At 46.3% G+C, this 57,671-nt stretch carries 55 protein-coding genes and 3 tRNA genes (1 of these 58 running past the window's edge); 40 read left to right on the top strand and 18 right to left on the bottom strand.

Annotated elements, in window-relative coordinates:
- From amrS to L4D19_RS11125, 4 genes are all read left to right on the top strand, one after another.
- Positions 1 to 741, top strand: the 3' portion of a protein-coding gene (gene amrS, locus L4D19_RS11140) for an AmmeMemoRadiSam system radical SAM enzyme (protein ID WP_428452526.1). It extends 336 nt beyond the left edge of the window; only the last 741 of its 1,077 coding nucleotides appear in the window; its start codon lies off the left edge, out of view; it ends in the stop codon at positions 739 to 741.
- Positions 742 to 845: 104 nt separating this feature from the next.
- Positions 846 to 1,154, top strand: coding sequence for a glutaredoxin domain-containing protein (locus tag L4D19_RS11135; protein ID WP_428452525.1), 309 nt, complete (start codon positions 846 to 848; stop codon positions 1,152 to 1,154).
- An 84-nt stretch (positions 1,155 to 1,238) separates the two neighbouring features.
- Positions 1,239 to 1,679, top strand: coding sequence for an OsmC family protein (locus L4D19_RS11130; RefSeq protein ID WP_428452524.1), 441 nt, complete (start codon positions 1,239 to 1,241; stop codon positions 1,677 to 1,679).
- 149 nt (positions 1,680 to 1,828) lie between these two features.
- A complete protein-coding gene (locus L4D19_RS11125; protein WP_428452523.1) occupies positions 1,829 to 2,491 on the top strand; it encodes a TPR domain-containing protein in 663 nt (220 codons plus the stop codon).
- Between the two features lie 451 nt (positions 2,492 to 2,942).
- Here L4D19_RS11125 and nrfA read toward each other — a convergent pair whose 3' ends face one another.
- The gene (nrfA, locus tag L4D19_RS11120; protein ID WP_428452522.1) at positions 2,943 to 4,370 is read right to left on the bottom strand and encodes an ammonia-forming nitrite reductase cytochrome c552 subunit; all 1,428 of its coding nucleotides are present in this window, start codon (positions 4,368 to 4,370) and stop codon (positions 2,943 to 2,945) included.
- A 562-nt stretch (positions 4,371 to 4,932) separates the two neighbouring features.
- Between nrfA and nrfB the strand changes: the two genes are divergently transcribed.
- The 17 genes from nrfB (at position 4,933) to L4D19_RS11035 (ending at position 18,333) form a co-directional block, all read left to right on the top strand.
- A complete protein-coding gene (gene nrfB, locus L4D19_RS11115) occupies positions 4,933 to 5,535 on the top strand; it encodes a cytochrome c nitrite reductase pentaheme subunit (protein WP_075763302.1) in 603 nt (200 codons plus the stop codon).
- Between the two features lie 11 nt (positions 5,536 to 5,546).
- Complete coding sequence (gene nrfC / locus L4D19_RS11110; RefSeq protein WP_428452521.1) at positions 5,547 to 6,236, top strand: cytochrome c nitrite reductase Fe-S protein; 690 nt, start codon at positions 5,547 to 5,549, stop codon at positions 6,234 to 6,236.
- The gene (nrfD, locus tag L4D19_RS11105; protein ID WP_160650047.1) at positions 6,233 to 7,192 is read left to right on the top strand and encodes a cytochrome c nitrite reductase subunit NrfD; all 960 of its coding nucleotides are present in this window, start codon (positions 6,233 to 6,235) and stop codon (positions 7,190 to 7,192) included. Before nrfC ends, nrfD begins: the two co-directional genes overlap by 4 nt.
- A gap of 231 nt (positions 7,193 to 7,423) precedes the next feature.
- Complete coding sequence (locus L4D19_RS11100; RefSeq protein ID WP_428452520.1) at positions 7,424 to 9,403, top strand: heme lyase CcmF/NrfE family subunit; 1,980 nt, start codon at positions 7,424 to 7,426, stop codon at positions 9,401 to 9,403.
- Between the two features lie 10 nt (positions 9,404 to 9,413).
- Positions 9,414 to 9,953: a DsbE family thiol:disulfide interchange protein gene (locus tag L4D19_RS11095; RefSeq protein WP_428452519.1), complete on the top strand. Its 540-nt coding sequence runs from the start codon at positions 9,414 to 9,416 to the stop codon at positions 9,951 to 9,953.
- Entirely contained in the window at positions 9,946 to 10,413 is a 468-nt protein-coding gene (gene nrfF, locus L4D19_RS11090; RefSeq protein ID WP_428452518.1) for a heme lyase NrfEFG subunit NrfF, read from the top strand. Before L4D19_RS11095 ends, nrfF begins: the two co-directional genes overlap by 8 nt.
- Before the next feature lie 374 nt (positions 10,414 to 10,787).
- On the top strand, positions 10,788 to 12,464 hold the full coding sequence (locus L4D19_RS11085; protein ID WP_428452517.1) for a response regulator: 1,677 nt from the start codon (positions 10,788 to 10,790) through the stop codon (positions 12,462 to 12,464).
- A gap of 212 nt (positions 12,465 to 12,676) precedes the next feature.
- Positions 12,677 to 13,597, top strand: coding sequence for a sugar kinase (locus tag L4D19_RS11080; protein WP_428452516.1), 921 nt, complete (start codon positions 12,677 to 12,679; stop codon positions 13,595 to 13,597).
- Positions 13,598 to 13,616: 19 nt separating this feature from the next.
- The gene (locus L4D19_RS11075) at positions 13,617 to 14,249 is read left to right on the top strand and encodes a bifunctional 4-hydroxy-2-oxoglutarate aldolase/2-dehydro-3-deoxy-phosphogluconate aldolase (RefSeq protein ID WP_428452515.1); all 633 of its coding nucleotides are present in this window, start codon (positions 13,617 to 13,619) and stop codon (positions 14,247 to 14,249) included.
- A 390-nt stretch (positions 14,250 to 14,639) separates the two neighbouring features.
- Positions 14,640 to 14,713 (top strand) — tRNA-Cys (locus L4D19_RS11070).
- Positions 14,714 to 14,716: 3 nt separating this feature from the next.
- Positions 14,717 to 14,792 (top strand) — tRNA-Gly (locus tag L4D19_RS11065).
- A 95-nt stretch (positions 14,793 to 14,887) separates the two neighbouring features.
- Positions 14,888 to 14,974, top strand: a tRNA-Leu gene (locus L4D19_RS11060).
- 137 nt (positions 14,975 to 15,111) lie between these two features.
- Positions 15,112 to 15,852, top strand: a complete 741-nt coding sequence (locus L4D19_RS11055) for a 5-oxoprolinase subunit PxpA (RefSeq protein WP_428452514.1) — start codon at positions 15,112 to 15,114, stop codon at positions 15,850 to 15,852.
- On the top strand, positions 15,849 to 16,550 hold the full coding sequence (gene pxpB / locus L4D19_RS11050) for a 5-oxoprolinase subunit PxpB (protein WP_428452513.1): 702 nt from the start codon (positions 15,849 to 15,851) through the stop codon (positions 16,548 to 16,550). The genes L4D19_RS11055 and pxpB overlap by 4 nt, the downstream gene beginning before the upstream one ends.
- On the top strand, positions 16,532 to 17,467 hold the full coding sequence (locus L4D19_RS11045) for a 5-oxoprolinase subunit C family protein (protein ID WP_428452512.1): 936 nt from the start codon (positions 16,532 to 16,534) through the stop codon (positions 17,465 to 17,467). Before pxpB ends, L4D19_RS11045 begins: the two co-directional genes overlap by 19 nt.
- Before the next feature lie 19 nt (positions 17,468 to 17,486).
- Positions 17,487 to 18,062 (top strand): gamma-glutamylcyclotransferase family protein, encoded by a 576-nt coding sequence (locus L4D19_RS11040; protein ID WP_428452511.1) that lies wholly within the window; start codon positions 17,487 to 17,489, stop codon positions 18,060 to 18,062.
- A gap of 19 nt (positions 18,063 to 18,081) precedes the next feature.
- Positions 18,082 to 18,333: a hypothetical protein gene (locus tag L4D19_RS11035; RefSeq protein WP_428452649.1), complete on the top strand. Its 252-nt coding sequence runs from the start codon at positions 18,082 to 18,084 to the stop codon at positions 18,331 to 18,333.
- Here the strand turns inward: L4D19_RS11035 and L4D19_RS11030 are convergent, their stop codons facing one another.
- Both L4D19_RS11030 and L4D19_RS11025 read right to left on the bottom strand, forming a co-directional pair.
- Positions 18,334 to 19,110: a DUF3108 domain-containing protein gene (locus L4D19_RS11030; RefSeq protein WP_428452510.1), complete on the bottom strand. Its 777-nt coding sequence runs from the start codon at positions 19,108 to 19,110 to the stop codon at positions 18,334 to 18,336.
- A gap of 151 nt (positions 19,111 to 19,261) precedes the next feature.
- A complete protein-coding gene (locus L4D19_RS11025; RefSeq protein ID WP_428452509.1) occupies positions 19,262 to 20,809 on the bottom strand; it encodes a long-chain-fatty-acid--CoA ligase in 1,548 nt (515 codons plus the stop codon).
- 422 nt (positions 20,810 to 21,231) lie between these two features.
- On the opposite strand from L4D19_RS11025, the gene L4D19_RS11020 reads away from it, so the two are divergent.
- Both L4D19_RS11020 and L4D19_RS11015 read left to right on the top strand, forming a co-directional pair.
- Entirely contained in the window at positions 21,232 to 21,450 is a 219-nt protein-coding gene (locus L4D19_RS11020; protein ID WP_428452508.1) for a hypothetical protein, read from the top strand.
- A 166-nt stretch (positions 21,451 to 21,616) separates the two neighbouring features.
- The gene (locus L4D19_RS11015; protein WP_428452507.1) at positions 21,617 to 22,090 is read left to right on the top strand and encodes a DUF2947 domain-containing protein; all 474 of its coding nucleotides are present in this window, start codon (positions 21,617 to 21,619) and stop codon (positions 22,088 to 22,090) included.
- Positions 22,091 to 22,176: 86 nt separating this feature from the next.
- On the opposite strand, the gene L4D19_RS11010 is transcribed toward L4D19_RS11015, so the two are convergent.
- The 4 genes from L4D19_RS11010 to L4D19_RS10995 all read right to left on the bottom strand — a co-directional run bounded on the left by L4D19_RS11010 (position 22,177) and on the right by L4D19_RS10995 (position 27,538).
- Positions 22,177 to 24,180, bottom strand: coding sequence for a diguanylate cyclase domain-containing protein (locus tag L4D19_RS11010; RefSeq protein ID WP_428452506.1), 2,004 nt, complete (start codon positions 24,178 to 24,180; stop codon positions 22,177 to 22,179).
- Positions 24,173 to 24,799 (bottom strand): YfiR family protein, encoded by a 627-nt coding sequence (locus L4D19_RS11005; protein ID WP_428452505.1) that lies wholly within the window; start codon positions 24,797 to 24,799, stop codon positions 24,173 to 24,175. The genes L4D19_RS11010 and L4D19_RS11005 overlap by 8 nt, the downstream gene beginning before the upstream one ends.
- A gap of 55 nt (positions 24,800 to 24,854) precedes the next feature.
- Positions 24,855 to 25,694 carry a pirin family protein gene (locus L4D19_RS11000; RefSeq protein ID WP_428452504.1) on the bottom strand — a complete coding sequence of 280 codons (840 nt, stop codon included), beginning with the start codon at positions 25,692 to 25,694 and terminating at the stop codon, positions 24,855 to 24,857.
- A 227-nt stretch (positions 25,695 to 25,921) separates the two neighbouring features.
- A complete protein-coding gene (locus L4D19_RS10995; RefSeq protein WP_428452503.1) occupies positions 25,922 to 27,538 on the bottom strand; it encodes a VRR-NUC domain-containing protein in 1,617 nt (538 codons plus the stop codon).
- A gap of 218 nt (positions 27,539 to 27,756) precedes the next feature.
- On the opposite strand from L4D19_RS10995, the gene L4D19_RS10990 reads away from it, so the two are divergent.
- Together L4D19_RS10990 and ydiJ are read left to right on the top strand one after the other, a co-directional pair.
- Entirely contained in the window at positions 27,757 to 29,127 is a 1,371-nt protein-coding gene (locus tag L4D19_RS10990) for a bifunctional NUDIX hydrolase/phosphatase PAP2 family protein (RefSeq protein WP_428452502.1), read from the top strand.
- 144 nt (positions 29,128 to 29,271) lie between these two features.
- The gene (gene ydiJ, locus L4D19_RS10985) at positions 29,272 to 32,340 is read left to right on the top strand and encodes a D-2-hydroxyglutarate dehydrogenase YdiJ (protein ID WP_428452501.1); all 3,069 of its coding nucleotides are present in this window, start codon (positions 29,272 to 29,274) and stop codon (positions 32,338 to 32,340) included.
- A 98-nt stretch (positions 32,341 to 32,438) separates the two neighbouring features.
- On the opposite strand, the gene aqpZ is transcribed toward ydiJ, so the two are convergent.
- Together aqpZ and L4D19_RS10975 are read right to left on the bottom strand one after the other, a co-directional pair.
- On the bottom strand, positions 32,439 to 33,125 hold the full coding sequence (gene aqpZ, locus L4D19_RS10980) for an aquaporin Z (RefSeq protein WP_428452648.1): 687 nt from the start codon (positions 33,123 to 33,125) through the stop codon (positions 32,439 to 32,441).
- Positions 33,126 to 33,323: 198 nt separating this feature from the next.
- Positions 33,324 to 34,208, bottom strand: a complete 885-nt coding sequence (locus tag L4D19_RS10975; protein ID WP_428452500.1) for a LysR family transcriptional regulator — start codon at positions 34,206 to 34,208, stop codon at positions 33,324 to 33,326.
- Between the two features lie 173 nt (positions 34,209 to 34,381).
- Here L4D19_RS10975 and L4D19_RS10970 point away from each other — a divergent pair, with 173 nt between their 5' ends.
- Positions 34,382 to 35,077, top strand: a complete 696-nt coding sequence (locus L4D19_RS10970; protein ID WP_428452499.1) for a cation efflux transmembrane domain-containing protein — start codon at positions 34,382 to 34,384, stop codon at positions 35,075 to 35,077.
- 80 nt (positions 35,078 to 35,157) lie between these two features.
- Here L4D19_RS10970 and L4D19_RS10965 read toward each other — a convergent pair whose 3' ends face one another.
- The gene (locus L4D19_RS10965) at positions 35,158 to 35,640 is read right to left on the bottom strand and encodes a LabA-like NYN domain-containing protein (RefSeq protein ID WP_075763327.1); all 483 of its coding nucleotides are present in this window, start codon (positions 35,638 to 35,640) and stop codon (positions 35,158 to 35,160) included.
- Positions 35,641 to 35,800: 160 nt separating this feature from the next.
- Here L4D19_RS10965 and L4D19_RS10960 point away from each other — a divergent pair, with 160 nt between their 5' ends.
- The 4 genes from L4D19_RS10960 (at position 35,801) to L4D19_RS10945 (ending at position 39,457) form a co-directional block, all read left to right on the top strand.
- Complete coding sequence (locus L4D19_RS10960) at positions 35,801 to 36,574, top strand: YggN family protein (protein WP_428452498.1); 774 nt, start codon at positions 35,801 to 35,803, stop codon at positions 36,572 to 36,574.
- Between the two features lie 100 nt (positions 36,575 to 36,674).
- Positions 36,675 to 36,830 carry a hypothetical protein gene (locus L4D19_RS10955; RefSeq protein WP_428452497.1) on the top strand — a complete coding sequence of 52 codons (156 nt, stop codon included), beginning with the start codon at positions 36,675 to 36,677 and terminating at the stop codon, positions 36,828 to 36,830.
- A gap of 467 nt (positions 36,831 to 37,297) precedes the next feature.
- The gene (locus L4D19_RS10950; RefSeq protein ID WP_428452496.1) at positions 37,298 to 38,101 is read left to right on the top strand and encodes an SDR family NAD(P)-dependent oxidoreductase; all 804 of its coding nucleotides are present in this window, start codon (positions 37,298 to 37,300) and stop codon (positions 38,099 to 38,101) included.
- Between the two features lie 27 nt (positions 38,102 to 38,128).
- Entirely contained in the window at positions 38,129 to 39,457 is a 1,329-nt protein-coding gene (locus L4D19_RS10945) for an aminotransferase class I/II-fold pyridoxal phosphate-dependent enzyme (RefSeq protein ID WP_428452495.1), read from the top strand.
- Positions 39,458 to 39,660: 203 nt separating this feature from the next.
- On the opposite strand, the gene L4D19_RS10940 is transcribed toward L4D19_RS10945, so the two are convergent.
- Positions 39,661 to 42,024 (bottom strand): YgiQ family radical SAM protein, encoded by a 2,364-nt coding sequence (locus L4D19_RS10940; protein WP_428452494.1) that lies wholly within the window; start codon positions 42,022 to 42,024, stop codon positions 39,661 to 39,663.
- Positions 42,025 to 42,594: 570 nt separating this feature from the next.
- On the opposite strand from L4D19_RS10940, the gene L4D19_RS10935 reads away from it, so the two are divergent.
- The 5 genes from L4D19_RS10935 (at position 42,595) to L4D19_RS10915 (ending at position 45,127) form a co-directional block, all read left to right on the top strand.
- The gene (locus L4D19_RS10935; protein WP_428452647.1) at positions 42,595 to 42,885 is read left to right on the top strand and encodes a YciI family protein; all 291 of its coding nucleotides are present in this window, start codon (positions 42,595 to 42,597) and stop codon (positions 42,883 to 42,885) included.
- 132 nt (positions 42,886 to 43,017) lie between these two features.
- The gene (gene lspA / locus L4D19_RS10930) at positions 43,018 to 43,518 is read left to right on the top strand and encodes a signal peptidase II (protein ID WP_428452493.1); all 501 of its coding nucleotides are present in this window, start codon (positions 43,018 to 43,020) and stop codon (positions 43,516 to 43,518) included.
- A gap of 134 nt (positions 43,519 to 43,652) precedes the next feature.
- Positions 43,653 to 44,234 (top strand): alpha/beta fold hydrolase, encoded by a 582-nt coding sequence (locus tag L4D19_RS10925; RefSeq protein ID WP_428452492.1) that lies wholly within the window; start codon positions 43,653 to 43,655, stop codon positions 44,232 to 44,234.
- Between the two features lie 54 nt (positions 44,235 to 44,288).
- A complete protein-coding gene (locus tag L4D19_RS10920; protein ID WP_428452491.1) occupies positions 44,289 to 44,429 on the top strand; it encodes a hypothetical protein in 141 nt (46 codons plus the stop codon).
- A 230-nt stretch (positions 44,430 to 44,659) separates the two neighbouring features.
- Positions 44,660 to 45,127: an RDD family protein gene (locus L4D19_RS10915; RefSeq protein ID WP_428452646.1), complete on the top strand. Its 468-nt coding sequence runs from the start codon at positions 44,660 to 44,662 to the stop codon at positions 45,125 to 45,127.
- Positions 45,128 to 45,332: 205 nt separating this feature from the next.
- Here L4D19_RS10915 and L4D19_RS10910 read toward each other — a convergent pair whose 3' ends face one another.
- Positions 45,333 to 46,208, bottom strand: coding sequence for a LysR family transcriptional regulator (locus L4D19_RS10910; protein WP_428452490.1), 876 nt, complete (start codon positions 46,206 to 46,208; stop codon positions 45,333 to 45,335).
- Between the two features lie 172 nt (positions 46,209 to 46,380).
- On the opposite strand from L4D19_RS10910, the gene L4D19_RS10905 reads away from it, so the two are divergent.
- The 4 genes from L4D19_RS10905 (at position 46,381) to L4D19_RS10890 (ending at position 48,023) form a co-directional block, all read left to right on the top strand.
- Positions 46,381 to 47,004 carry a glutathione S-transferase family protein gene (locus L4D19_RS10905; RefSeq protein ID WP_428452489.1) on the top strand — a complete coding sequence of 208 codons (624 nt, stop codon included), beginning with the start codon at positions 46,381 to 46,383 and terminating at the stop codon, positions 47,002 to 47,004.
- A 10-nt stretch (positions 47,005 to 47,014) separates the two neighbouring features.
- Positions 47,015 to 47,383 (top strand): nuclear transport factor 2 family protein, encoded by a 369-nt coding sequence (locus L4D19_RS10900; protein WP_428452488.1) that lies wholly within the window; start codon positions 47,015 to 47,017, stop codon positions 47,381 to 47,383.
- A gap of 22 nt (positions 47,384 to 47,405) precedes the next feature.
- Positions 47,406 to 47,612 carry a tautomerase family protein gene (locus tag L4D19_RS10895; protein WP_428452487.1) on the top strand — a complete coding sequence of 69 codons (207 nt, stop codon included), beginning with the start codon at positions 47,406 to 47,408 and terminating at the stop codon, positions 47,610 to 47,612.
- 174 nt (positions 47,613 to 47,786) lie between these two features.
- Positions 47,787 to 48,023, top strand: coding sequence for a hypothetical protein (locus L4D19_RS10890; RefSeq protein WP_428452486.1), 237 nt, complete (start codon positions 47,787 to 47,789; stop codon positions 48,021 to 48,023).
- Between the two features lie 85 nt (positions 48,024 to 48,108).
- On the opposite strand, the gene L4D19_RS10885 is transcribed toward L4D19_RS10890, so the two are convergent.
- From L4D19_RS10885 to L4D19_RS10865, 5 genes are all read right to left on the bottom strand, one after another.
- Positions 48,109 to 48,537, bottom strand: coding sequence for a hypothetical protein (locus L4D19_RS10885; RefSeq protein ID WP_428452485.1), 429 nt, complete (start codon positions 48,535 to 48,537; stop codon positions 48,109 to 48,111).
- Positions 48,516 to 49,226: a winged helix-turn-helix domain-containing protein gene (locus tag L4D19_RS10880; RefSeq protein ID WP_428452484.1), complete on the bottom strand. Its 711-nt coding sequence runs from the start codon at positions 49,224 to 49,226 to the stop codon at positions 48,516 to 48,518. The genes L4D19_RS10885 and L4D19_RS10880 overlap by 22 nt, the downstream gene beginning before the upstream one ends.
- Before the next feature lie 147 nt (positions 49,227 to 49,373).
- On the bottom strand, positions 49,374 to 50,918 hold the full coding sequence (locus L4D19_RS10875) for a methyl-accepting chemotaxis protein (protein ID WP_428452483.1): 1,545 nt from the start codon (positions 50,916 to 50,918) through the stop codon (positions 49,374 to 49,376).
- Between the two features lie 427 nt (positions 50,919 to 51,345).
- Entirely contained in the window at positions 51,346 to 52,701 is a 1,356-nt protein-coding gene (gene dcuC, locus L4D19_RS10870; RefSeq protein ID WP_428452482.1) for an anaerobic C4-dicarboxylate transporter DcuC, read from the bottom strand.
- Between the two features lie 332 nt (positions 52,702 to 53,033).
- Positions 53,034 to 53,906, bottom strand: a complete 873-nt coding sequence (locus L4D19_RS10865; RefSeq protein WP_428452481.1) for a LysR family transcriptional regulator — start codon at positions 53,904 to 53,906, stop codon at positions 53,034 to 53,036.
- 103 nt (positions 53,907 to 54,009) lie between these two features.
- Between L4D19_RS10865 and L4D19_RS10860 the strand changes: the two genes are divergently transcribed.
- Positions 54,010 to 55,233, top strand: coding sequence for an MFS transporter (locus L4D19_RS10860; RefSeq protein WP_428452480.1), 1,224 nt, complete (start codon positions 54,010 to 54,012; stop codon positions 55,231 to 55,233).
- A gap of 282 nt (positions 55,234 to 55,515) precedes the next feature.
- Here the strand turns inward: L4D19_RS10860 and L4D19_RS10855 are convergent, their stop codons facing one another.
- Positions 55,516 to 57,402: a methyl-accepting chemotaxis protein gene (locus L4D19_RS10855; RefSeq protein ID WP_428452479.1), complete on the bottom strand. Its 1,887-nt coding sequence runs from the start codon at positions 57,400 to 57,402 to the stop codon at positions 55,516 to 55,518.
- Positions 57,403 to 57,671: the final 269 nt, after the last annotated feature.

Raw genomic sequence — 57,671 nt, 5'->3', positions numbered from 1 at the left:
GCAATGCCCGAGCAAATTGCCCAGGCAGCCAAACGCTATGGCTGCGACAGTATTGCTTTTACCTATAATGATCCGGTGATCTTCATGGAATATGCCGTGGATGCCGCCCAGGCCTGCCACGAGCTTGGAGTACACAGTGTTGCTGTTAGTGCAGGCTATATGTGCGATGAACCCCGTATCGAGTTTTACCGCTATATGGATGCGGCCAATATTGACCTGAAAGGGTTTACCGAGCACTTCTATCATAAAATCTGCAGTGGTCACTTAGCTCCGGTACTTGATACCCTGCTGTACCTGTATCACGAGACCGATGTCTGGTTTGAAATTACGACATTGCTGATCCCTGACGAAAACGACAGTACGGATGAGCTGGAGCAGCTGACACGCTGGGTCTATGACAATCTCGGCCCGGATGTTCCTATTCACTTCAGTGCCTTCCACCCCGATTTCAAAATGCTGGATAAACCAAGAACCCCGCCAAAGACTGTTCAGCGGGCAAGGGAGATCGCCATTAAGAACGGCCTGAACTATGCCTATGTCGGTAATATTTTCGATGAGGCCGGAGATAGTACCTATTGTCCGGGCTGTAAGAAAAAAGTGCTATCGAGAAACTGGTATGAACTTGGCGATTGTGCCCTGAGTAACCAGGGAGTATGTAACTATTGTGGTTACCAGATAGCCGGACGGTTTGCACCGCCTAAGGCATTTGGTCGCCACCGTATCCCGGTAAAAATCGCCTGAATTATAATTACCGGTTTGCTGAACAGGCTAAGAGGCTTGTAATTCAGGGCGGCTTTCCATTATCTTAGCGAGAAATAGAAACCTAATGTTGATAATGGAAGTTTATGTCTGACATGACCCTTGAGCAGCTTGCGGGCTACCAAAACCTAGTAATTACCCAGCCTCGTTGTCCGTTCTGCGTGAAAGCAAAGGCCATTCTTGATGAGCGTGGTACAGAATACACCACGTTAGTACTGGGAACTGACCTGGAAAAGACAACCATGGTTGAGTTTATCGAGCAGAAAACTGGTCAGACTGTTCGTACCGTGCCGCAAATTATTCTTGATGGCCAATATATCGGTGGTCATGACGACTTGGTTGCATTTTTAGAGCGCCAGGTTGATAGTGAAGCATTCGGTGACTTCGAACTGTAAGCGACATGCATTGAACGTAAAGGCTCCTGGTGGAGCCTTTTTACTATCTGGATTTAGTTTTGGCAAACACACAAGGAGAGTAGGATGAGTTTTTCAGTACAGATAGACTGGCAACAATCGGAACAGTCGGATCAGGACTTTAGCCGTGACCACACTATACGCTTTGGCAGTGGTCAGCAGGTTGAAGGTTCTTCAGCGCCTGAATATAAGGGTAATGCGAGTCTGGTTAACCCGGAAGAAAGCTTGATCGCCGCGCTGTCTTCATGTCATATGCTGACATTTCTGGCGATTGCTCACCTGAAACGCTTACCTGTTGCCAGCTACAACGATACGGCGACAGCTGAACTTGGCAAGAATGCTGATAATCGCACCCAAGTGTCTCGTATTGAGCTTAACCCAAAAGTTGTTTTTGCCGAAGGTGTAACTGTCAGTGATGAGGTGTTGGATAAAATTCACCAGAAGGCTCATGCCAACTGCTTTATTGCCAATACGTTAGCTTGTGATGTTGTTATCAATAAGCAGTGACAGTCAATAAAATCAGCTGTTTAATGTTAGAAATGTTAAGAATTGATCCAAGTTAAGGCTGTGGCGAATAACTGTCAGACGGACTCTCTTGTTACAGTCAAAACAGGTAAAATATAGGCTTGTTTAGCGTCATGATGCAGAGGCAAATATTGGAATTCGGAATCGGTTTTACTGTCTTGCTGGTGGCAGGCTTGCTCATTATCTGGCTAAGCCATGCCCGTAGTGACAGAGAGAGTGCAAGAGCACCGATATTACTCAGTATCGCGCTGCTGACAGTATCGGTGAGTGGTTATTTTTTTCTGGGTCAGCCAGCTTACCAGTTACCCGGCAACGTTAGCCATGAGGCTGAAAGTAGCGAGTTGGCAGGGTTAACTGCCGGTGAGTTTAACCAGAAGCGAATTGAAGAGATTCAGAATAAGTTACGTAATGATAAACAAAATGGTGAGCTATGGTATGCGCTAGGCAATGCCTATATGTATACCGGTGAGCATGCCAATGCAGCGCTTGCGTTTAGCTATTCATCCCGCTTGGCCGAAGAGCCGCAGGCAAATATTTATTCGGCACAGGCCACGGCGATCTATTACCGTGACGGGCAGCGTTTGAATGCCGAAGTTAGCCAGCTTATGGATCAGGCATTAGCCTTGGATGAAAACAACCTTCCTGCTTTGATGCTGTTGGCATCTGACTACTTTCTTAATGCCCGTTATCAAAAAGCGATAGATACCTGGCAGCAGGCACTTGATAGTGAACATCCGGATCTTGATCGGGTAGAGCTGATCACCGCCATTAACCGCGCCAAGAAATTGCTGTAATACCAATCTGGATAAGTAGTTGTTCAGATAGTTGCGCAGGAAAAATCACTTAGAACAAGGCATGAATTGCAGCTAACTAGTTACTCTAATTACAAAATTCATAACGCAGTTAAAAGTGATTTTAACCAGCAAGAATGATCAAATACTTATGTAGATTGGTATAAATACTCTTGTTCTGCAATTAACCCCTGCCTGGCTCCTCCCCTTTAAATAAAAGGGGAGGAGCCATTCTTTGTTACGCTGAAGGCTGTTAGTAAACACCGATGGGCTTTTTATGCTTTTAATCCCCTCCACTTATCAAGGGGAGGGCTAGGGTGGGGTTAATATGTTCTTTGCGGGTATTGGTAATCTTGGATCTAGGGTGGGGTAATGAAGGGTGAAATGCAAAAAGCCCCCTCTATTAGAGAGGGGGCTGTGTTTTTTGGTTTACCTAATTAAATCAGGCTTGACCTTAGTAAGAGGCTTCGCGAACCTTGGCTTGCTTGTCCCACTCAGGAGCAACAGTTTTCAGGAATTCAGCTTTGTCAGCATTCATCTTGTCCATATCCATGCCAAGAGCCTGCTGGGCTTTTTCTTTGGTAGAAATATCAGGGATCTGAATTTCTTCCGTGATACCTTTCGTTGCTAGCAAGCGAACGACTTTGGTACGAGCATCCGTAGCCTTATCAAGTGCGGTACCCAGAACACGTAGTGCCACTTCTGGAGCATGCATGTGAACACCGTGAGATGCAATCGCGTAGTCCCAGCGCCACTGTGCATGACGGATATCCATCAGGATAGGCTTCATTTCCTCTTCAGTTGCACCTGCATCCCAAGCTGCTTTTGCTTCGAAGTGAGCGGCGACAATCTGTTTCTCGGCGCGCAGCTTCATATCCTGAACACTTGCTTTACGTGTTGCTACAACATCTTCAAGTGTTTCTTTGTCTTGGGTGTGGCACTGCGCACAAGTATCTTCAAAGCGGTCAAATGGGTTGCCTATCTTATGGTCGGTGAATACCTTGCCATCTTCGTTTTGAACTTTAGGCATATGGCAGTCGATACAGGTTACGTTGTTCTTGCCATGGATGCCTTCACGCCAGGTCTCATAGCCAGGGTGCTGGGCTTTTAGCATCGGTGCTTTCGATACTTTATGTGTCCAGTCCTTAAATTCGATCTCGTCGTAGTAGACTTCCATTTCATCAACACCAGTACCCTTGTCCCATGGGAACTTAACGCTCTTTTTCGGACCGGTGAAGTAATATTCAACATGGCACTGGCCGCATACTTGAGCTTGTTGATCGAAGCGGGACTGATCCTCGAACTTCATATCAATCGCTTCCATAGCACGGTTAACATAAGGGCGTGTCAGGGTCAGCGCTGGCTTACCTTCGGCAAATTCTTTGCTGCCAGTGTTATGACAGTCTGAACAACCGATCGCGTTGTTGATTTCTGCACCTAGGCGGGCCCACTTGCCCTCGAAGTAGCCGTCTTCACCACGTTCGTCGATAACGCGGGCAACATCCGGGCTCTTACAGCTCCAGCATGCCATTGGCATCGGACCTGTTTTCTCGTCCTTAGGGCCGCCCGTACGTAGTGTCTGACGGACATCGGTAATAGCATAAAAGTGGCCACGTGCTTTGTTATAGTCTTTTGAAAAGCCGTAACCAGCCCACATGATCACCATATTGGGATCACCCGCTAGCGCATCATCAATTTCTTCGCTTTCTTTGGTCGCTTCCCAGGTTTTAAATTGATCGACATGAGACTTCGCAAAATGTTCGTTGCGAGGTTCAATTCTTGTTTTGCCGCTATCTTCAGCTGCGTTGGCATTGGCAGATAAACATAACGCAGACAACAAAGCTGCGACTGCGGCAGTATTTCGCGTCCATTTAATTCTCACGATTTGTCACTCCAGTATTCTAATTATTAACAAGCTAAGCGTTGTGAGTGCAGCTAAATCAGTAAGTAGGAATTGGAGTTCTGATAAATAATATCAAAAAATGAAGCCTTGTTAATATAAGTGGTGGCTTTGTTGTTTTGGATCAAAGGGAAGATGTCAAAAACCGAACCTCGATAGAATTACCACCCAAATAACCCCAAAGGGGTATTTACATTTGCTGGGGTTATGTGGCTGCGATTTCGATTATTAGTTCTGTTAAATCAAATACTTATTGTGGTTTTCAATATTGATCTCAATCATGAAAAGGGCATTTATGATGCTACTTAAGGGGTATTTGCTACCTGACTCAATTTTTCATATTTAAAAACATTATTAAATATACGTGTTAAGCGTTGTGGCTAATATTTTAAGTAAATAAGAATTGATTTCAATTGCAATTAAGTATCGTTTTAAGTTTTTGTTAAAACAACTATTGCAGCTCTATGATGTGCAAAATAAATATAAGCGCCAATTGCCGCCTTCTGGAAGAGGCTGGTAATTCGGGAAGATAAAAAGGTGAAAAATGGGCAATTATAAAGTAGCCATGAATACGGTGATTACATTCTTTGTAGCCATCTGTATTTTTGGTTTCTCAATGAATGTTGCCGCAGACTCGAAGGCTGAGGGAGCCACAACAGCGAAACCTTCGGTAATTACACAAGAGTCAGGCCAACATGTTGTCGAATTTATCCGGGATCGCGATTACGCCTGTACGCAATGCCATAAAGATGAAAGAGACACGCTAAAAGGGGCGCATGGCGATGTAATCCATGCTCAGACTAACCGTGATATGACATGTACAGATTGTCACAGCAAAGTGGGTAAGAATCACCGTGACGGTGCGCCAATGGTGACCAAGTTCGCAGCAGCTCAGACTGTTGCAGGCACAGAAAAACCAGCGGCCGATCCGGCATGGATTGCCAAGCAAAATGAAACCTGCGTGAACTGCCACGAACCGAAAGACTTACGCGAAGTGAACTGGACACACGATGTTCACGCGCTCGATCTTTCCTGTGCGTCATGCCATACCATTCACCCGGAGAAAGATCCGATGAAAGGTATTGAAAGAAAGTCGAAGATCAAGATGTGCGTCGACTGTCACTCAGACCAGAAAAAAGAGAAGTAGGAGATGATGGTATGACGTGTTCAAGACGAAATTTTTTAGCCGGTGCAGGTGCTGTTATTTTCACTACAGGCGTCAGTGGCAGTAATTTGCTGGGCCGACAGACACTTGCTGCGACAATGGAAGACGGACCAAAGCGTTACGGCATGGTGCATGATGAAACTTTATGTATTGGTTGTACGGCCTGTACCGAAGCTTGTCGCGAAGTGAATAAGGTGCCGGAAGGTGTTTCTCGACTGCAGATAGTCAGAAGTGAACCACAGGGCGAATACCCGAATGTTGACTATCAGTTTACCCGCATCTCTTGTCAGCATTGCGATAACGCGCCTTGTGTGCACGTGTGTCCGACAGGAGCCGCTTTCAAGGATCCTGAAACCGGGATTGTAGACGTTGATGGCGACAAGTGTGTGGGCTGTGGCTATTGCCTGGCAGCGTGTCCGTATCAGGTACGTTTCTTCAACCCTGAAACCAAATCAGCAGACAAGTGCGATTTTTGTCGCAAGAGCAACCTGAAAGAAGGCAAAGAGCCGGCATGTGTTGAGTCATGCCCGACCAAGGCACTGACATTTGGTGACTTGAATGATCCAAATAGCAAGGTGTCTCAGCTGATCAAGCAAAAACCGGTGTACCGCTCGAAGGTAGAACTGGGAACGCAGCCGAAGCTGTATAAAGTGCCACACGGAAAAGGGGAGATAAAAGGATGAGTACTACATTTGCCGATGCCTTTTATTTTGATTCACTAGTTTGGGATTGGATCATTGCGGTTTACTTGTTCCTGGCAGGTATGTCTGCCGGTGCGGTGATGATTTCTATCTACCTCAAGCGTAAAGTGATCCAGGGCCATCCAAGCACCAACGGGATCATTAAGGCCACGGCTATCCTGGCACCGTTCGGTATTATTGCCGGTTTGACCATTTTGATTTTCCACCTGACCAAGCCATTGATGTTCTGGAAGATCATGATCTTCTATAACACGACGTCAGTGATGTCGATGGGGGTCATCCTGTTCCAGGTCTACATGATTGTGCTGTTTGCCTGGATTGGTGTGATATTCAAGTACGATATCGGGAAGCTGTTAAACGGTCGTTTGCCTATTGTTGACAAGGTGCTGGCTCTTATTGAGCGCTTTGAAAACAGTGTGGAGCTATTTCTTGGCTTCCTGGCGGTGTTGCTGGCCGCTTACACCGGTTTCTTGCTGTCGGCGCTACAGACCTTCCCGCTACTGAACAATCCAATTCTACCGATATTGTTCCTGTTCTCTAGCTTGTCTTCCGGTGCAGCAGCTTGCTTGATGTTCGGTGTACTGGTGTTTAAGGAGTCGGCGCACAGTGCAAGTGTAGGCTGGATCCACAAGTTTGAGCGCCCGGTGGTAATGTTTGAGCTGTTCGTATTGGTTGCGTTCTTTACTGGCCTTTATTTTGGTGGTGGACAGAGCCAGGCAGCTGCTACAGCGGCAATTGGCGGCGGGTTCTGGGCAACATGGTTCTGGTACGGCGTCATTGGTGCGGGAATGCTGACACCGCTGGCGCTTAATGCAGTCAGTCCGTCAGTCGTCAGGCATAACAAAGCCTATATCATGCTTGTCACCACGCTTAGCCTGGTTGGTGTGCTTATGTTGCGTACCTTCATTTTGTATGCAGGACAAATGACAACGCTGTAATGGCAGTTAGGTAAGTAAATAAATAATCGTCACAGCGTTTGCTGTGACGATTTGTTTCAGTTGCTAAAGATGTTTGCATCATTGGTTGCATATGAAGCAGCTGTTAACCATCAGATTGTTTCTTGTAACGATAAAGATATTACAAATAGGTCCGGTTCATTGATCGAGGGCAAAGCTGTAATTTTCGGGTTACATCAAGATGGTGACAGGATAAAGTTTTAAGGAAATTCAATGATCCCTGAAGTTGGACATTATGCATTAATATTGGGATTTGCTTTCGCGCTGTTGGGAGGAACGGTTCCAGTTGTCGGTTTGATCAAAAAGGATTCATACCTTACTCGCTATGCATGGCCATTAAGTTATGGCGCTTTTATTTTTATCTCGGTCGCTATTATTCTGTTGGGATACAGCTTTGCTGCCGATGATTTTTCTGTGGCTTATATTGCTCATCACTCCAATAGTCAGTTACCGCTGTTTTTTAAAATAGCTGCTGTTTGGGGCGGCCATGAAGGCTCATTCTTGTTCTGGCTGTTTTCGCTCTCAGGCTGGGCAGCGGCGGTTGCCTATTGTTCACGCCGGCGAGACGAAGCATTTATTGCCAGAGTATTAGTTACGCTGGCTATTCTGACGGCGGTATTTAGCCTGTTTCTGCTGCTTGTATCGAATCCTTTCTTGCGCCTTCTGCCAGCTCCTCTGGAAGGGCGAGACTTAAATCCGATGTTGCAGGATATCGGCCTAATCTTCCACCCGCCGATGTTATACCTTGGGTACGTAGGGTTTGCAGTTAGCTTTGCATTTGCCATTGCGGCATTAACGACCAAGAATAAAGTGATCCCATGGGCACGCTGGAGCCGACCATGGACAGTCGCCTCATGGGTCTTTCTGACTGGTGGTATCGCATTGGGTTCCTGGTGGGCCTATTACGAACTGGGTTGGGGCGGCTGGTGGTTTTGGGATCCGGTTGAAAATGCTTCCTTGATGCCTTGGCTGACAGGAACCGCCCTGATGCACTCGCTGATCATTACCGAATACCGGAAAGCGTTGAGTAACTGGACGCTGTTACTGGCTATTTTCACTTTCTCTCTGAGTTTGCTCGGTACTTTTATTGTGCGCTCAGGCGTGTTGACCTCGGTTCATGCCTTTGCCGTGGATCCTACTCGCGGGGTTACACTGCTGGCCATACTCGGGGTACTGCTTATTATCTCGCTCGTATTGTTTGCACTGAATGCCGAACGACATAGCCGTCCGGTAACGTTCGGCTTCTTGTCAAAAGAAGCGACGTTTTTGGCCGGTAACAGCTTGCTGGCCGTTGCGACGCTGACAATTCTGCTTGGCACCTTTTACCCGATGGTTTTCCAGGCATTGGACTTAGGCAATATCTCAGTTGGTGCACCCTACTTTAACGCCTTGTTTGTACCGCTTAGCTTCTTGTTTTTCATCTTTATGGGATTCGGCGTGTTGATCCGCTGGCATCGCGTGTCGACAGATGATCTTATTACCCGAACACTGGCACCGATGTCCGTCTCTATTGTGCTTGGCGTGGCATTGTCTGTGTGGTTTGAGCGCGGGATCAATTTAGTTGTCTGTTTGTCATTCATTTCTGCAATTTGGATATCACTCACGGCAATACAGGCTTTCTATCTGAGGCATAGAGCGCTTCGCGAGCGACAGTTGGGGCATGCGCCACTGAGGCTGATAGCCATGGTGATAGCGCATTGCGGTGTAGCCGTGACGATTATCGGGGCGGCGCTGGTCAGCTATTACTCAGTGGAAACCAGTAACAAGATGGGGCCTGGGGATGTGCTGAATCTGAGTGGCTATCAGTTTGTCTATCGTGAGACCGAGCTGCTCATTGGTCCAAACTATACCGCTGAGCAGGCCAACATTGAGGTCAGTAAGGACGGACAATTCGAAGCTATGATTAAGCCGCAGCGTCGTCATTATACTGTCCGTACCATGAACATGAGCGAGCCGGGGATCAAGTGGTATTGGCAGGGCGATATATACATTACCCTGGCCGAGAAGCTGAACCGGACCGATTATGCGGTGAGGATCCAGTATAAGCCCTTTGTTCGCTGGCTCTGGATCGGAAGTATGATGATGATGCTGGGCGGTGCACTGGCTGTGTTAGCGAGACTCAGGGTCAAAGCTCTGTACTCACGTGAGAGCAAGGCATTCACGCCGACGACGATTATGATGTGGAAACAGTAAGGAGAGAACAATGAAGATTTCCCGTTTTATTCCTTTGATTCTCGTCCTGTTGGCAGGGGCTATCATTGCCTTTGCGATGCGCGCTGACAATTCCGCAACGACGTCACCATTGCAGGGCAGGTCAGTGCCTGAATTTAGCCTTACCGCGCTTGATAATGAACAATTCACCCTGACTCAAACCTCACTGACAGGACAGGTTCGGCTGCTGAATGTATGGGCTTCCTGGTGTGGTATCTGTAAGTCAGAACATCCATTTTTACTCGAGCTGGCTCAGGAGGATAAAATGAGCGTTATTGGCCTGAACTATCGAGATGATCGTCAGGCTGCGCTGAATGAACTATCACAGTCGGGCAATCCGTATCAGTCGGTGATCTTTGATCCTAAAGGGAGTCTGGCAATCGACCTGGGGGTCTATGGTACGCCTGAAAGCTATTTGGTTGATCGTAATGGTGTGATCCGTCATCGCTATGTCGGCGCGCTTAACCGAAAAATATGGGAGCAGGAGTTTGTCCCTGTGCTTAGGCAGTTAGAGGAGGGGAAAAATGGTTAAGTTTAGCGGGGATTTAAAACGAGTGTTACTGGCGATGTTCTTTTGTATCGCTGGGCTTACAGGTTCGCTGATGGCTTATGCACAAACAGCGCAAGTGTTTGTGGCTGCCGATACTGAGCTTGTCGAGTCGGTAGAAACTTTCCAATTTCGTTCAATTGTCGACCAAAATAGAGCTATAGCCTTATCAAAGGGCTTGCGCTGCCCACAGTGCCAGAACCAGAATCTGATTGAGTCAAATTCACCTGTTGCCAAAGATCTGAGGCTGAAGGTCTACCAGATGGTTGATGACGGTAAGTCGGATCAAGAAATTGTTGAATACATGACAAGCCGGTTTGGTGACTTTGTCTTGTATAAGCCTAAGTTATCGGCCAGCACATATTTATTATGGGGCGGACCAATACTGTTATTCATATTGTTTGGTAGTGTGGCTTATTATTCTATTCGAAAACAAGCTCGATGATTTTATAAATTTAATTGGAGATTATATTTATAAATATGTGATATCCGCCCGTGTGGTTTTTTAAAAAGATGAGCAAGCGCTCATCTTTTTTATCCTTAATAGGTATTGACCTTAATTACCTCAATCAATTCCCTCTAATAATATTTTTTATATATCAAATTACCTATAAGAATAAGTCATTAATTATATAGATGGGTGTGCGTATTATTGCGTGGTTAGTATTCTTTACAGCAAAGTGTTTCTCTATTGAAACATGTGCTTGATCATAAAATCGATTCAACAGTGTTCATATCGTTAAGCCTTTACTATTATTGAGGTAAGACAATAAGAACCCCTATCGTTAAAAGAGGCATTTTTACAGTTATTAATAGGCTATGGAGGGCTGCAATGTGATAACAGGTAAAAAATTTCTGCTGATAGATGACTCTAGCACAGCAATTTCATTGATAAGATCTATGTTAAATAGTGCAGGAATTAGCAATGATAATATCGATAGCACGACAGATAGCCTAAAAGCCATTCGTTTATTAGCCAGTCATAGTTATGATATTGTCATCAGTGATTATAATATGCGTCATCATATTGACGGTGGGCTTATTTTCGATGAGGTGAAGCAGCGTAAGTTATTACCGAGTGATGGCGTCTTTATATGTGTAACGGGAGATAACACCGAGCAAGTTGTTTCTCATTTTATAGAGCTAGAACCTGACGACTATTTAATAAAGCCATTTTGTGGAGCTGTATTTGTTGAGCGAATAGAAAAAGTTCTGGAAAGAAAGTCTGCGCTGTTTCCTTTATTGATGGCCGTTGATAACAAAGAGTTTCAGACTGCAATCGGCCTTTGTCAGCGATATAAAAAGAACTTCCCGGCGTATTCTGGATACATAGACAGAATAAACGGTGACTGTTTACTTCGCTCAGAGCGCCATCAGGAAGCAAAACAATTCTATGAAGAAGCATGTAAGCATACCGATCACTTATGGCCGAGAGTCGGTTTCGGGCAGGCACTTAAAGAGCTTGGCGACCTAAAAGCGGCAGAAGCCGTTTTTCAGGAAATCCTCGATAAATACCCAAAGCAACCCCTGGCGAGAAAGCATCTGGCCGGTTGTTTGATGGCCTCTGATCGAGTGCCGGAAGCTTTGGAGCAATTTAATATTTTGCACAAGGTGAATTCGGCCAACCCGCTACGTGAACTCATCATTGCCAACCTCTATGCTTCCCTGCAACAGCATGAGAAAGCCGCAATCGGCTATCAGCGTTATACCAGTAAGGTGATAGGGACGAGTCGCTTTAGCTACGGGATCAACCTGAATGTCGCTGTTTCTCTGATGCTCGCCAGTATCTATGTTGAGGATAATGCCGAGAGTGCAGAACTGGTTAAAGAGGCCAGGCATAACATCTTTGAGCATAAAGTGAGTGGAGATACAGACAAAGAGCGCTATGAAAGTGAGATGGGGGCCTTGGTCGGCGTAGCGATACTTGCCTGTCTGCATGGTGAAATTGAAGACTGCTTTACTATCGTTAGCAAAATTAACATTCATGATAAGCCCATCGATGACTACTACACGGTACTGAATATCGCCCGCTTATACGGCTTTTGTGGTATGCCGGATAAGTATGAAAAGACAATGCAGGTTGCAAGGGACTTGTGTGGCAATGCCGATGATGCGGCCTTGATTCAAAGTCAGGTAAAGCTGCTGGAAGCCTGCCATTCAGAAATAAATCATCGGCTGAGTGAAGGTGGCAAATTAGTTGAACAAGCTTTTGAGAAGCGAAACAATAATCAGGCAACACTGGCTATTGAGGATGCATACCGGGCATTTCAGATGGTGCCGTTTCACTATAAGCTGTGCTTTTTGATACTTGAGCTTACTGCGCTGTCGACGCCTTCTTTCTTAGGTCTGAAAGAGGTTAGAGGTGTCATTGAATCCTGTCATTGGGTCTATCAGAATGATACGCGCCCAAGTGAAAGTGAAGCCAAAAGAGCCAGAGAACTCTATAAATTAGCCATGAAGCGGGTAGGATGTTTGACTAGGGTTCCGGCTGCTTGATTTTTTCTATATGTGTTCCTGACGGTCTGCCGCTGGAGCTGTATGAGGGATGAGACGAGCGTGCGTGAGCGCAACATATTGTCGAATAAAGCTATTTATACATTCTCAACATAATTCTCTAAAACTTAGCGAAATGCAGGCCTTTGTGATGCTGTAAGGTATTCATCATCCATTAGGCTTTACATAAAGCCTGGTGAGAAGAGGATGGCGGCGTGAAAATTGCTTTTTTTGGTGAATGTATGATTGAGTTGAGTGGCCTGCCGCTGCAGCGGACATTTGGTGGCGATACACTCAATACAGCGCTGTATTTATCTCGGTTGGGAGCCTCACGGGGGCTGACGGTTAGCTATGCAACGGCGCTAGGGACCGACAATATCAGCCAGGATATGCTCGTGGCTTGGCATGCTGAAGGCATTGAGACCCATATGGTGAAAAAGCTCGAGAACAAGTTGCCTGGTATTTATCTCGTCGAGACAGAACCTAATGGTGAACGTCATTTTCATTACTGGCGTAATGACAGTGCAGCGAAGTTCTATTTCTCTGAGCTGTGGTCGCCTCTAGAGCAGGCTATCGATAACCATCGCTTTGATGCTCTGTACATTAGCGGTGTTAGCTTGGCAATTTTGGCCGAAGAAGCGAAAGCGGTATTAATCACCTTGTTAGAGAAACATAAAGCCAATGGCGGTATGATATTGTTTGATAACAATTTTCGCCCTCAACTTTGGACATCGAAACAAGCCCAGTACTGGTATTCGCAGGCTTTGCCCTTTGCTGACATTGTTTTGCTTACTGAACAGGATGAATATGCGGTGTGGGGCAAAAGTGATATTGTGAAGCGGTGTCAGGACTTCGGCTGCCCTGAAGTTGTTATTAAGCGAGGCTGCGAGCCGTGCAAAATCGTATCTGGTCTGCAGAGTGATTACGCTGATACCGTTTATGTGACTGCAAATAGGGTTGAAAACGTGGTAGACACTTGTGCTGCTGGTGACTCTTTTGCAGCAGGGTATCTGGCAGGGCGTCTGAGCGGTAGCTCAGAGGCTGCCGCTGCTGAGCTTGGCCACTGTCTGGCATCTATTGTCATTCAATATCCGGGGGCAATCATTCCGTCTGAAGCAATGAAAGAATTAATATAGATAAAAGGAACAAGGTTTAATGTCTCAACAACTGATTGAAAAGTTAAAAGGATTCAAAGTCATTCCGGTGATTCAAATTAACAATGTTGAGCAAGCTGTACCGTTGGCTAAAACGCTGGTGGAAAATGGCCTGCCTGTTGCTGAGGTAACCTTTCGCACCGAGGCGGCAGAAGACGCTATTCGCTTGATGCGTGATGCTTATCCCTCAATGTGTATCGGGGCAGGGACAGTATTAAACGCCGCTCAAGTTGATCGCGCCAAAGCTGCGGGTGCTGAGTTTATCGTCGCGCCTGGCTTGAACCCAAATACAGTACGTTATTGCCAGGAACAAAACATTGCTATGGTACCGGGGGTGAACAACCCGAGCCAAGTTGAGCAGGCATTAGAGCTAGGCCTGACTTTCTTGAAGTTCTTTCCGGCCGAGGCATCTGGCGGGATTAATATGATTAAGTCACTGCTTGCACCATATGTTGATGTTGCCTTTATGCCAACAGGCGGTATTGGCAAGGCAAATGTGAACGATTATTTAGCGATTGATCGTGTTCATTGTTGCGGCGGTACCTGGATGGTAGCACCTGCACTGATTGAGGCAGGTGATTGGGACGAAATCGGGCGGTTGGTTCGAGAAGCTATTGAACTGGTGAATTCGTAATTCTTTTTCTTGGGGTAGTTTGGGTATAAGGCCACTTACAATGTGAGTGGCTTTGTTGTGTTGGGAAACAGAGTCAATTGTTGAGTAAGCATTCGTTGTCGCATAAATAAGGCTGAACAAGAGAAAATACCGAGCTACACTGTATTGCTTGATTTAAAAAGTTGTTTTGTAGCTGGTTATGAAGACTAATGATTCCATGGTTGTAAAAAATCAGGATAGAATAAAGGCTAATAATTAGGCGGCAAGCTTACGGAAATAGAGCAATTGCGCACAATTCAAGCAAGCGATCTGGATTCTGACATTTTGTTATTGACTCATTGGGAGCAATCCGTAGAATGCACCCCATACCGCAGCGGGGAGACTTGTTAAGCGGTTTGTCGAAAGACAGTTGGCGCGTTGGCAGAGTGGCTATGCAGCGGATTGCAAATCCGTGGACCTCGGTTCGACTCCGGGACGCGCCTCCATTTGCGACACTAGCTCAGCTGGTAGAGCGCAACCTTGCCAAGGTTGAGGTCACGAGTTCGAACCTCGTGTGTCGCTCCAAATTTTGTGATATTGACCAAGTCAGTATCAAGATGGTGTCTAACCGCTTTTTTATAAAGCACATTGGTTAGGAGCATCGCAATACAGAATTGCGTGCCCTGGTGGTGGAATTGGTAGACACAAGGGATTTAAAATCCCTCGACGTTCGCGTTGTGCCGGTTCAAGTCCGGCCCGGGGCACCATCTCATTAAAAGGCTTACCGAAAGGTAAGCCTTTTTTCGTTGTGTCTGAAAATACACCCTCATTGATCACTGTTAGTTTTATGTATAAGGTTAAATTAATCAGAAGACTGTAACTATTTCATAGGCAAGGATACGCGATGAAATTGAACTGTGACATGGGAGAGAGTTTCGGTGCCTGGCAAATGGGTAATGACCATGCGGTTATGCCCTGGATTGATCAGGCAAATATTGCCTGTGGGTTCCATGCTTCCGATCCGGATGTGATGGGACAAACTGTCAAATGGGCGGTTGCCCGTCAGGTTGAAATTGGTGCTCACCCCGGTTATGACGACAAGATTGGCTTTGGTCGTCGTAGCATCCCTCATGCCCTCGACGCCATCACTCGGCTAGTTGCCTATCAGGCCGGCGCATTGGAGGCGATTTGCCAGCTTCACAATACCCATATTTCCTATATTAAGCCTCATGGCGCACTGTATAACGATATGATGGCGAATGATGGTATTTTCGAAGCCATCGTTTGTGCGGTCGCAGGTCTTAATCAACATCGGGCTATCAAGCTTAAGCTGATGATCCTGGCCCGGCCTGATAATACTCACTACCAGAAGATTGCCGAGCGTTATGATGTCGAGTTGTTATTAGAGGCGTTTGCCGATCGAGCCTATGACGATACGGGAAGTTTGGTGCCGCGCTCGAACCCGGAGGCGGTTCATCACGATGCCACTAAGATCAAGCAGCAGGTGATAGAGCTGGCAGATGGCAGGGTCACAACGTTATCTGGTAATACACTGACATTTCACGCAGATTCCGTGTGTGTTCACGGCGACAATGATGAATCTATTGCGACAATAGCAGCCTTGCACAAGGTGCTGAACCCATGATGCGCATCGAGCCAGTGTCGGAAACCAGCCTGATTGTGTATCTGGGGGAGCGAATTGATACGCAGCTGACTCAGCGTATTGGGCTGTTGGCGAAATACCTCAAGGACACTTTTCCGAAAGCCTTAATTGAAGTGATTCCTTCCTATACGTCGCTGTTTGTTCAGTACCATCCTCGCTTGGTTACCTATAGTGCGCTTTACAAAGCGATTACGCATTATGCACCGCAGCTATCTCAGAGGCCTTCAGAGGAACATTCAGGTAAGCTGATCACATTACCGGTTTATTATCACCATGAAGTTGGCCCGGATCTGGTTTCACTTGCCGAATTGCACGGTTTAACCACCGAACAAGTTATTGCATACCACAGTGAACGAACCTATACCGTGTGTGCGATTGGTTTCGCGCCGGGTTTTGCTTTCCTGGCATCGGTTGATGAGCAGATCGTCACGCCGCGTCATGCCGAGCCTCGCCTGAAGATCCCAGCCGGCAGTGTTGGCATTGCCAATGAACAAACTGCTGTGTATCCGGCTGACTCCCCCGGGGGCTGGCAGATCATCGGTAATTGCCCAATGCCGCTGTATTCGCCTCAGCAAGATCCGATGTCGCCTTTTGAAGTCGGAGATAGGGTCAGATTCGAGTCGATAGGAAGAGAGCAGTTTTTACAGCAAGGAGGAAGCGTTTGGCCTCATTGGAAGTAATCCATCCCGGAATGCTAACGCTGCTTCAGGATGTTGGGCGGCTGGGTGTGGGTGAACAAGGATTAAGTCAGGGCGGAGCCGTCGACTTGCATGCCTATTGCTGGGCTAACTACCTTGTCGGTAATGCCATGGACTGCTCTCAGCTTGAGATTACACTCGGGCAGGCATGCCTCAAAGCCCAAGGCGATATGATTTGTGCCCTGACCGGAGCTGATATGGAGGCGACACTGGATGGTAAGCCGATCGCATTGTGGCAGAGCTTTTTGGTCAAAGATGGCCAGGAGATAAAGTTTGCCTACCCACGTTCCGGCGTGCGTACCTATCTTGCTGTAAAAGGTGGCTTTAAGGTCCCAGCCGTCTTTGGTAGCGTCTCGACGGTGGTGCGCAATGAAATGGGAGGTATACAGGCTGGTAGAGCGCTGCAAAAAGAGGATTCGCTACCTGTCGAAAGCACAGTAGATACCGACAGTTTTGAACCTCGATTGACACCGAGTCGCTATATACCTGACTATTCTGCTCCAATTTACTTACGGGTCATAGAGTCGTATCAGTGCAACCGTTTTTCTGCCGAATCAAAGCAGCAGTTTTACCAGGGCATATATACAGTGACTCAGCAGACGGATAGGATGGGATGCAGGCTCGAAGGACCGGCAGTAGCTGGAGACATCGGCGGTATTATTTCTGAAGCTATTGCCTATGGGGCGATTCAGATCCCGCCGAATGGCCAGCCCATAGTATTGCTCAATGATCGCCAGACATTGGGTGGCTACCCTAAACTGGGATGTATTGCTCGCGTGGATATGCCCAGATTGGCACAGGCGATGCCTGGAACTGCTGTTCGTTTTTGCATTGGTGATCTGGAGCTGCTGCAGCAAGGATGGCAGGACTTTTCATTATTTTTCGGTCTGCCTATCTAGGCGTTTTCAAGGAGTAGGCATGTATATATTCGGTTATGGCAGTTTAATTAACTATCACTCACGTTCGTTAACCAGCCAGACCGGGAAGGCGGTGCCAGCAACAGTGAACGGTTTGCAGCGTCACTGGGGTAAAGTTGACGGCAGCTACAGGATATCGCCATTGGTTGCTATGCTTGGTGAAGGCCATTGCAACGGTGTGCTGGTGAAAATTGGTGAGAATTCTCTGGCAGAGTTTGATCGCAGAGAAAAAGGTTACCGCCGTATCGAGCTGGATCCTGCTGATGTTGCAGCAAGCCATGTTGTTGAGAACCAGAAGATAGTTATTAATGAACCCATCTGGGCTTATGTCAGGGCGAATCCCCAGCCGCCTTGTGAAGTCCAGCCGATTATGCAGACCTATGTTGATACTGTTCTGGCAGGCTGCCTGTCCATTTCAGAGCAGTTTGCCAAAACATTTGTCGAAACAACTAAGGGGTGGCATCATCCGTTTGAAAATGATCGTCAGCAACCTAAGTATGGCAATCTGGCTGGCGTGCTCGATGAGCACTTGATGCTGATTGATCAGCTGATTGCGGATGTTCGTCACCCCACTTAATCACAACTTTACTGAAGCTATGGCAAAACCCAATAAGAAAGGACCGACCAAAACCGTTGATGTGTTTTGTGCCGGTTGTAAAACTCAGTTATTCAAATACCGTAAAGGCGGCAAGGGAGCGCTGGTTAAGTGCTTTAAAGAGCGGATCAGTAAGGATTACACCCAACAGCCCTGCATTTGCCCGAAATGTCAGGGAATCTTTGCCAGAGATACATTGGTGCGGGGAGCACCAGCATATAAAATCATTGGTGGTAAGGTCACCATGAAGTAATTATTGGCGGGGTGATGTTATATCACTGCCTGCTGTCTTTATTGATGTAGTCTTGGGGCACTGAATATTACTGTGCACGATCGTTGCTTTCAGGTCGAGTAGCTTACGCTTGTAGGTTGCCTTTACCAGTTGATAGTCGATATCAGGTGCAAACCACATCACGAGTTTGCGATCGCTCTTACGTACCTGTTCGACCCTGAAGGTATTCAGGCGGCCATATCGGGTGTCAATTTTCTCTTGACGCTTCACTTCAAAATAGTAGTGATCAACGTCCTCGGTATCTTGTAACTTGAAATCAAATGTCTTTTTTCCATTAATCAGGTTGAGTCTGATTTGGGTACCGACTGCATCACCATCCCGTATCGGAATGTCCGCGCTGCTGAAACGCCGAGTCTTGCCATTCTTGCGTACTGAAGAATTAAGCCCGTCGTGGCTAAAGGTTGCGGACGTGTTGCCCGACATTAGCCCGGTAATGTTGCGAGTAAACGACTGGGTTAGAAACGATCCTTGCTTATCTGACCAATAGACAACGCTGTTTTGCCTGAGTTTGCTTTTGGTGACCAGTACATTCACTTTGCTGTATGAACGAATGGTGACCTTGTCGCCCTGCCAGCTCAGTGTTCGTGAAAGCTGGCCAATCTTATGGCCACTGAAAAACAAGTCGTAGGTCAGAGCCTTGGTGCATTGGTGGAATGTTTGCGACGGAATAGCAAAAAGAGACGATGAGTACAGTAGGATGCCTAGCCATAACATAATCAATAAAGACTGCCTTTTCACTCGACCTCCAATAAACCGATACTATTTTGCACTATATCTAAAAACGTTAGCAGGGGCTGTAGGATTACGCAAAAGAGCAGTAGGTAGGATAGTAAAGTCGATAACAAAAGCAGGCCAGTAATAGCCTGCTGTACATCAATATAAAGAGGATTTATTTCAGTAATCGCTTGAGGATTTTGCCTGTCGCTGTCATTGGCAGCTCGCTGACAACTTCCACTTGCCGCGGATATTTGAAGTCTGCCAGGCGTTCACGCCCCCAGGCAACAAATGCCTTACTGTTGGTTGTGGAATCTTCTTTGGGTACGATAAACGCTTTGACTTCTTCGCCATAGGTTTTATGGGGAACACCAATCACGGCCACTAGGTGAACGTCTGGGTGGGTCATAAAAGTTTCTTCGATATCGCGAGGGTAGATGTTGTAACCGCCCCGAATAATTACCTCTTTCAGACGATCGACAACAAAGACATAACCGTCTTCGTCGAAACGGACGATATCACCGGTGTGTAACCAGCCGTTGACGATGGTTTTCGTGGTTTCCTCTGGTTTTTTGTAGTAGCCCTTCATGACGTTATGGCCGCGGATCAGCAGTTCACCTTCTTTACCTTGGGGAACGTCATTTCCGTCACGGTCAACGACCTTCATGGTCACTCCCGGCAGCGGTTGGCCGATGCTGCCTGGTTTGCGTTCATATTCCAGGTGGTTGAAAGCAGCAACTGGCGATGATTCGGATAAGCCATAGCCCTCGATAACCGGCACATTCAGCTTGGCCTCAAATTGCTTCAGAATCTCAACCGGCATTGATGCCCCGCCGGAAATCGCCACTTTCAGGTTGTCGGCAATCTCTATTAGATAGTCACCGCCATGTTTTTCGGCAAAAGCCAGCAAGCCGATAAACATAGTCGGGACACCGGCTAAGTGGGTGACTTTGTGCTTGTGCATCTGCTGCAGCACGGTTTTCGGGACAAAGCGGGGGATCAGGACCAGAGCACTGGCTGTCAGAATCGAGGTATTCATGATCAGAGACTGACCAAAGGTGTGGAACAATGGCAAGATAGCAATGCTGACATCGGTTCCTTTTTGGTTGGTCAGGGCCTGGCACGCCTGAGCATTGCAAAGCATGTTACTCTGACTCAACTCGGCACCTTTAGCTCGTCCGGTTGTGCCTGAGGTGTATAGGATGACACAGGTATCCTCGGCAGTACGGTACACCGCATCGAATGATGTTTCCGTTGACTGCAGCCACTGATTGAAGCGGTGGGCATCCTCGGGAAGGGCGATATCCTCACCCTCTGATTCAATCAGAATATAGTGCCGACAGCTATCTGTTTGGCTGTAGCCTTCATAGCAATACTCACCGCAAGGCATTGCATTGTTACCCTGAAAGCTAATGATTGCCACGGCGTCTGAGTCATCGAGGTGGTAGGCTACTTCAGGGCCTTTTAGCATCACGTTTAACGGAACGGTGATAGCCCCTACTTTTTGAATCGCGTAGTAGCCGATGACAAAAGCCGGTGTGTTCGGACAAGAAATAGCCACTTTGTCATCGGGCTTGATACCAAGTTTTACCAACTGGTTGGCGACCTGGTTGACCATGGTATTGAGTTGACGATAGCAGATTGCCTCATCATGAAAAATGAGCGCAGTGTTACTGCCCCGGAAGGTAGCATTGCGTTCAAGGTTGGTCGCAAGGTTATACATAGTTATGTGTTCTTATATTGGTTCAGCAATGGCTGGCATAAACGGTAACGAAACGGCGTTATTGAATATTACACGAAGTCATTCTTTTTGGCCTTACCCGGTTATAGTGAATCGCGTATATAAAGTTTCAGGTTTACTATTATGCTACCAGTTCTTAGTGAGTATTGTACTGGTCGAATCGAGAGCAATAAAAAAGATGAAACTTTTCTTTCAATATAATTCAATAATTATTAAAGACTTACTGTGAGCAGCACAATATTAGCCACAAACCCGTACAGGGAGAAAATAGTAACTGTTTGAATTGGCAGTATTTTTAATAAAGCGTTATAGCTGCAAATTGTGACCGTTTGATGTCGAAAATTTGACGATTTACAGACTCACTCCTATTTTTAGTTGGGTTTAACTGAGAGAGGTTAGGTGTGATGAAAAAAATGAATTCGGCATATCGATTACAGGTCATCAAAGAGGTGGCAACAAGAAAGCGATTGGTGGAGCGGGGAGACCCGATGGCTTGTCATATCTCTCAGTTACTGGAGCACCGTAGTCAAGAACCACCAATAGCGGAAAAAAACTTTAATGGTTGCCATTATGATGCGCAGATAGGAGGCTGGGTCAGTAATTTATGGGATGCCAATAAATAGTTAACACGGTAAAAGGAGCCGGTTGATGGGCGGTGTAGTACATTGTTTCCGGTTCCTCTGATAGCCACTCTGCAGCAATCAAATTTAGTCTGAAAACCATTTCAATACTGGAACAAAATGATCGACTAAGGTACATTGCCCCGTCAATGTTTTGTTAGGTCGACGAATGAACTACGTAGAGTTAGACAGCTATTCCCGCAAGTGGATCTTTACCCACGCCTCTATGCCTGTCGAGGCAACTGATTTAGAGCAAATTAAACCTTTCACTCAGGCTCGATCAGCTCAAATTTGGCGCGAGCATATTAGCAGCCAGAGTCCGGATGCCGATCATTTTGAGAAAGACGACTGGGCACATAATCAGAAAATTTGGTCTGAAGCTATAGACTGGCAGCATGCCTGGGATAGTGACGACATTGACCTTCCGCCAGAAGTGATGGAATTCATTAACTGGGAAGATAATACCACTGTCTTTTTCTGCTACGAAAAGTACAACGTTATTGAGACCAAGTGGGGAGTCTTCAAGCGTAACTGGAAAAATTTCTTGTTCTTTGACGACGGCCCGATTTTGATCGGACGCAAGAAGCCTCAGGCGCTCTGGTTCCAGTCTAACGGGACATTCAAATGTGCCAAGCGTAGCTAGCTTGATGAACATAATCAGTGCCGCTTAAATAGAAGTGGCACTGTTGTATATTGCTCACTGGTGATGCCGTTGCCATCCACTAGTCATTAGTTCTTCCTGAACTGATTAAATTCGATGATCCGTCCCTTGCCTGACAGTTTGGCACTATACATGGCTTTGTCGGCCCGCCGTAAAATATCATCTACATCTTGAGACTCACCAGGGTAAACATAGTAGCAGCCTATACTGGCACCGATGTTGAGCTGTGTTTTCTTCCCCAGACTAATCGGCTCCATAATTCTGGCCAAAATACGCTTGCACGTGAAGGATATATCATCCCGACTGGCTACCGGGTTGATAATGGTAACAAACTCATCACCAGCAAGGCGGGCGACCATATCACTCTTTCGAACTGTTCTGAGTAACCGCTCAGCGATGATCTTGAGGACTTTATCACCGGCACTGTGACCATAAGTGTCATTGACCGTTTTAAAGTCATCCAAGTCAATAAATAACACGGTAAATACAGAGCTTTTTGATTTTTGCTTACTGAGCACCTGCACCAGTTCTTGATGCAGTTTGCTCCGGTTGGCCAGGTTGGTTAGTGGATCATGGGTGGCGAGGTGCTCAAGCCGCCGCATTTTTTTCATCGAACGAAGATCTGACGCTATCACCACGGTTTGAAACTCATCGCTATGGCTTATTTGAATCCTGTTAATGCGAAGGAACAAAGGGATAAAAGAGCCGTCTTTGCATACCGGAGTCATTTCCCCATGCCAGTGGTTGGTCTTTTTAAGCGCCTGACGGATAGCGAGTTCGACTTTGCTGTCTTTCCCCAGATCGAACAGGATATGGAAGTGCCTGCCAATAGCCTCGTCTGGATGATAACCAAGGAACCGACTGAATGCCGGATTGACCATGTTTATGATTCCCGAGTCGTTGAGTAGCATGATAGCGTCCTGGCTGCTGTCGAAGACCTGGGCCGCCATTTTCTGTTGCTGCTCGGCCTGCTGCCTTTTTGTGACATCTTCAATGGCGAACAGTGTCTGTCTTCGATGTTCTAATGGTCTGCTAACGATTAGATAAGTACGCGATTGCCCTGATAATGTTACCCCCTTCATGATGTCGTGGTCGAATTGCTGCTGGTCGTTAAGGACAGCTTCGAGTTGCTGATTGAAGATATCGGGCTGTTCGGTAAGCAATACGTCAGTCAGGCCAAGGCCTTTTACTTTATCGGCAGAAAGTCCGAGAACAGATAAGCTGGCATCATTTGCCAAAGTGATGGTGCCTGATTGATTAACCACTAGCAATGCATGCTGCACTGTTTCGATGACATCATCAGCAAAGGCTTTTTCTTCGCTCAGCTGATTTAAAGTGGCGTGAATTTTCGCATCTCGCTCATTAAGCTTTTTCTGCATGCTGTTGAAACAACTCACCAGCTCGCCGACTTCATCATAGGTTTGTGTTTCTGGGGTGATTGGGCTTGGGCTTTCGTCTTTGATAATACGATTAACAGCAAGATTCAGTTGGGAGATAGGGCGAATAACCCATGCCTGTACGCGATTAATGATGTAAGCAGTCAGGGCAATGATGGCGAGTAGCAACATAAAGCTGACTTGGAAATGGGTAATGCGCATCTCTTGCAAGGTCTTTAATGATACACCGATATGCATGTGGGCGATTGGTTCGTTATCCAACATGACGGGAACAGTTAAATAAAGCATTTCGGGGCCAAAATGATAGCTTTGTTTGGCAACATCATGTTGCTCTTCTTGTGTAGGAGAGATGAACTCGATATCCGGGTTGATGTATTGAACAAACAGGCTGTGATCCGGGTGCTCAAGCCGGACTCTGGCGACGAGCGGGGCGGCTTTGAAAGCCGACAGGATTTCAGTACCATCAAGGTGGTCATTAAATAAAACCGCGGCTGTCAGGTTCATTCCTACACCGTTAGCAAGTACTTGCGTTTGGCTAAGCAGGTTCTCTTTCTCGATCTTCAAAAAGGTTTGATAAGTGATGAATTGCAAGCCAATGAAAGCCAGGACGATAAAGCCCATGACCGGTATCGATAAGCGCTGGCTAAGGGGGAGACGAGAGATAAGTTTACTCAAGGGCGCCTCCTTTCTGTCGGGTAGGAGGCAGGGCAATCCGTAGCAAGCGGGAGCTGATTGTCAGCTCTCCTTTTGTCACGTTGTCTATCGCAATAGCTGGCTTTATTCGATTATTGACCGCGCGAAGCTCTATCATCCCACCTCGCTGGAGGAAACGCTTACCGTCACTGACTGTCAGTACACCAGTCAATTGCGGAATCGCCTTCAGTTTCTGCAGCGTGTCTTGTGGGATATACAGCACTTCGCAGTTGGTGCTGGCTTGGCTTAAGGAAGTGATTGAGGTGACGGTTGCTGAGCGATTGGGTGGGGTTTTCCGAAAGAGAACCTGTTTGAGCGTGAGTGTTGCGGTATCACTACCCAGGCTGCAGTAGCGAATACGCTCTGGAAGCGGCTCGGGCCATCGAACAAAATTGGCGAAGTGGTACAGATAGAGGGCTTTAACTTCATGAGGGGGGTAACTACTGTTACTCTGCGCGTTGGAATCAGCCTGGACATAAGGGGCAAATAACAGGCTAACAACAAGGAAGAGCAAGCAAAGTTGCCTTGCAATTAACGGCTGCCAGTTACAGGTGGCTGCCAGTCGGTTGTGATACAACATTGGAATAAATCCGATACTCACAGTCACCGTTCCAAAGGTTATATTGGCAAGAGTAACAATTACAAATTAAACGCTTTTACAGACCACTCATTTTCTTTGCGGCCATCAGTCGCTTAATGTTTTGCGTACCCAGCGACATATTGACGGCAGAGGAATGTACCGAGCAGCCCGATGAAATTAACGGCTGGTGCAAGGGTTCACCCAGAGACACAAATAGCCGGGTTCCGATACTGCCGGTTCGGATCTCCAGCGGCAGGGAAGATGGCGTCAAGGTGCCCATTTGGTGAGGATGTAGCTGGTTACCGCCGATATAGGCTCGTCCGGAGCGAATGTAAATGAACCCTGTTGTTTGGCTTTTGTCCGGCTGGAAGTGCCAAACACCGTAGGGTGCGATAATGATATCGAGGTAGGTAACGGGAATACTGTACGTTATAGGACTTACTGAGCCTTTGTAGTTGCCGATAAGCACCTTGGTCGCAGAATCGATTTCCTCGACCAGTGGAATTTGGTGGGATGAAACGTTAGAACTCGAGGCGTCGACCATCTCTTTGTGACCCGCTGGCAATGCTGTCCACAGGCTGAAAGACTCCACCCGGCCGTCTTGAGGCGTCATGGTATCTTTGTGAATAATCCCGTTTCCCGAGGTCATCACATGAATATCACCGCTATTGAGTGTGACATGGCTGCCCGATGAATCGAGGTGACGGAGCCTGCCTGTTACAGGGTAACTTATCGCATCAACCCCGGAGTGACCGTGATAATCGAGCCCGGTTGTACGGATTATTTCTTTGGCTTCAAAATGATCCCATAAAACAAAGGGATCAAGTTCATTGAGATTATCCGCATCGATAAATGCCGTAATGGATCCGGTTTTGTGGCCGTAGCGGATTTTATTTATCTTTTTAGTGTTTTTCATGATCAAATACCAACAGCAATGGTTATCTGATTTGCCACTAACTCGATCTGCAGAGCCTGACAACGAATTTCATTGGCCTTTGTATAAATAAGAATGGCCTAAATAATGATTTTTGATTATTAAATCTTAGACCTAGGACTCGGAATTGCTCAAGGTCAGAACAGGAAAACAGTGGATTCTTTTGGCCTAATTTAATCGCTCCAGCCAATTGACTGGATACCGCCGCCTTATTTCCAAGTCACATAATCGACAGAAGCCGGGCAGCCGAGCTCGGCGAACTTTTTCAGCCAGCGGATTTGGTTGTTTTGCAGCTTGTCGCCGGGGCCTTTTACCTCGACCCACTGATATTGATCGGCCTTGAACATGATAAGATCAGGCAAGCCTGAGCGGTTGTTTCGCGGGTCGAACAGCAGTCGCTTAAACAGCTCGCATAATGTAGTGCTCGGGATGGCACTGGTGGCCTGGAGTACGATGTCTTCCGTTAATACCGACCAGTTTACCCAGTCGTTGCTTATCCCTTGTTTATTACGGTAGATCTCTGTCCACGTCTGCCAGTTATTATTACTGATGTCTGTCAGGCGCTGGTTGATTAATGCCTCACGCTGTTGATAGAACTCCGGGTGGAACATGTCGCGGGGCGAGCGTTGGTAGGGGTTCAGAAATGCCCCCTTAATTGGCGCGAAGATAATATCCCAGAAGGCTAGCCCGAATAAGCCGCACAGCAAGCTATTTTCCAAATAATGCACCGACCAGCCCTGGCTTGCATAGTGGGCCGCCACGGTAAGTTCGACACGTTGGCCATTATTGGCCAGTGTAAGGTGACTTTCATTAAATACGGGCTTGGCTGCTGGTTGGTAAGTTCGGTTTAGGGTACGGCTTAATTTCTTTTCCAGCCGTTCGGCAACCTCAGCCTCATCTTCATTGTGCGGTGACTGTTTGATAGCCAAGGTTAGTTCAAGGGCCGCCTCGAACTGCTGAAGCTTGTCCAGAATACGTACCTGACGTTCTCTTGAAGGTGGGAGCTGGCTTTCTCTGAATAGTCTTAGTGCCTGCTCGGGCATCTCAAAGCGTTCTAAATCGCGGGCGATATGATTGATGAGCTGCTGGCGTTTTCGCTCTAGGGGGGGCCACTGACAGGCTGATGGGATCACCTCTGTAAGCGCGACGATCTCTGCTTGATCTTTGTTTTCTTTCGCCTGCCAGTAGTGATCGTTGAGTGAGGATAACTCAAGCCATTGCTGGATCTGGCGACGCTCGCTAAAGAGGCGGCTTTCCTTATCGACGGTGTAGCTTTCGAACTGGTTCAAGCCGAGATCCGAGAGTACAAACTGGCTTAAGTCTTGATAGCGGTTGCCAAAGAATAACAGCAGAAAAGTGTCGAGATGCTGCTGGTGGCAGATCTGTATGATGTCTTGTTTGAATTCATCTAGCGCTGGAGTATGTTTGATCAATTCTTCGACAAGTTCCGGCTTGCGGTATGACTTGCAAGGAGCCAGAGCTGGAAACAGCTTCAACAATTCAGGCTTGGTAAACAGGCTAGTGATTTTGTCTAGCGGCCAGTCAGAATTATTGCTTTCGACAAAGCCGACATTGTGAAGCGCCTTGATTGCCAGATGAATATCACCAATCTCTTCATAGCTAAGCTTGTCACAGCGGAAAAACAGACCTTTTCTTGATAGCAGGCGGATACACAGCATCTGGGCATTTTCAGGCAGATGTTGAAATGTCGTTATCCATGCCGCTTCTTCGTCGCTAAGCAGATCACTGTACTGCTGGTTCACAGAGTCGATGAGCAGGCGGAAGTTGTGAAGGTAGTAGTCCGGTGCGAGTACGATAGGGGTCATGGTCTGGTTTATACTCTGAGCGCATTCATAATTCTGTCAATGGTTTACATATTGCACTGCTGGTATGATGTTATCAATATTTCCGTGTTGTAAGGTCTGCTGTGTTTGCTCTGCTAAGAATCGTAAATCGCTTCTGTTTTGGTCTTTTTCTAATTTGTGTCGCGTTGCCGACAGCGGCAACGAATTCTATAGCAAATGAGTCAGATGTTCTCGGTAGTATGCCCGCTGATATTGTCGGTGCCGTTTGTGTTATCCGGCATGATAATAAAATGGTCATGTTAACTGAAGTGATCACCAAAAAAATGTCCCTGCCCGGTGGGTACATCGATAAGGGCGATACCCCGAGGCAGGCAGCAGCGCGAGAAGCACTGGAAGAAACTGGTATTCGGGTGAAGGTGGAAGCCTTATTGGAATATCGAGGTCGAGCAGCGATTTTCAGCTGTGTTGCCGAGTCTCCAATATTGGTTTCGTCATTTAAAGATGACACCGGTTACTCAATCGTTGCCTCTTGGTTTGCCAAGCATTACGCGACGGAAGTCAGGCGTGTCTACCTGATCGACCCAACTTCGGTAGACCCGGAGATATATCGCTTTAAAAAAGATACGAAGCTGCTGACTGGTTGGATGGAGAAAACCCCACCGAGCCAAATAGAAATGTATTCCGACCTCAGTCACATGGTTAACTCACTGCATCGGCTAGAGCTTGACTGGGTCGAGCAGATTCAGCAGGGGGTCAAGTCTTGGCCGGATGCCGGCCAAAGAGTATTTTCACACATCATTGCCGTTGTGAACTTGCCGGGTGAACCTTGGTTTCTTGCATTGTTGGTCATCGCTACAATTGGCTTTTATGGTCCGACTGGCTTGCTTCAATTAGCCGTTGTGTTGCTACTGGCAACGTTTACCAGCGCTGTGATTAAGCTCGGGCTGGCGTCGCCCCGTCCGTCGGACATCATGCCCGAACTACAGCAAATTAATGCCTACGGATTTGGTTTCCCTAGTGGCCACACCTTGATGGCTACCATGTTGTGGGGCATGTGCTGGTATGCGCTGAGCAAGCGTGTTGGCACGGTTGTAAAATGGCTGTTGTTACCGCTTTTCCTGATACTTATTGTCGGGCAGGCTGTTGCCAGAGTCTGGTACGGCGTGCATTTTGTCAGCGATACACTCGCCAGTATCCTACTCGGGGTGATTTTCGTCTCGGCTTTGATTGTCTGGCATTCCGCTTCTAGCTATTCACTTAAACAAGCCATTGTAAACCGATGGTTCTGGTTATCGACGTCCTTCGTCGTCGGGATTGTGGCCGGACTTAGTCTGGCTCCTCTTCATACCTATATCTTTGCGCTATTGCTGGGTATCGTCCTCAGTGTTGAAGCGTTGCCGGATGAGCCGTTTTCGCTTTCGCTTTTGGGGCGCTTCAAGCTAATGCTAATCATGCTTGCTGGGGTAGGAGTGATAGGACTCGGTATTGAGTTTCTGGCGACGCTCTCTTCGGTGAGCTTGATTGTTTTGGCCGTTCGGGGAACAGGCTGGACACTGGCGGCTATTTGGCTTATTGCTGGTTCGTCGGCTCTGATAAAAAGATTGAAATAAAATTCTGCCCTTGAGTAGCGTTTTATGTTGTTGCGCTCCGTCACACTTTGTTTCATATTCGTAGTGAGGTAAAGTGAATGCAAACGATTTATAAGAGAGGCCAGTAGTCGTAGGATACGGCAGCCATACTGGACAAGGAGAGCAATGTTACCTGTATTAACACATCAGAATAGTATCGACGATGTCGTGCTGTCATATCTGGACGAGTTGGAAAAAGCCGGTTTTGCCGGTGATATCGAACAAAATTATGCCAGCCGATTGGCTGTAGCCACTGATAACAGTGTGTATCAGCTGTTGCCACAAGCTGTCGTTTTACCCCGCACTACAGATGATCTTATCTTGATTGGCCGGGTAGGCCAGAACCCGAATTTTAAGCAAGTCACCTTTTCTGCCCGTGGGGGCGGCACTGGAACCAACGGCCAGTCATTAACGCCGGGGATCGTCGTTGATCTCTCTCGTCATATGAACCAGATCATTGAGGTAAACCCAGAGCAGGGCTGGGTGCGAGTACAAACCGGGGTAGTAAAAGATCAGCTTAATGACGCCCTACGTCCTTACGGCTACTTCTTCTCGCCGGATTTATCGACCAGTAACCGTGCCACTATCGGCGGGATGATTAATACTGACGCATCTGGTCAGGGTTCGCTGAAATACGGTAAGACCTCTGATCACGTTTTGTCGCTGAAAGCTGTGCTGGTGGATGGCTCTGTATTGGAAACCGAGCCGCTGACTCAGGAGCAGATATATACGGCATCAGAGGGAGATGGGCTTGCCAATAAAGCGATGCTGATATCGTCCCAGGTATGCCGTGACAAGCGACAGCAAATTGTTGATAAATTTCCGCCATTGAATCGCTTCCTGACCGGTTACGACTTACAGAACGTTTTTGATGACGAGCTGACGGAATTTGATATTACCCGCCTGTTGTGTGGCGCTGAAGGCTCGCTGGCCTTTATTGCCGAGGCGAAGCTTAATATTACGCCAATCCCGAAATCCCGGACCTTGGTGAATATAAAATACGATAGCTTTGATTCGGCTTTGCGCAATGCCCCGATGATGGTCGAAGCTCAGGCTTTGTCTGTTGAAACGGTTGATTCGCGGGTACTGAATCTGGCCAAGCAGGATATTGTGTGGCACACCGTCAGTGATTTATTGACAGACGTTCCTGGCAAAGAGTTGCTGGGCATCAACATGGTTGAGTTTGCCAGTAATGATCCGGCAGAAAATCAACGTCAGGTCGAAGCCTTGTGTGCGCAGTTGGATGCTTTGATAGAGGCCGAGCAAAGCGGTGTCATTGGCTATCAGGTGTGTGATGATCTTGCCAGCATCCAGAAAATTTATGGTATGCGCAAGAAGGCGGTTGGCCTGCTGGGTGCGGCAAAAGGCAGCAAAAAACCGGTTGCCTTTGCTGAAGATACTTGCGTGCCGCCGGAAAACCTTGCTGATTTTATTGCCGAGTTCCGTCAGTTGCTTGACGAGAAGCAGCTGGATTACGGCATGTTCGGTCATGTGGATGCCGGGGTACTTCATGTGCGTCCGGCACTGGATATGTGCGATCCGGAACAAGAGCGCCTAATGAAGGAAGTGTCCGATCAGGTTGTTGCGCTGGTGGCAAAATATGGCGGTTTGATGTGGGGCGAACACGGTAAGGGGTTCCGCTCGGAATACGGACCGGCATTTTTCGGTGAAGAGCTGTTTACCGAGCTGAGACGAATCAAGGCGGCGTTCGACCCGGATAACCGCATGAACCCCGGCAAGATTTGTACCCCGCTCGATAGCAATGCCGAGTTGGTGAAAGTCGATGGCGTGAAGCGTGGCTTCTATGATCGACAGATCCCGGTGAAGGTGCGCGATAGCTTCAAGCAGGCGATGGAGTGTAACGGCAATGGCTTGTGCTTTAACTATGATACAAGCTCGCCGATGTGCCCATCGATGAAGATCACCGCCGATCGTCGTCACTCACCCAAAGGTCGTGCAGGTTTGGTGCGCGAATGGTTACGGCAACTCTCTGAGAAGGGCATTGATCCGATGAAGCTGGAAGCGGAGCTGATGAGCCAGTCTCCGACAGTGAAGCAGATCATCGACCGGTTTAGAAACACCTTCGGCTCGGGCAAGAGCGACTATGACTTCTCCCACGAGGTAATGGAAGCCATGAACGGCTGCCTGGCCTGCAAGGCGTGTGCGAGCCAGTGTCCGATCAAGGTCGATGTGCCGAGTTTCCGCTCTCGCTTTATGAATATCTATTACAGCCGCTATCAGCGCCCGGTGAAAGATTACCTGGTGGCCTATGTGGAAAGTTATTTGCCCTTGATGGCAAAAGCGCCAGTGACCTTTAATGCCGTGATGCGTCCTTCGTGGTCGAAAAAGCTTACCGAGAAAACGTTCGGTTATGTGGATATGCCAGCATTGTCTGTGCCGACCTTGAAGGAAGGGCTGGATGGTCATCATGCCACGCGTTTTGACCTGCAGTGGCTACAGGCATTGTCGCAACAAGAGCGTCAGGATTATGTGCTGATTGTTCAGGATCCGTTTACCAGCTTCTACGATGCCGATGTGGTACGAGATTTTGTCTACCTGATTGAAAAACTCGGCAAGAAGCCGATGCTGGTGCCGTTTAAACCCAATGGCAAGGCGCAGCATATTAAAGGTTTCTTGCGTCAGTTTGCCAAGACGGCACGTAATACCGCTGACTTTCTTAATCAACTCTCAAGCTTGGGTATTCCGCTGGTGGGCGTCGATCCGGCACTGGTGCTTTGTTACCGGGACGAGTATGAAGAAATACTGGGTGACAAGCGGGGAGAGTTCCATGTTCAGACGGCTCATGAGTGGTTGCAGCCGCTATTGCCAGAGCTGCCGTCTCATCCACTGCGTGAAGATGACATATGGTATTTGTTTGCCCATTGTACCGAGAAGACCAAAATGCCGAATGCCGAGAAGGAATGGGCTGAGATCTTTGCCCGCTTTGGTGCCAACCTGATGCCTGTTTCTGTTGGCTGTTGCGGTATGGCTGGTACGTTCGGCCACGAAAAGGACAAACTGGAAATGTCCCGTGGTGTGTACAATCTGAGCTGGCAGCCGAATCTTGAACAGCTGGATACCGACAGGTGTATGGCGACGGGATATTCCTGCCGAAGTCAGGTAAAGCGATTCGAACATATCAAGATGAAGCATCCGGTTCAGGTGCTGCTTCGGGTTGTAAATAACCTCCGATAAGCTTCGATTACCGGTGTAAAAATCAGAAAGCGAGAACCAGGGTTCTCGCTTTCTTTTTGGTGCTTTTTATTTCTGTCACTGACCTTATGCCGTCGCTGCTAATCGTCAGGGCACAGCCAGCGATAGACTACCCCGGCGGCGATGGCGCCTAGAATCGGGGCAACCCAGAAGAGCCATAGCTGTGCGATGGCCCAGTCACCGACCATAATGGCAGGCCCAGTACTTCGGGCAGGGTTAACGGATGTATTGGTGACCGGAATGCTGATTAAATGGATCAGTACCAGCGCCAACCCGATAGCCAGCCCGGCCATTGAAGGCGTGGCCAGTTTGTGGGTAACACCAAGGATCACAATGAGAAACATAAAGGTCATGACGAACTCGGTGATAAAACCTGACAGCATAGTATAACCGCCGGGTGAGTGGTCGCCATATCCGTTTGAGGCAAGCCCGCCAGCAAGATCGAAACCGGTTTGACCACTGGCAATGATATAAAGTACAAATGCGGCAAAGATAGCGCCGAGCACCTGGAAGACAATATACGGGCCAACTTCACTGGCGGGAAAACGTCCTCCTGACCACAGGCCGACGGTGACTGCCGGGTTAAGATGGCAACCTGAAATATGGCCAATGGCATAGGCCATGGTGACAACAGTTAAACCAAAGGCAAACGACACACCCAGTAGGCCGATACCCACATCCGGGAAAGCGGCGGCTAATACTGCGCTGCCACAGCCGCCCAATACCAACCAGAATGTTCCAATAAACTCAGCCACCAGCTTTTTGATCATCGTTGTAATCCTCTTAGGATGGGATGTATTGGACAGAGTATAGAAACGGAACTGGCTGATTAATGGCTCAAAAATGGAAAAGCTAGCCAATATACCCAAACACCATCAAGATGCAGGATTTAAAGTGTGGCCAGCGTGTTCAGTTCAAGAAAAATAACGGTAGGATATAGTCAGGTTTTCCATTGGATGAGGTGTCTATCGATTGGCCTCCAGCAAATAGGTTTCAAGCTGATCGGATAGCCAGGATATGACGGCACCACGCTGTGTATTACTATCAACTATTTCGCCATAAGGCTGCCAGTTCATTGCTTTGCTATGTTTGAGTACGGTAATCGTTCCTTCTCGTAGATGATCATTGATTAACAGGGCCGGTACGTAAGACCAGCCTGCGCCGTCCAGAACGGCGTCACGAAGATGTTCATAAAAGGGAAGGGCGATGAAATTACTGGAGCGTGGTGTTGCCGCTTTCAGACTTTCGTCATCAACATAGGCAAGCGCGATCTCGGTATATCTTTCCAGATCAGAGCTGCTGACTTTACGTAGTCGACTTAAGGGGTGCGCTTTGCGCGCCACTGACATCATGCGAACCTGTCCAAGTTCATGGTGATTCACACGGGAGACTCTGTGGTCGCCGGGCAGCAGGCTGTAAGCAACATCAATGATATTTTGCTGCACCATTTGTTCTAGCTCAGGTGGTGGCGCAACATAAATCGATATACTCGTGTTCGGAAAGCGCTCGCTCATTTGCTGCACCAGTTGACGCCAAAGCAATTCAGGCAAAGTATCGTCTCTGGCTATGCGCAAAGTCGATTCAACACCGCCAAGGTGTTGGCTGCATTTGTTCTGAATATCACCGGCAATCATTAGAAGCCGTTCACAATCGTTATTAATGGCTTCGCCAATGTCAGTCGGCTGAACCTTGTTTCCCGATCGTTCCAGGAGCTGGACGCCCAGGTCATCTTCAAATACGCTCAGCGCGGCACTGACTGTTGTCCGGCTTTTGTTTAGTTTTCTCGCAGCCTCGGCAATTGAGCCGCACTGACATATTTGCAGGAAAATTTCGATTTGGCTGATTTTCACGACTGAGCCTCGCTAAGGTAGGGAATGAGCTGCTGGTCTATTGATAATATCTCTGGCGTCAATTATTTCGTCGCTGGGTGATTATAACAAACAAAACTATCACGATAAGATAGTTATACCCCGCAATAATTAAGAATGTCCGACGAAAAAAGCGTCGGTTGATAGAGGTACTTATGACTTGTAACGTGCAGCTTGAACGTCGGCTGCTTCAGTTTTCGACTTTCTCCTCGTTTCTGTTTGCCGTGATGGGGATCGGTCTTGGTTTGTGGATGGGCTCATTGGTCATCGTTTTTGACGGCGCCTATTCGTTTATTAGTCTGGCCTTGACACTGGTGTCGCTGGTTGCAGCTATGTATATTCGCCAGCCTGATGGCGCATCCTGGGATAAAGCAAAAGTTGAATCGTTGGTGATTGCCTTTAAGGGCGTTGTGATCACCGTGATGTGCTGCATTTCTTTTAGTACGGCAGTGGTTGCCATTTTTAACGGCGGGCGTGAAGTCGATACAGGGTTGGCTCTGCTCTTCGGAGTGATAAACATCGTTGGCTGTCTGGCAACTATCTGGGTAATGGCAAGAAAAGGCAAGCAGGCCAATTCTGCGTTGGTGGAAGCAGAAGTAAAACAGTGGGCAATGGATACAGTGATTAGCGGCGCTGTAATGATTGGATTTGTTATTGCCACCTTTATGGAATACACCGATTACTCCCAGTATGCCGTGTATGCTGATCCGGTGATGGTTGTTCTAGCTTCAATCTATTTTGTGATTGTACCGCTGAAAATGGTTTACGGTGCGGTGAATGATCTTCGCAGGTTAAGCGCCCAAAAAAGGGTTGCTTGCGAGCAGAAGGCTATAGGTGCGCTGATAAAATGAGCTGTCACAGAAAAATAAGCAACTAATGCTTAAACGGGAAACCCCAATGGCTTCCCGTTTTCTGTTACATGCGCTCGAGTTTATTTTCGTCCGAGAAGCAGGGTATCTTCAATTTCTCGGAAAAAATTCGCCGTATTGATCAGTGAGCTTGCCGTTAGTGCCGGTACGCCGTAAATCTCGACATCCACATTATATTTGGATTGTACCTTGTCGACGAGCAGGTCAAAGTCGCCGTCACCGGATAGCAGGATAACCCGATCCACTTCGGCTGCATGTTCAATGACATCGAGGGTGATCCCCACATCCCAGTCACCTTTGGCCGAGCCGTCGCTACGCTGGATAAATGGTTTGAGTTTTACTTCAAAGCCAATGCCTCTCAGAATATTTTGAAACTGACGCTGTTTTTCGTCACCTCGGTGAATGGCATAGGCGTAAGCGGCAACGACCTCCCGGCCCTGTGTGGCTTCTGCCCAAAATGCGTTGTAGTCAAAGTTACAACCATAGGTATCTTTGACTGTGTAGTAGATGTTTTGCACATCGACGAAAATAGCAACTTTTTCCACAATAATTCTGACCAGATGAATGATAGTTCACAGAGTGCCTATATATGAGTAAAAACTCAAGCATGATGAGCTGATACGGTCATATTGTTAGGGCTTGTTTCTCTTACAGTCTCTGACACTTGTAGACGAGGGAGAAAAATGTGACAGTAAAGCCAGTTATGTGTCAGTTAAAGAAAAACTGTTGAATATGATGATGAAGAAAATCTTGGCGACATGCCTTTTCCTTGCCCCTGCGGCGGCCTTTGCTCAGAGCTGCCCTGTTGACGTGCAGAATGATATCCATATTGCCGGTGAGCAGGTGTCGGTGTATCAAGGCGGTCAGCCTAAGATGATGATTGACGAGAACAATCAGGTATACATCAACGGTGAGCGTCTGGAGCTGGATGCTATCCAGCAAAAAGCCGTAGATGCCTATAGTCATGGGGTAAAGGAATACTTGCCGCAAATGGCAGATATTGCCGATGATGGTGTGGGTATTGCTTCCGATATTTTGAATGAAGTCTCTGCGCGCTTCGACTCGAAAGAATCTTTTGCCAAGGTTGAGTCCTTGATTGATGACTACAGCCAAAAGGCACACCAGAAATTCTATCAGGATGGCGAGTTCGTTATGCCTGCCGATATCTTTAGTACCGTCGATGCCGACTGGAAGCAGGAATTTGAACAAGCCATGAAGCATGTCAGCATGGAGTCGTTGTCCGGACTGTTTTCTGCATTGTCGCAGGAAATGAAAAACGGCGAGCTGAATTTCTCTGAGCTGCAACAACAATTTGCCGAACTAAAGGCAAGTATTGAAGAGAAAGTGCGCTCTCGTTCGGGTGAGGTTGCAAGCAAAGCCAATGATCTTTGCGACTCAATCAAAGGGCTGGCCGAGGAAGAGAAAGAGCTGCATCGCGTGGTGCCGGCGTTGAAAGATTATCAGATGTTCGAAATCTAGTGAGATTGGTATAACTCTATTGATTTAACTAGCAAAACCCACACTTTAACTGTGATAGAGTGTGGGTATATGTGGTTAGTCTGGTTTCGAAGGTGAGTGTATGTTGAAAATCGGCGTTATCTTTGTCCTGCTGTTACTGGCATTTCTGGCAACCAAATATTTAGATGAAAATGCCCAAAAGAAAATGTTGATTGGGCTCGGTATCGTTATAGGTTGCGCCGTTGCTTTTTTTATGGCGATTGAGTTATTTCGATGAGCCTTATACTCTGAATCTGGTATAGCAATAAAGCCTGCTTATTTAGCGTAATGTCGTTCGGATAAGCACATTAATGGGTAGAGTCAGGATACATATGACACCGAGCGTGGAAACGTTCGGTGTTTTCTTTTTTTGGGGCGAGAGGAGGCAAGATAAAATGATCCATATCCTCGCGCATCCACTGCAACATTGAAGGGAAGTAATCATCAAGTAGCACGACCAGTACTCGTAGAAGGGTATCTGCTTAATGCTAACAGGAATGGCGACGTTATCCTCAAATTACAGAAAGCTGTGGTGTAATATACAAATAGATTAATTTCTAATTTTTCGAGATTATCCCTAACTTATAATAATTAGGCATCATCAACATCGTTAAACAAACTCTTATCGTGTGTTTTTCTCCCCCTAATTATGGTTAACTTATTATTATGTTGTTTTTTATATCTCAATATTATTAAGTTTGTAAAATGGATTTCTTAAATAAGAATGTTGTCATTACTGGTGGTTCATCAGGAATAGGGTTTTCTATTGCACGATTATTGTTATCAAAAGGTGCTTATTTGCACTTGATTGCAAGGAGCAAGGATAATTTAATTAAATCTCAATCAGATTTGAATGCGTTGAATAAAGAATCAAGAGTATTTGTCTATTCTGTTGATTTAAAGAATAAAAATCTAGTTGAAGATACGATAAATGATATAGGTAGGACATATGGCATTGATGTTATTATAAATAATGCTGGCGTAGAGGCTTACGGAAAGTTTGAGGATCTCGATGATGAAACACTTCGCCATGTATTTGAGGTAAACTATTGGGGAGCAGTTAATGCTACTAAGGTAGCAATTCCGTTTATCAAGCGCAGCTCAGGGAATATCAGTTTTGTATCAAGTGTTGCCGGATATCTAGGTGCCTGTGGCTATGTCAGTTATGCCCCAACAAAGTTCGCTCTCACAGGCTTTGCGGAATGCTTAAGAATGGAAATGAAGCCATTTGATGTCAGTGTAAATATAGTATTTCCACCTGACACTGACACTAATATGTATGCAAGGGAAAAGAAATTCCAAATACCCGAAGCAAAAGCATTAAGTAAACACGGAAAAGTAATTAGTCCTGATCTAGTAGCACAAAAACTTATTACGTCAATTATTAAAGGGAAGTTTGAAGTTTTATGTAACAGAGAAAGCTTAGCTATAAAAATAACGAAGAATTTATTCCCTGGTATTTATTATAAAATAATCGACAAAATCACGGCCTCATCATACAAACGTTAGTTTAATTATTATAATGGAAATGTGAATATGGAAAAGAAGCTAAACGAGTTCCATCTATATGTAAAGGATATGGTTAATCACAAAATAGCCCATCTAGACTTAGACGATATCGTTGAAGATGGACGATATATATATTTAGATGAAAATAAAATGAGGAACTATGGATCTTGCAGTTACTTGTGTGTCGAAAATGATCCTAGGTTAAAATGTGCCGCAATAGAAGAGATAGAAAGAACGGGTACTCAACTATCTGCGTCTCGCGCATATATGTCCCACCCTCTGTATCATACGATAGAAAAAAAGCTTAATCATTTATTTGGTGGAAACGTTCTACTCACTGCCACAACAACACTTGGCCACCTAAGTGCCCTGCCTGTGCTAGTGGAAAGAGGGGATCTGCTTATTGTCGACCAACAAGCCCACTCTAGTATTCAACTTTCAGCAAAGGTTGTCGCAGCGTCAGGAGCAAAAGTAAAGGTCATCAGACATAATGATGCAAATGCTCTCGAAAAGCTGATTAAAGAAGGTCACGACTATAGAAAAATTTGGTATGCAACCGATGGGGTTTTCAGTATGTATGGTGACCTTGCACCAATGACTGAAATTCGCTCGATGCTCGATAAATATGAGAACTTCTGGTTGTATATTGATGATGCGCATGGGGCAGGCTGGCGTGGAAAGCATGGAAAAGGCTATGTGTTAGGAGAGAATGAGCTCCATGACAGGTCTGTCGTCACAATTTCATTTGCCAAATGCTTTGGTGTGACTGGAGGTGGGATTATTTTACCCAACCAAGAGTTATATGAGCTCGTTAGATACTGTGGCCCTGCCTTTTCATTCGGCGGCCCTATCCAACCAGCTAACCTCGCTGCTTTGAACGCATCACTCGACTTGTTTATGAGTGATGAAATCGAATCACTTCAAGCACAACTTTTTGAATTGATAAACTACTTCAATGATAAGGCAGCTGATTATGGGCTTCCTTTAATTGCAGCGACGGCCAGCCCAATTCGTTTTATTGCTATTGGGAATGAAATAGTTACCAGAGATATTATCAATGACCTTATGACGAAAGGTATATACGTTAATATTGGAGCCTTCCCGGCCGTAGGAAAAGGAAAGTCTGGGCTGCGTATCGCACTCAATATTTCTCATTCAAAGCAAGATATTGATGAACTTTGTAAGCTAATTTCCGAATGCCTTAAAAAGAGAGTGAGTAAGGAAGCAAAACAGATGGAGAGAAGTTACGCGGAGTCCTCCTTACTTCCTGCTTTTGTAAAAGAGATAACTGATCAAGCGGTCAAAGACAGCATCGTTAATGCTGATTGGAATGATTTTCAGTCAATAAGCATTTAATTTCAAAATTACATTTAGTTCGTTTATCAACAGGTGAACTAAAATGTATAATTCTGCTCAAATAAGCATCAATACTTATATGAGTGGTTGGCGGTAGGGTACATATAACACCGAGCGTGGAAACGTTCGGTGTTATCGTTTCTTGGTCAACATAGAGAAATCCCTGACCAACGATGTGAAGAGGGATTATCTAACAGCCGCTGTTAGCGCGCCTTGGCTCGGCTACGGTTCGGTTTGCCGTTTTGGCTCTGACCTTGGCCCTGACGCTGACCGGAAGTCGGCTTACCGTTGCGGTTTGGGCGGCCCGAGTTGTTGCCATTACCGTTACGGTTACCAGTAGACTGTCCAGCAGGTTTGCCGTTTGATTTACCTCGGTTACCTTGCTGGCTCTGGTTGCCTTTGTTATTGCCGCTAGAGCGGCTACCCGGTTTACGTTTGCCATCCTTGCGGATATCAGGCTGATTTGGGTGCTTGGTTGCAAAGCGTTTTGCACCGTGACGGCCAGAGCCTCGACGTTGTGCCGGTGTCATCTCTGCCTCGCTGCCTTCTTCTGGTACCAGGCAGTTTGGTCGATCACCAATCAGGTACTTTTTGCCCATCGAGACAAGCGCTTCGCGGATCAACGGCCAGTTTAGCGGATCATGGTAGCGCAACAGTGCTTTGTGCAGACGACGCTGGCGATCGCCCTTGGCAACAAATAAATCTTCGCGCTTTTTATATTTAACACGCTTGAGCGGGTTAGTTTCAGAGTGGTACATCGCCGTTGCGTTACACATCGGGGACGGGTAGAAGTTCTGAACCTGATCACACTGGAAATCATTCTTCTTAAGCCACAGAGCCAGATTCAGCATGTCTTCGTCGGTCGAACCCGGGTGCGCCGAAATGAAGTACGGGATCAAGTACTGCTTTTTGCCTGCTTCTTTGCTGTATTTCTCAAACAGTTCCTTGAAGCGGTCATAGGTGCCCATGCCCGGCTTCATCATCAGATCCAGTGTGCCTTTCTCGGTATGCTCAGGCGCTATCTTCAGGTAACCACCAACGTGGTGGGTCACCAGCTCGCGGATATATTCCGGTGACTCGATAGCCAGGTCATAGCGAACACCTGAAGCAATCATGATCTTCTTGATACCGTCAACATTACGTGCCTTGCGGTAAAGATCGATGGTGTGCTTGTGGTCAGTATCCAGCTTCTTACAGATCTCCGGGAAGATACAAGAAGGACGACGGCAGTTTGCCTCGGCGCGTGGATCTGAACAACCCAGGCGATACATGTTGGCTGTTGGTCCACCAAGATCCGAAATAGTGCCGGTAAAGCCCGGAACCTTGTCGCGGATATCTTCCAGCTCGCTGATGATCGATTCTTGTGAGCGGTTTTGGATGATACGTCCTTCGTGCTCGGTGATCGAACAGAAAGAACAGCCGCCAAAGCAACCGCGCATGATATTCACACTGGTTTTGATCATGTCATAGGCTGGAATTTTAGCCTTGCCATAGGAAGGGTGAGGCACGCGCGCATAAGGCAGGCCAAAGACAAAGTCCATCTCTTCCGTGGTCAGCGGAATAGGCGGCTTGTTCACCCATAGTTCGCGATCAGCGTGTTTCTGGATCAGTGCACGTGATGAGTAAGGGTTAGTTTCCAGGTGCATAACTCGGCTGGCGTGCGCATAGAGAATACGATCGTTGCGCAGCTTTTCAAAAGACGGCAGACGAATAGCCGTGCTGTTGGAGTCATGGCGAGACGGCTGAATGTGAACCGGCTTGGCTTCCACTTCTGCCTTTTTCTCGGCTTTGTTGGTTTCGCAGTTCTCTTCAGTCGCATAAGGGTTGGGCATTGCCATGGCCTTACCCGGTTTTTCAATGCGGCTGGAATCAATTTCTTTATAGCCTTCAGGCCGCTCTTTCATGATCACTGCCGTACCGGCTATGTTGGTCAGTGTCGCAATGTCTTCGCCATCCGCCAGACGGTGTGCCACTTCAACCAGGGCACGCTCGGCATTACCGAAAAGAAGAATGTCGCCTTTGGCATCAAACAGAACAGAGCGACGGACTTTGTCTGACCAGTAATCATAGTGAGACAGGCGACGCAGGCTGGCTTCAATACCACCGAGTACAATAGGTGTTTCTTTGTATGCTTCACGGCAGCGCTGAGAATAGACCAACACAGCGCGATCAGGTCGCTTGCCGCCTTCATTGTTCGGTGTATACGCATCATCATGACGCAGTTTGCGATCAGCCGTATAACGGTTGATCATCGAATCCATGTTACCGGCAGTAATGCCGAAAAACAGATTCGGTTTGCCCAGCGACATAAAGGCGTCTTTGTTGTTCCACTCAGGCTGGGCAATGATACCGACTCGGAAGCCTTGCGATTCTAGCAAGCGGCCAATTACCGCCATACCGAAGCTTGGGTGGTCAACGTAGGCATCACCGGTAACGATAATAATGTCGCAGCTATCCCAGCCAAGGGCGTCCATTTCCGCACGGGTTGTCGGTAAGAACGGCGCAGTGCCGTAGCATTCCGCCCAGTATTTAGGATAGCTATTTATTGGTGTTACATCAGTGTGCATACATTGGCCTCAATCTTTGAAGGCGGGAATTATAGCCGCTTGGTAAATAACTGGCTAGCCCTGATATTCTCTGGGTTTGACTCACCACGAGGACATAAAAAAGATGTGGGTTAATCTTAGTCGGAATCTGATGAATTTCGTTGTTTGTTTGTCCAAAAGATGATGTCAATCCTGAACCATCTTAGAACGGGTCATGGCAACCTATGATGACGTGATATACCCAGGATATAAATGGTTAGCTGCTCAAGCCTAATTAGAAAAGTGGACAAGTTTGCTAGGCATTGATGACGGATAATCTATTTACACCTTGTGTTTCATATGGTTTCATATTGAACTATTCGCTAGGGATATGTGTATGGCAATCGGTCGCGGGTGGTGAGATAGTCGAATTCGATTCGATAATCTTCTTCGTATATATCTGAAGTCCGGAAGGTATATAAACTGGGTTTGTTGAATATACTGTTATTTACCCTTACGAAATTTAGCCTTATAGAAGAGATAAATAATCACCCGACTTGCACTCAATACCCAACAGGTGGAATATTCTCGTGTATTAATGGAGGTAAAGTGATGTTTGTAGTTTCGTTAACATATATCTGTGAAATGAGTGAAGTAGAGAAATACTTAGAAGCTCACATTGATTATCTAGAAAAAGAATATAAAAAAGGTTCTTTTATTGCTTCTGGTAGGAAGGTACCAAGAAACGGTGGTGTAATCTTAGCCAATGTTGATAGCCTAGAGCAGTTAACCCAAATATTAGATGAAGACCCGTTTAAACAGCACGGTTTAGCCGAGTATGAAGTCACAGAATTTATTCCATCTAAAACATCAAAAGAGCTCGACTTTCTACGTCAGCAATAGATACATAACAAGAAAATCAAGCTAACCCGTTACACTCGGCGGTTTTGGTTAGAAGTTCGGTGCACTTGGTAAGTTGATCGTGGGGCACCTTATTGCAAGCGTTACAAGCTTAAATGGAAATACAGAGGTTACATGGATATTTGTAAGAGAATTCAAGTGGTATTTTGGGTCACCCTTTCGTGTGTTGGCGTGGATCAAGCCACAAAGGTATTAGCCTCTCAAGAGCTTTCAAATAATGTAATGACTAGCTACTTTTCAGATTTGCTTCGTGTGGGTTATACGGAAAATATCGGTGCTTTCTTGGGGTTGGGAAATACGCTTTCTGATGACTATCGGTTTGGCTTTTTTGTTATAGCTGTAGGTACTTTTCTTTTCGGTCTATTGGCTTACATTGTTATCAGTTCGAAACAAAATTTGCCTTCATTAATTGCATTATCAATGGTTTTTTCGGGTGGTTTTAGTAACTTTTATGACCGAGTTACCAATAATGGTGCAGTTATAGATTTTTTAAATGTTGGTATAGGCCCAGTTCGTACCGGCGTTTTCAATGTTGCAGATGTGGTAATTATGGTCGGTGTCCTGATGCTTTTGTTATCGCATAATCGTCTTAAAATTCAGCGTGCTAGCATGTAACAAGTAATCAAGGTGATGCATTACATGCGGCATTTTTGGCTTGAAATTTAGTTGGCTTTGATTGTTCTGTGCGGGGCAATTTTATTACAGTCGTTAGGTTGCTTGTTACCGTATAAATTATAAAAGGAACATTTGTGAAGGAATATCTAGTAGAAAAAGAGAATGCAAAGCTTCGGTATCATGACTTACCAGGAGATGGAGTACCCATTATTTTTATACATGGGTTAGGGTGTGCATCTTCTTTTGATTATCCCCAAGTAGCGTCCATGTGCGGTCTTGAACAACATAGAAGATTGCTTGTTGACCTCTTAGGCTCTGGATTTAGTGATAAGCCTGATCAATTTAGTTATTCCATAGAAGAACATGCAGATTATCTGGAGCGGTTTATCAACCACTTAGACATAGGTGAGTTTTTCATATATGGACACAGCATGGGTGGTGCCATATCTATAAATTTAGCTGCTCGATGTGATGGGGAACGATTGAAGGGACTAATTCTTAGTGAGGCAAACCTTGACTCTGGCGGTGGTTTTTTTAGTAAAAAAATAGCTTCATATAATGAGCAAGAGTACTTGAATACAGGGCATACTGAAATTGTTCAAGAGAGTAAAAAAGAGTCGAATGAAAACTGGGCTGCAAGTTTAGCAATGAGTTCGCCGATAGCTATTTATAGAGAGTCTATATCATTAATAGAAGGGCAATCACCGTGTTGGTGAAAAGTTTTTTATTCATTAAAGGCTTCTAAAACGTTCATATTCGGCAATAATTCGTTGCCAGATCCAGATTATATGGAAATAGAGAAAGAAAGTATCAATATTGAAATCATACCTGCTGCTGGGCATTCAATGGTGTGGGAGAATCCAGAAGGGCTGGCTATGGCTATTGTTGCAGCTATCAATCTAACAAAGTAATCAAGGTGACCCGTTACACTCGGCGGTTTTACTATGGAGTTTGTCACGCTTGGTGAGAGTGTCGTGGCACACCTTATTCCTGGCGTTAGGCATTAAGATCCTTTCTATATATGTATATCTTGAATAGTGATTGTTTCATATCAATCACTTGATAATAGTTCGCCGTGTGATTAAATGCCACCGCATTCATAAGGTTATGGAATTACAGGAGAGTAAGTGTGAATAATGAAATGATTACATATGGTTCGGAACATGAGTATGCAGGATTTTGGATTCGTGCGGGAGCATCTTTTATTGATGGAATCATCATAATCATTATTACGATGCCATTAATGTATATGGCCTACGGTGATGACTATCTCTATTCTGAGGATATAGTCCTTGGTCTATCGGATGTTGTACTGAACTATGTTTTCCCTTTATGCGCAACGATAGCATTTTGGGTGTATAAGTCTGCAACACCAGGAAAAATGGCAATAAAGGCTACAGTTGTTGATGCGAAAACGGGAAACAGTTTAACTGTGAAACAGTCTATCATTCGTTATCTAGGATACTTTGTTTCTACAATTCCTTTGGGGCTTGGTATCTTTTGGGTTGGCTGGGATAGTAAGAAGCAGGGATGGCACGATAAATTAGCAGGTACAGTTGTCATTCGTCCCCGAAATAAGGGCGTAGAAAAAGTCTCGTTCGGTAACTAATGGTTTTCAAGTTGATTCGAAACATGACTTATGCATCGTTTCGAATCAACTGGTTTGTTTTTATGGTTCTATCTATAAATAGGGAGGTTGTGAGGCAACAAGTCAGCATTCTGCCCAGTATTTAGGATTGCTATTCATTGGGGTTACATCAGGGCAAATACGCTGGCCTCAATCTGAGAAGGCAGGAATATTGCCGCTTGGTCAATTACTGCTTCTCAAACCACTGTTCAAGGAAGTTGATGCACTGTAAAACGGCAGGGGGAACGTAATGGCGGGCTGGATATAGCGCGTAAAGGGTAAGGTTAGGCTTTTCACTTTTAGGCAATACCTCCAGTAATTCACCTGCCTGGAGCAAATCTCGACAGACAAACTCTGGTAAAAACCCAATGCCCAAATCGGCTTTAATTACCTGCAGCATAAATAGCACACTGTTAACTCGAAGTGTTCCCGAGGTTGAAACCAACCCGTCCACGGGCCAAATGTTTTTGCCTTTAAAGTAAGCGTACTCAAAGCAATTGTGTTCTAACAAATCCTGTGCTGTTTCAATCTTGGAGTGATGTGCTAAGTAGCGCGGGCTGGCGCACAGATGATAGCGGAAATTGGTTAAGGGCCTGCCAATATAACTAGAATCGAATGGTTGGCTAGAGGCCCGAAAGCCTAAATCAAATCCTTCAGCAACCAAGTCTACATCTTCATCTCCTAAATGAATGTCGAGGTCTACATCTGGATAGGCATGCATAAAATCGGCAAACAGTTTGGACAGGTCTGTAATGCCTAATGCCATAGGGGCATTAATCTTGAGTTTTCCTCGCGGTGTTTGTTGTAGCGCCTGTACAAAGGCATCCGCATCATCGAGCTTAGCCAAAATGTCACGAGCATATTTAAGATACCCCTCGCCAGCATGAGTGAGCGTAATATTGCGGGTCGTTCTATGCAGCAACCGAACACCCAGCTCATCTTCAAGGCGAGTTATTTCTTTACTGATCATTGATTTAGATGTGTGATTTTGTTCCGCAACCCGAGTGAAACTCCCCACTTCAGCTAGACGCACAAATAGTTCAATGGCTCTTAACTTATTCATTGTATGCCCACCCATGGCTCTATTGTTTCCATTATGGAAACAGATGGTTCGTATTGTCACTATATATCGCATCAGCCTATTTCACTATTCTTTTTTCTGTCAGCAATACGAGGCTGAAAGAACAAACTTCACCATGCTGGGGGAGTTAATTTAGTCAATACGGAGATGAGTTATGTATACATTATATTTTCTACCTGGCGCCTGTTCGCTTGCCACTCAAGTCGTGCTACGTGAATTGGGACAGGAAGTCACTCTTATTGATAAGCAAGCAGTTGATAATTTTACAGAGATTAACCCTGTGGGTACCGTTCCTGTATTAGTCAATGGTGATCAAACGTTGACCGAGGGGGCTGCAGTAATGATTCACCTTTTAAGCAATCATCCTAATAAGATGTGGCCAGGAAACGACCCTGTTGCCAAGCAATCTGCTATTCAAGACATAATGTTTGCCAACGCAACTATGCATCCCGCTTATAGCCGACTCTTTTTTGCGGCGAATTCAATTGAAAATGTTGAACTAAGAAGTCAGGTCTTTGAGGCAGCAGCATCGAATATTCGTACTCTGTGGCAAGTGGTCGAAGATAAGCTAACCAATTATCCCTTCCTGGGGGGCGAGCACGTTTCTGCTGCTGACATCATGTTAGCCGTATACTCCCGCTGGGGTGAAGGGTTTCCTGTCGACATCAACATTCCGCCAAAAGCACAAAAGATGATTGAGCATGTTTTATCTATGCCAAGTTTTGCTGCCTCACTTGTTGCTGAGCAAGATGAAACAGCTTTGGCTAACGCTGTATAAAGGAGGGGTGATGAAGCTTAGTGAGCATGAGTTCATCGAACTCGAGCAAGTAAGCCAGGTCATACAGCGCTATTTTGATGGCCTTCATTATGGCGACACGAAAAAGTTGCGCGAGATATTTCATTCCGATGCGTATCTCAAGGCACCAGAGTTAAGGCGAAGTCTGGATGAGTGGTTAGCGCTGGTGGCACAGAGGCAGAAGCCAGCCACCAATGGTGATGAGTATGCATACCGAATCTTGTCTGTTGATGTTGTCGGCCAGCAAGCGATGGTGAAGGTGTTGTGTCCACTTTTAGGAAGTATCTATATCGATTTTCTGGGTTTGCTAAAAGAGGACGGTCACTGGCGCATCGTCAATAAAATGTACGCAGACGCATAGCGAGTAATAAGGGAATAACCAGATGCCATACATTAATGTGAAAGTGACCGATGAAGGGGTAAGTTGTGAGCAGAAGAATGCAATCATTCAAGGTGTGACTCAACTTATGGTGGATGTTTTAGGCAAGGATCCGAAAGCGACCTTTGTGGTAATTGATGAGATCAATACCGATAATTGGGGGATAGGTTTTGAACAAGTGTCCGAGTTACGAAAACAGCAATTAACATAATGGACAATGGCCAAGGCATGTTGCGTGCCTTGGCTGTTTTATATTTACTTTATATCAACTTATTTACCAAACCTAAAAAATATATATTCAACTTGCTGATAATCCACAAGTAAATAAACATTCCTCTTGTATTTAACGCTATGGCAACCATAGCTTTTTTGAGGGGAATAAATCATGATTAAGAATGTAATGAATACCAAGGCGGTTTCTTCACTACTTTTAGTTTTCACTATGTTTGCGCCAACGGTTCATGCCGATTTGGATGATTGGCATGAAGAGCGTGTTGAAGAACGCCAAGAAGAAAGGCGCGAAGATCGCAGGGAGGATAGAAGGGAAGAGCGACGTGAAGACAGACGAGAAGAACGTAGGGAAGAACGTCGTGAAGAGATAATAGAAGATATCATCGACTAACGTTTATCATCCTGCCAATTGGATTTATGCATCGGTGAAAGAAGCTGAGTGGTCAGAATCATCACCGATGCAATATGGTTACGTGTTACTCGATTGGTTTTAACTTGTAGACAATTAGGTTTTCACCATTATAGAAGCTGGTCACTACGTTCTCGCCAACTTTTTTAAATCGCATGGAACTGAAAACTTTGGTGCTCTTATCAATCTTGTCTTTCAGTGATTTGCTATCCGAGTCAGCAAATACTTGAATCAATACTATTCTACCATTGCTGTCTTTTTGATACTGGGCATCATAGCGAACATTGAATTTCTTGGCACGCTCGTCTTGGCCGTAGATATTCAAAGTGTTGCCATCAAACTCCATGTAAAAGGCTTCACCTTTTACTGACTCGGCTTGCCAAAAACCGTTGATCTTATAGAAGACTGGTGTGAACTTCCCTTTGAGAAATAAGAGCACCAGACTAAGGATAATGATACTAGTCAGTAGCTTAATTAAGGGGTGATATTTATGCATTGTTTGTCCTCTCCACACCCGTAAATAGTGGCACTGACCTTATCGATATAGTCATAATGGGTTGATTGCAATGTTTCATTTATGAGTTTGAGTTCATTCTCATTTGGAGTAAACAGTATAAATGTATTATTTATTCGTACTGCCTCAATGTCTTCTTGTTGAGTAAAACTGACACCGAACACAATCAGTAAACTGGCGAGAATGGTGATTAAGCCAAATATAGGCTTACTAAGCCTGATGTCCGGTTGTTTTTTCTTCTTCGGCGATGGGGCTGGGACAGCGGTTTCAGGTTTGGCTGTTGTTGTTTTCTCTGGCCCTGCATCGCTAGTTTCTGGAAGAGGGGGGACGCTGGTATGAAATTCAGGTTGTACCCCTAGCTTGTAGCCTCGTTTGGGTACGGTAATGATCAGCGCCTTACCTTGGTTAAATAGCTTCGAGCGTAAACTGTTAACCGTTTGGTTAATCGTAAACTCTGACGCATAGGTGTTCGCCCACACGTTTTCCGCGATGTCAGTACGAAGCGCTACATTCGGGTATCGTTGACAGAGATACTTGAGTAATTCGGCCTCTTTGATGCGTAATTGAGTCTGGGCACCATCATTGCTATTAGTGATCAACATATCAGTGAGTGAAACCTTCAGGTTTTGAATACTGATATAAGTGATATTATCGTCGAGCGGGTTTGCCATATTGGTTTTTCAGTACTGTAAGTAATGCATCATGATTGAAGTTATAGACGAGCAAATTATGATACAGTTCAAATTGTTAAGCAACAAAATGCAAGTATAATTGAACAGGGCTCAAAATCAGCCCTGCTTATTAAGCTAAGTGTTTGATTAGCCGAAGGACTTTCCTAGTCCTTTAAGCATGGTAACCTTTTCACGCATCAAAATGGACGACTTTTCCATCTTTTCTACTTGTTCCAGGTTTTTTGTCGAAGAATATGAGATTTGGTTAACATTGTTACTGATTTCAGCTGAGACCATTCCTTGCTCTTCGGCTGCAGTGGCAATCTGAGTCGATATTTCTGCCATTTCATCAACCATAGCAACAACCTCTCTAATACTTTGGGCTGTTGTGTCTGTGTTGTCGACACATTCTTTGGTCTTCTCAATACTGACGGTTGTCCGTGACTGCCATTGGTTCAAGGTTGAGTTAATATCGCTGATGCCATGCTGTATTTTCTCGGTGGCACCATGTGTTCGTTGCGATAGAGCACGGACCTCATCGGCGACGACAGCAAACCCGCGTCCTTGCTCTCCCGCTCTGGCGGCTTCGATAGCAGCATTCAGTGCCAGCAGGTTCGTCTGCTCAGCTATGCCCTGTATTTCTACCATCATGGTTTCTATCTGATCGGAGACTTTGACCAGAGACTTAGCTGTCTCGGCGGTATTTTCTGTTTCCTGTTCCAATTCATTGATAGCCTGCTGGGTTGAATTGAGCGCTTCGGTGGTTTTGATACATTGCTGTTGTGCGGTGGCAACTTTGTCTGCTGTTAGCTGGGTGTTTTGAGCAATTTCGTTAGATACCGTTGATAGCTCGGTGATGGCCGAGGCAATCATTTGTGTTTCCTTGTCTTGCTCGGTGATAGATGCCTTGGCTGATGTGGAGGCCTGTTGCAGCGTATCAGCAACGCTTGCCAGTGTGCTTGAGGCATCATCGACACGTCCCAGTACGGTTTTCAGCCGGGCATCACCTAACTGGAGGTGAAACTTGGCAATAGACTCTTTTGTATCTCCGCTATAGATGATCCGGGTTAGGCTGTCGTACTGATTTGTTAGTTGTTTTAAAAAGGAAGGTGTTGTCAGTAACTCGTTTCGAAAGAGCAAGAACACCAGAACTAGAGGCAGTAGGGCGCTGAACTCCGCATAGTCAGGCATAAAGAAAGGCATGGCAATTATCGTCAAGACGGTCATTATCAGACACAGCAACACTTTATGTGTGATAGAAAGCTGGAATGAATATGGGTTTTTCTGTTGGTTGAGTTGCCGGTAGATTTGCTCAGCTTTGGAAATCATTTCACTGCTGGGCTTGCGCCTGACCGACTGGTACCCGCAGACTTGGTTGTTCTGATACAGTGGAGTGACATAAGCGTCTACCCAGTAGTGGCTACCGTCTTTGCAGCAATTTTTGACAATACCTCGCCATGATTGCTCTGCCTTGAGATGCTGCCATAAGTCAGCGAAGGCTTGTGGCGGCATGTCGGGGTGTCGGATAATATTGTGGTGTTGTCCAACAAGCTCGTCAGCTGAGTAGCCACAAATGTCAACGAATTCGTCGTTTGCATAGGTAATGACCCCCTTCAAATCGGTGGTCGTAACCAGCTGGGCATTGGGAGCCAAGACTATTTCATTGTCTGTGACATGGGTATTCTTTCGCATAGATATTCCCTCTCTACATCAAAAGTCATGGCTCGATAGCTGAAGCTTTATCATTGGCTCCACAAGTCATTACAAAAAGTGCGGTATAACTCCGCTTAAAATCAAATGTAGATGGGATATCACTTATATACATAATTGAATTTTGGGCGGTTTCTTACTTTTCAGGGGATTGGGCTTAATATTGTTCGATTCTTCTTATTATTAGTTATCTATGCAACGAGTGTCAGCCTCGATGACTGATTTTTTAATAAATACAGTATAAAGTTTCAGTGAGTTTGATTTTATAAAATGTTCAAGCCAAATAACGAAGCTGGCGGGGATGATCTGCGGATTTAACCTTGTGAATAAGGTTAATATTTATTTAGGTGTCTGATTATAAAAAAAAGCCCGCATATCATGCGGGCTATTAAATACTTGATGGTTCGACTTAGGCTGCTGGCACCATAACTTGGGTCGCAATGATTACCACGATAATACCAACAAAGACCGGAACAGAAGTACGTTTAACCACTTCGAACGGAGATAGCTTCGCCATGCCTGAACAGGCAACAACAACACCAGATACCGGAGAAATGGTACGGCCAAGGTTAGATGCCTGAAGCATAGGAATAACCAGGTATGCCGGGTTGATGCCCATTTTTGCCGCAAGGCTAGGAATAAGCTCAACGAATGCGTAGAACGGCGCGTTACCTGAACCGGTAGTGACAGCTGCAATTGCTGTGATACCAACCAATAGGATCATCAGGAAGATACCGCCGGCACCCGCGATTTCAGCAAGGTGAAGCAGGTTGTCGATGAAACCGACAGATTTCAAACCTTGTGCGAAAACACCCGCTGCAATCAACAGCATAACCACGCCAGAGAAGGCATCTGCCATCCCTTTATACGCAGCATCCAGGCCTTCAAATACCATCTTTGAGTTACGGTGACGAATAAGTTCGATCACCGCAGCAAGGAACATACAGATCACCAGAATAGTGACGATGTGTAGTTCCGGGAACAGCTTACCGCTAAACAGCAATACACCGATGATCGGCGTGAAAGGCAAAACGCAGAAGAATTTTGGCGCATCAACAGTCAGTTCGCTAACGTCCAGTTTTTCGTGAACCACACCTTCTTTGTCATCCAGGTATCGCTGCCAGAAGAAGTGAGCAGCCGCCATGGCGATAATAGCGACAATAGAAATTGGCAGCGTTGTCTTGAAGGCAAAATCAATCAGCTCCATACCTGCTGCTTCAGCAGCGACAACGACATCACCCGAAGTTGGGGATAGAATGATAGCAGCCGGTGATGCACAGATTGCGGCTGCTGCGCCGCGGCTGATGCCCATATTAACCATCAGCGGGAACAAGGTTGCCATTAGCAATACGCCCAGACCAGTTGCAGATGAAACGGCAAGAGACATCAGGCAGGCAACGAAGTAGGTGGCGACCATCAGAATGTAAGGAGACTTGATAAACTGTAGTGGTTTGGACGCCATTTTCACGACCATGTCGTTGGCACCGATCTTGGTCATGTAAGCTGCAAAGCCACATAGCATCATGATCATCATGCCAAGTCCGCCGGCGCGGTACATTAGCAGGTATTTAATATACTCAAAGACATCAGTGACAGCGTTGCCTGTTGACGTGACGCCAGTAGGCAGCACGTTCTTACCTAACGCCGCTGTGATGGCAAGTAAAATAATACCGCCAGTTAATAGCACTCCAGTTGCTGTATATCCTTTGAAGATGTATCGACCTACACCCGCAGCAACCAGAAGACCAATTATAAGCTCCAACATGGAAGTGTCCTCTTAAACTACAAAATTAAACCAATTAAAAGAAAATGTGTGTATATAAAAACACTTTATTACACATTATTTATGGCTAATTTACCTAATTGGTGGCATTTACTCGACATATAACGGTGGTATTTATGATCTAAAGCAGTATTTTAGGCGGCGTATTTTTATTGTGCTACTGGCTTGAAAACTAATGTGTAAAAAGCTGTAACAAAAAGGTTAACTGATAGTTTTGAAGGAAATTCTAATAAAATAGCAATATAGCGTCATTATAAGAACTGTTGCTTATAAAGTATGGAGTAGTTGATAGTAAAATTGGTTAGTGATGGTTGCTATTGGCAGTGTTGTTTAACAAATTCCATAAAGGCACGATCAGCGACTGACAAGTACCCGTTCTTTCGCCAGGCAATAGCAATATCCAAATATACAGGCTGCTTAAAAGGAATGGCCGACAGCCCTTTTTCATGCTGTGTCACCATCTCCAACAGAGCGGTAATGGCAAAATCATTACGGACTATTTGTAATATCATTGGCAACAGGTTTGTTTCGAAGGCTATTTGAGGTGTTAGTTGGTGGTGATGGCAAACATCATCAATGAATTCGCGGTGAAAATAACCTTGCTTGAACATCACAAGTTCATTTTTGAAAAAATCACTGAAACTGATCGTCTTCTGCTGGGCTAACGGGTTTCCCTCGCCAACAACAGCCACCATTTGTGAGTTAATAAGGTGTTCGGTGATAAGGCTGTCGGGAACATCGGCGTTGTGGATAATTCCGAGATCCAGCTCGCCATTTAATAGCATTTTGCGGATTGATTGGGTACCCGCTTCGACAATGGTCAGTTTTAAATTGGGGTACTGGCTTTTGAATCCCATCAGGATCTCGGGGAAAAAATACGATCCGAGCATACTTGGTAACCCAAGTCGGACTTCGCCTTTTTCCAGTCCCCTTAACTCCGCCATTGCGATGTTGGCATCTTCCATTTGCTGGAGAATGAGTCTGGCGTGTTCAAGCAGAATGTTGCCTTCATGGGTGAGCATGACCTTGCGATCGTTACGATGAAAAAGTGGTAGCTCAAGCTGGTTTTCAAGCTTTTTAATCGCAATGCTGAGCGCCGGCTGGGCGATATGCAGACGTTCGGCTGCCCGGGTGAAATTGCCCGTTTCAGCCAGCATGACGAAGTAGGTGAGTTGACGAATATCCATTGACTATAAACAAAAGCTATCATCCCTATATTTTTAATATATTTTCATTATTGGGGATGAATTGCTACCGTTTTATTAGATTTCAACGGTATGGCTCTCGATAATGATTGATTTAAAAACCCCTGCTTATAAACGTGCCAGCTTTGCTCTTGCCCTGGGCTCCTTTTTGGTTTTTTGTAATCTTTATCTGTTTCAGCCAATGCTACCGTTGATGGCCAACGAGTTTTCGGCCACGGCAACAGAAGTCAATTGGTTGCTGGCAGCAGGAACATTGTCACTGGCCGTGATGCTTGTGCCCTGGGCGGTTGGTTCAGAAGTGATAGGTCGTCGTCGTGTGATGCTTATCAGTTTGTTTTTGTTGCCTGTAGTCGGTTTGTTGATGCTCGGTGCCGAGAACTTATTGATGCTGAGCCTTGCCCGGGCCGGTATGGGGGCGGCTCTCGCAGGTTTTGCGGCAGTGGCTGTTGCCTATATGGCCGAAGAGTTTACTCCTCGGGCCTTGATGGTTGCCGTCGGCGGCTATATCAGTGCCAACTCGCTGGGAGGGATTGTCGGTCGTCTGGCGGGCGGGTTTATCTCCGATCACTGGGGGTGGCAGGCGGCGGTGATCAGTATGGCGTTATTCAGTCTTGTTATTGCTTTGCTTGTGTGGAAACTACTGCCACCACAGCAACACTTTGTCGCTAGAAAAGGCCAGTTGAGACTGCATACCCAGAGTGTATTACAGCACTTGAGAAAGCCGACTCTGTGGTATGCGATGCTGATAGGTGGAGTGAACTTTGCCCTTTTTGTGAACCTGTATACGGTGATGGGCTTTCGTCTGGTCGCCGAACCGTATTCGGTGCCAGTGAGCTGGGCTTCTATGATTTTTCTGTGTTATCTCACCGGTACCCTGAGTGCCAAGTTCAGTGGTAGGTGGAGCCAGTCTTATAATCCGATCTCAGGGATGATTATAGGGACAACGGTGAGTGTCATTGGTATGTGGGTGGCTGCGATAGAAACCATTCCAGCGATGATGACAGGCCTGATGCTGATAAGCTCCGGCGCTTTTTTTACCCACTCGTTGGCTTATGCCTGGGTGAGCCAGAAAGCGACAACGGCCAAGGCAACAGCCACAGCATTGTACCTTGTCCACTATTATGCCGGAGGAAGTCTCGGGGGCTTTTACCTGATAGCTTGTTGGCAATATGGAGCGTGGCAAGGTGTATTGCTAGGCGGTATGGTGCTGTATGGGGTGATTTACCTGTTGTGCCTTCGACTGATGAGCAAAGAAAAAGTCGCAGTAAAAGAAAAGGCCGCAGCAAAAGATATTCAACCAGCGGCCTGAAGAACAAAGTATACCCAAGCTACCTCAAGATGCTCGTTTCAGCGAGAATTACTTGGCTTGTAGGCTAGGCACCGATTCGAAAATCTAGTGGCTCTAAATTAACAATCGGTAACAACGCATAGAAGCCAAGTAAACTCGCCCTTTGGGAATGAGCCAGCGAACCCATTTCTGTGTCAAATAACGTTGAAAGGGAATAGCCATTCCTACCGTCATTTTCCTTGAACTGAGCTCGCTGGTCTCATTCTGAATCCTGCATCTTGAGGTAGCTTGGGTATATAGTATTTAATATTTAAACTGACTGACGACTTCTCCGAGCTGTCCGGCCATCTTAGAAACGTCCTGACTGGCTTGAGAGGACTGGCCGACAGCTGACGCCGTACTCATCGCCAGTTCTGAAATACGGGAGATATTTTTATCGATTTCAGCAGACACCATGGCCTGTTGCTCCGAGGCCGAGGCTATCTGCAGGTTTTTGTCCGAGATATCGGTAATCGCAGTCACAATACGGTTGACGGAATCCGTTGCCTGGTTGGTCTGGGTAACCGTCAGTTCAGTCTGTGACTGGCTTTTTTGCATAATAGTTACACTTTCTTCGACGCCAGAGTGCAATCGTTCGATGGTGTGCTCTATTTCCTGAGTAGAACTATGGGTGCGCTGAGCCAGTTGTCGGACTTCGTCGGCAACGACGGCAAAGCCGCGGCCATGTTCGCCGGCTCTTGCAGCCTCGATGGCGGCATTGAGGGCCAGCAGGTTGGTTTGCTCTGTAATATCACGGATCACGGCAATCACTTTGTTAATGTTGCTGCTTTCAGTCTCAAGGCGCTCAATTAGCGTTTGAGATTCTGCAATATCTGAAGCCAGCGCCTGAATAGACTCTCCGGCTTGCTCGCTAGTTTGCAGGCTGTTTTGCGCTTCAAGTTTCACTTTTTCAGCGGAGTCGGCGGCATCATTAATATTGCTGGCGATCTCATTACTGGTAGCCAACAGCTGATTGATTGCCGCAGCAACGCTGGAAGACTCAGCCTGTTGCTGCTCAGCATTTTCCAGACTGTTATCGGAAGCCGACGTTGACTCTGAGGCCGCATGAGAGAGCTGCTGCGAGATGTCGGCGATACCAGTGACGATTGTTTGCAGTTTGGAGGTAAACTTGTCGAAAGAGTGGCTGAGCTCTGCCAGTTCATCCTTGCCGTTATCATTCATTCTGACCGTTAAGTCACCATTGCCTTCGGCGATGTCTTTCATCATGCGGTTGACTGTGGCCAGACGCTTGGTGATCTTGCGGCTGAATGTCAGCAGGACAATGGTCATGAACAGGGTGATTGCTGCACCACTGATAGCTAGCGTGAGTTTTTCCTGATATTGCTGATGATTGATATCGTCAATAAGTGCCAGCTCTAGGCGGTCGATTTCAGCTTCGACAACATGCACCTTCTTTCTCAGCTCACCATATAAGCCTTCGGTATGGCTAAGACCAATTGTGGTGTAGCCATCAACCAGTTCTTCGAACATCATCTGGTACATTATCAGGCTTCGCCTCAGTCCTCTCTGCTCGGCGCGACTGTACGACTTTTCCTTGATGGCTTGCTGCAGGGTGTCGATGTTGTTGTTGAAGTAGCCAAGGTGGTCTGTATTTTTGGTGATGATGAAGTCTTTCTCGTTGCGCCTGAGCGTCAGTAGCATACGGTAGAGCTGCTCGTCGCCAGTAGCCAGTATCTTTTCTTCGGCTTCGTTAGCCGCATTGTTGATATTGCCTCGCAGGCCATTCTCCATTGTCAGGCCTATCAGGACACTCTGATCAGTGATTTCATTAAACTGGGTTGAATACTGATCGAGCACTTCCAGCACATAGTCAAAGCTGCTGCCATGCTGAGAGCTGTATTGGCTAAGAATGGTTTGAACCCGGACTATCCGATCAGATAGGGCAATCTGGTCAGTATTAAACTCTTCTATATATTTGGCATCCAATCGGGCCAGGAAGTCTTTTTCATGGCGGCGCAGTTTCAGTAAATCAGCTTTACTGTGCGCGGTTTCCTGAGCAGCAAACTGTAAGTCATCGATTTTCTTGAAAGAAACCATTTCGAACAAGCCGAAGGCGAGCATTGAAGCGACAAGAATAAAACTGATCAGGTATAGCTTAGCTTTGATTGTCTGAACAGACAGTATGCGCATGGTTTACCCCCTTAATGATAGTTAGCACCGTCTCTACACGATGATCTTCATAGGGCCGCTATCGGCTGTTGCCATCTTTGGCTACCAGCGCTAGCTACTGCATACTTCAGCTATAGGATGAGGTTCCTGATGCTTCCCTGCGTGTCATTTCTCATTGTTTTAAGATCAGGTTGCCAGAGAAAAATTCCGTCCAGAATGTCGGGCACTATTGCCAGCTTTTCTTCTAGCACAAGAATAACTATAGGATCTCTATCAAGAATTTTGTAATA

The organism is Photobacterium kasasachensis (genome assembly GCF_050336885.1).
Classification (GTDB): domain Bacteria; phylum Pseudomonadota; class Gammaproteobacteria; order Enterobacterales; family Vibrionaceae; genus Photobacterium; species Photobacterium kasasachensis.
Note: the sequence above shows the minus strand (reverse complement) of the source record. Positions and strands in the feature narration are given on the sequence as shown.

Bases quoted from the DNA above. Each gene is read 5' to 3' on its own strand.
- L4D19_RS11135 (WP_428452525.1), top strand. From the start codon at position 846: ATGTCTGACATGACCCTTGAGCAGCTTGCGGGCTACCAAAACCTAGTA.
- L4D19_RS11130 (WP_428452524.1), top strand. From the start codon at position 1,239: ATGAGTTTTTCAGTACAGATAGACTGGCAACAATCGGAACAGTCGGAT.
- nrfB (WP_075763302.1), top strand. From the start codon at position 4,933: ATGGGCAATTATAAAGTAGCCATGAATACGGTGATTACATTCTTTGTA.
- nrfC (WP_428452521.1), top strand. From the start codon at position 5,547: ATGACGTGTTCAAGACGAAATTTTTTAGCCGGTGCAGGTGCTGTTATT.
- nrfD (WP_160650047.1), top strand. From the start codon at position 6,233: ATGAGTACTACATTTGCCGATGCCTTTTATTTTGATTCACTAGTTTGG.
- L4D19_RS11100 (WP_428452520.1), top strand. From the start codon at position 7,424: ATGATCCCTGAAGTTGGACATTATGCATTAATATTGGGATTTGCTTTC.
- L4D19_RS11095 (WP_428452519.1), top strand. From the start codon at position 9,414: ATGAAGATTTCCCGTTTTATTCCTTTGATTCTCGTCCTGTTGGCAGGG.
- nrfF (WP_428452518.1), top strand. From the start codon at position 9,946: ATGGTTAAGTTTAGCGGGGATTTAAAACGAGTGTTACTGGCGATGTTC.
- L4D19_RS11085 (WP_428452517.1), top strand. From the start codon at position 10,788: ATGGAGGGCTGCAATGTGATAACAGGTAAAAAATTTCTGCTGATAGAT.
- L4D19_RS11075 (WP_428452515.1), top strand. From the start codon at position 13,617: ATGTCTCAACAACTGATTGAAAAGTTAAAAGGATTCAAAGTCATTCCG.
- L4D19_RS11055 (WP_428452514.1), top strand. From the start codon at position 15,112: ATGAAATTGAACTGTGACATGGGAGAGAGTTTCGGTGCCTGGCAAATG.
- pxpB (WP_428452513.1), top strand. From the start codon at position 15,849: ATGATGCGCATCGAGCCAGTGTCGGAAACCAGCCTGATTGTGTATCTG.
- L4D19_RS11040 (WP_428452511.1), top strand. From the start codon at position 17,487: ATGTATATATTCGGTTATGGCAGTTTAATTAACTATCACTCACGTTCG.
- L4D19_RS11035 (WP_428452649.1), top strand. From the start codon at position 18,082: ATGGCAAAACCCAATAAGAAAGGACCGACCAAAACCGTTGATGTGTTT.
- L4D19_RS11025 (WP_428452509.1), bottom strand. From the start codon at position 20,809: ATGTATAACCTTGCGACCAACCTTGAACGCAATGCTACCTTCCGGGGC.
- L4D19_RS11020 (WP_428452508.1), top strand. From the start codon at position 21,232: ATGAAAAAAATGAATTCGGCATATCGATTACAGGTCATCAAAGAGGTG.
- L4D19_RS11015 (WP_428452507.1), top strand. From the start codon at position 21,617: ATGAACTACGTAGAGTTAGACAGCTATTCCCGCAAGTGGATCTTTACC.
- L4D19_RS11000 (WP_428452504.1), bottom strand. From the start codon at position 25,694: ATGAAAAACACTAAAAAGATAAATAAAATCCGCTACGGCCACAAAACC.
- L4D19_RS10995 (WP_428452503.1), bottom strand. From the start codon at position 27,538: ATGACCCCTATCGTACTCGCACCGGACTACTACCTTCACAACTTCCGC.
- L4D19_RS10990 (WP_428452502.1), top strand. From the start codon at position 27,757: ATGCCCGCTGATATTGTCGGTGCCGTTTGTGTTATCCGGCATGATAAT.
- ydiJ (WP_428452501.1), top strand. From the start codon at position 29,272: ATGTTACCTGTATTAACACATCAGAATAGTATCGACGATGTCGTGCTG.
- L4D19_RS10970 (WP_428452499.1), top strand. From the start codon at position 34,382: ATGACTTGTAACGTGCAGCTTGAACGTCGGCTGCTTCAGTTTTCGACT.
- L4D19_RS10955 (WP_428452497.1), top strand. From the start codon at position 36,675: ATGTTGAAAATCGGCGTTATCTTTGTCCTGCTGTTACTGGCATTTCTG.
- L4D19_RS10950 (WP_428452496.1), top strand. From the start codon at position 37,298: ATGGATTTCTTAAATAAGAATGTTGTCATTACTGGTGGTTCATCAGGA.
- L4D19_RS10945 (WP_428452495.1), top strand. From the start codon at position 38,129: ATGGAAAAGAAGCTAAACGAGTTCCATCTATATGTAAAGGATATGGTT.
- L4D19_RS10940 (WP_428452494.1), bottom strand. From the start codon at position 42,024: ATGCACACTGATGTAACACCAATAAATAGCTATCCTAAATACTGGGCG.
- L4D19_RS10935 (WP_428452647.1), top strand. From the start codon at position 42,595: ATGTTTGTAGTTTCGTTAACATATATCTGTGAAATGAGTGAAGTAGAG.
- lspA (WP_428452493.1), top strand. From the start codon at position 43,018: ATGGATATTTGTAAGAGAATTCAAGTGGTATTTTGGGTCACCCTTTCG.
- L4D19_RS10915 (WP_428452646.1), top strand. From the start codon at position 44,660: ATGATTACATATGGTTCGGAACATGAGTATGCAGGATTTTGGATTCGT.
- L4D19_RS10910 (WP_428452490.1), bottom strand. From the start codon at position 46,208: ATGAATAAGTTAAGAGCCATTGAACTATTTGTGCGTCTAGCTGAAGTG.
- L4D19_RS10905 (WP_428452489.1), top strand. From the start codon at position 46,381: ATGTATACATTATATTTTCTACCTGGCGCCTGTTCGCTTGCCACTCAA.
- L4D19_RS10900 (WP_428452488.1), top strand. From the start codon at position 47,015: ATGAAGCTTAGTGAGCATGAGTTCATCGAACTCGAGCAAGTAAGCCAG.
- L4D19_RS10895 (WP_428452487.1), top strand. From the start codon at position 47,406: ATGCCATACATTAATGTGAAAGTGACCGATGAAGGGGTAAGTTGTGAG.
- L4D19_RS10890 (WP_428452486.1), top strand. From the start codon at position 47,787: ATGATTAAGAATGTAATGAATACCAAGGCGGTTTCTTCACTACTTTTA.
- L4D19_RS10885 (WP_428452485.1), bottom strand. From the start codon at position 48,537: ATGCATAAATATCACCCCTTAATTAAGCTACTGACTAGTATCATTATC.
- L4D19_RS10880 (WP_428452484.1), bottom strand. From the start codon at position 49,226: ATGGCAAACCCGCTCGACGATAATATCACTTATATCAGTATTCAAAAC.
- L4D19_RS10875 (WP_428452483.1), bottom strand. From the start codon at position 50,918: ATGCGAAAGAATACCCATGTCACAGACAATGAAATAGTCTTGGCTCCC.
- dcuC (WP_428452482.1), bottom strand. From the start codon at position 52,701: ATGTTGGAGCTTATAATTGGTCTTCTGGTTGCTGCGGGTGTAGGTCGA.
- L4D19_RS10865 (WP_428452481.1), bottom strand. From the start codon at position 53,906: ATGGATATTCGTCAACTCACCTACTTCGTCATGCTGGCTGAAACGGGC.
- L4D19_RS10860 (WP_428452480.1), top strand. From the start codon at position 54,010: ATGATTGATTTAAAAACCCCTGCTTATAAACGTGCCAGCTTTGCTCTT.
- L4D19_RS10855 (WP_428452479.1), bottom strand. From the start codon at position 57,402: ATGCGCATACTGTCTGTTCAGACAATCAAAGCTAAGCTATACCTGATC.